Below are 57,671 nucleotides of genomic sequence, written 5' to 3'. Positions count from 1 at the left end.
GTCATTGAATTTGCATAAGAAGCTAATACTGGTGCAAAAAATTCTTTATCTAACATAAACTTTTTAATCTTTCTACACCCACGTAAAAAGTCTGAAACACTTACTAATTCTTCTGGATCTAAAATCATTCCTTTTTCTAATTTTTGAATTGTACTAGCAATATTAGAAATGCCGAAGAAAGGAACATGCCCTTCTGCATCTAATATAGCTCGTGCTTCTGTCGTTTCATTCAAGCGATTTCTCACTACTTTTATACTCGTACTCGGCTCTAATTTGTTTACTAATTCCTTACCTAATCCACTTACACAATAAGATTTCACTATATCCTTTAATTCGTTATATTGTAACTTTTCAAAAGTCATCGTATTCATTTTGTTTCTCCTCACTATGATTGATTTTTATCATAAATGAAGATACCTACTCATTAGATTCCAATGAGCTCTACATTATTTAATTACCATTTTTATACATTAAAAATATATACAAAAAAGCTGCGGGGATACCGCAGCTTTTACATTTACAAGGCATGTGTAATAACGTATGAGGAAATAAGCCATAAAAATAGATGGCAGTCCCTTATTACACGCTTTATAAAGTATTGTAGGTATCTTCATAGGTTTTGAAATAAATGCATGACAAAATTAGGGGTATGATGTACATAAAAATCCCCTGGTCTTATCCGATTTATTTCATTAAATTTTTCCTATTTAATACCTACCGCACTCACAAAAAGCACCTCTCATTAATTTATATTATAGTCATTGAAATCTAATTTATTGAAATCATCATACTATATGTTACGTGAGAAGTAAAGGTGTCATACTTTAGTAGTACGTAACTATAAATTTCAATATTGCTTAAATTAGGTCTATATTCGCTGAAGAGAAATTATAAGAAGCGCCTCCGCTATTGCGAATGTCATTTACTTCCCCAAATACATTTAATAATTATGACAAGCAATGATAGGAGGTTTACTATATGAATGAAGAGTATAGTATTTTACACGGACCTGCTCTGGAACCAAATTTAATCGGTCCCACACTACCATCAATTCCACCATTTACATTCCCCACCGGACCTACTGGAATCACAGGACCTACCGGCGCGACAGGTTTTACCGGAATTGGAATAACTGGTCCTACCGGGGTTACAGGTCCTACCGGAATCGGAATAACTGGTCCTACTGGGGTTACAGGTCCTACCGGAATCGGAATAACTGGTCCTACTGGGGTTACAGGTCCTACCGGAATCGGAATAACTGGTCCTACTGGCGCAACCGGTTTAGGGATTCTTCCCATATTTGGAACAATAACTTCTGAAGTAGGAATCGGTTTTTCAGCAGTAGTTAATACAAATATTAATTTTACCATTCCAGGACCTGCTAGTGGAACTACCCTAAATCCATTAAATAATTCTATTACAATTGATACCACTGGCGTGTACTCTGTATCCTTTTCAATTGTATTTGTAATACAAGCTATATCGTCTAGTATATTAAATCTTACAATAAACGATTCCATTCAATTCGCAATTGAAACGCGAGTTGGTGGTGCTTCTGGGGTGAGAGCTACATCCGCCAGAACTGATTTACTACCTTTAAATCAAGGGGATGTTCTTCGAGTACGAATAAGAGAAGCCACGGGTGACATTATATACTCCAATGCCTCTCTTGTTGTTATAAAGGTCGACTAGCTCTTTTATTACAATAAAGATTTATGAAAAATAAAGTGAAACTTTAATAAGCCCTCACCAATCGGGCTTCCCACAAATAGCGGGATAAATATGCACAATATAAAAAGAAGAGGAAAACTTATATTTCAGTCTACCTCTTCTTTTTCATCACCAAATTATTGTTGAACATATATGGAAACTGATCCTCCACTTACTTGGAACTGCCCCCATCCGTCCTTATTAATTGTTACAGTATTTGTTTGATTACCCGTAATATCGTACCATACTTCCCCTGCGTTATTCTTTCCAACATCCATCCACTTCGCCCCTCCTGGTCCATCAGAGATTAATGTTGCTAAACCAGAATTAGCATGTACACTATCACCTTCTCTTGTCCAGCCAATCACATCCGGATGATCAAAATAATCACGCTGCGTACCATATGCAAAGTTTTTTCGTGCCGTCAAAATCGGATCAATTTTGTCCTTTAACGCTGGAATTTCATAGTTACTATTTCCTTTTGTACCATAGTAATCACCATAGAAAACAGAAGGATACCCCTCTGCACGCGTTAAAATAAATGCATATGCCAGCGGTTTGAACCAAGGGCTCACTACAGATTCCAATGACTGACCAGGCTGTGAATCATGATTTTCAACTAGAGTAACCGCAAGTGTAGGATGATTCGCAACTACCGTTCCTTTTAAAATATTTCTCATATCATAATTTCCATTTCCTGTTGAAGCATAATGAAAATTATAATGAAGTGGTGCATCGAACACAGATTGATTATAATTAACCTTCGCTAAATAATTATTTAAAGTCTGGATATCATTTTGCCAATATTCAGCTACTGTAAACATTTCTTTCCCTGTTTGCTGTCTAACATGATTTACCCAATCGCGCAAATATTCATGATCAATATGTTTAACAGCATCTAAACGAAAACCATCTAAATTTAATTCATTCGCATACCACGTTCCCCATTTTTTCATTTCATTCGCAACATCTGGATGATCAAAATCAAGATCCGCATACATCAAATAATCATAATTCCCATTCTCGCTAGACACTTCCCAGTCCCATGCTTTACCTATGCCCCTAAATTTATAAATTCGGTTTAATTTCCTTCCTTCATCCCAATCCGTTCCGTCAAAATGATACCATTTCCATTTGAAATTAGAATAAGAATCTCCACGTCCTGGAAAGTTAAATCCCGTCCACGCACTAATTTCATAATCACCTGATACTTCAACATTTCGATTGCTCGGGTCTACCTCAACTGCTGTTACAGTTTCTGTATAATCAGCCCCACCTTTATGATTCATAACTACATCACCGTATACATCGATGTTTTTCTTATGTAAAGCGTCAATTGCAGATTTCAATTGTGCTTTCGTCCCATATTTCGTCCGCACTGTGCCCTTTTGATTGAATTCCCCCAGATCATATAAATCATATGCTCCATATCCTACGTCATTTTGCGTAGTTCCTTTATATGCAGGTGGTATCCAAACAGATGTAATTCCTTTTTCCGCTAAATTTTCAACATCAGTACGCAAACGATTCCAATGATTCCCATCATTCGGAGCATACCACTCAAAATACTGCATTAACGTTCCATTGTTAACTGTGTCTGCATATGCCTTACTCCCCTCATATATACTAGGTAAAAACATAACAACTGACAATCCGACTATTGTTATTCTTTTAAACATCTGTACACCATCCCCTTCCAAGAAAGCGTTTGCATAGTTTATCAGAATTATTATAATATTCGTCCCACCGTTAGTAAAGTAGCAATCTCTCACTCTCCCATATTATTTTTAATCTAATTTCAAATATTCAACGTAGTTTTAATTTCACATCCTATTCAAGATTGTTTACAATTTACCTATAAAAGCATAACGGAGGGATTTCGATGACAGACTTTCAAAAACAATTTTTCGCACGATTACATATAGAAGAAAAAGACACAGTTTCATTTGAAGATTTATCTAACATTATGTACGCAATGGCACAAACTGTTCCTTTTGAAAACTTAAATATTCTCGAAAAGAATTTTAAAGAAATATCAAAAGAAAATTTGAAAGAGAAAATTTTAGTAAATAACCGTGGCGGTCTTTGTTATGAACTCAATCCTACTATGTATTACTTCCTGAAAGATTCTGGATTCGATGTTCATCTCGTTTCAGGAACAGTTTATAACGCTGCAAACTCCATATGGGCTGTTGATTCTGGCCATATCGCAACCGTTTTAACACATCATAATGAACTTTATTTAATTGAAGTAGGATTCGGATCATACTTACCTCTTGCCCCTGTCCCTTTCTCAGGTGAAGTCATTCACTCTGCTACAGGAGATTATCGTATTCGTAAAGAAATGACCGAAAAGGGAAACTACATTTTAGAGATGCGGAAAAACAATGAGTTCTTGGATCAATCTGCTGCTGATGATTGGACGTTAGGCTATGCATTTTATATAGAAGAAGTGGATGAAGAAAAAGCAAATACAGCACAAAAAATTATCGTTGAACATGAAGGATCACCCTTTAATAAAGTACCTCTTATTGTAAAACTAACTGAAGATGGGCATGCCTCTTTAACGAAAGATAGCCTTACAGTAGCGAAAAATGGTAAAAAAACGAAAGAAACCGTTACAGACATGCAATTTACAAACCTTTTACATTCAAAATTTGGAATTACACTATAAGTATGTAAGCCTTGTTATTTTAGCAAGGCTTTTCAATTTTCAGCAGGGATTTTTTGCAATTTGTTGTATTTCATAGTTATATAGAAATATAACTACATGTTTAGAAAGGAAATGATTATGACAGAACTTAAAGATCGATTACAAGTAGCTGATATAGAAAAATGGGATTTAACAGACATTTACCATACAATTGAAGATTGGGAAAGTGATTTTCATAAAATTGAAGTATTAACGAAGGAATTACACGAGTTTAATGGCAATATTCACGATGGCAATAGTTTATTAGCTTATTTAACGAAGAGTGAAGAAATTTCTAGCATAATATCTTTAATGTTCGCTTATGCACGATTACAATCTGACCTTGATACACGCGATACTGACGCGCAATCTCTTGTCGATAAAGTATCACAATTACACGTGAAAGTAAGTGCAGCTAAATCTTTCTTTTCCCCCTTCTTACTTAGCATAGACGAAAGCACATTACATTCTTACATAGAAGAAACAGAAGGCTTACAATATTATAAAGAAGACTTATTTGAATTATATCGTTATAAAAAACACGTATTGAATAAGGACCAAGAAGCAATTTTATCACAGATGGGTGAAGCTCTTTCTTCTCCACAGCACACATTTGGTATGTTAAACAATGCAGATATATTATTTGGTGAAGTGACGACTGACGATGGAGAAAAAGTGAACTTAACACGCGGAATGTATGCAAAGTTAATAGAAGATACGAATCGTGAAAAGCGTAAAGAAGCTTATAAAGCATATTACAAACCATATGTTCAGTTAAAGAATTCCATCGCATCTACTTTATCCGCTGCTATTAAAAATAATGTTACTGTTTCGAAGCTAAGAAACTATCCATCAGCGCTAGAGAAATCATTATTTGGCGATATGGTTCCGAAAGAAGTATATGAAAACCTAATTGATACAACGAAAAAAAACATTCAAACATTACATACATACAATGAAATTCGAAAAGAAAAATTAAACGTAGATGAACTAAGACAATACGACTTAGGCGTCGATTTAGTAGAAGGTGCAAAACAAGACATTCCATATAGTGAAGCATTTGACATTATGATTGCATCACTAGCTCCTTTAGGAGAAGAATATATTGAAACATTAAAAAGTTTTAAAGATAAACGATATATAGACGTAAGGGAAACACCAGGAAAACGTTCTGGTGCTTATAACTTTGGTGTATATGGTGTTCACCCTTTCATTCTTTTAAATCATCACGATGATTTAAACAGCCTGTTCACTCTTACTCATGAATGCGGACACGGTATGCATACGCACTATTCACATGGATACCAACCAAGAATTTCTGCACATTATTCTATCTTTGTCGCAGAAGTCGCTTCAACAGTAAATGAAGTGTTATTAATTCACTATTTATTAAAAGAAGCAAAAGAAACGAACGTACGTAACCATTTAGTTAACCATTTTATTGAGAAATTTAAAGGCACTTTCTTTACACAAATCATGTTTGCAGAATTTGAAAAAATCACACATGAAATGGCTGAACAAGGTAAACCATTAAATGCACAAGCATTCAGTGAAATTTATGAAAAGCTATTTAAAGAATATAACGGTGATTCACTTGTATTTGATGAAGAAGTAAAATACGGATGGGCTAGAATCCCTCATTTCTACCGCCCGTTTTACGTATACAAATATGCAACTGGATTCGCATCTGCCATTCAAATCGCTGATAAACTATTAAGCGGTGATCCGAATGCTCAGAAAAATTATATTGAATTCCTTAAAGGTGGAAGTTCAGACTACCCATTAAACTTATTGAAAAAAGCTGGCGTCGATTTAACAACGCCAGAACCGATTGAAAGTGCATTGAAACAATTCACTCAACTTGTTGAGGAGTTTTCAACATTATAAAAAGCATGCAGAGTATATGCTCTGCATGCTTTTTATTTGAATTACTCTATTCTATATGCTGCTGCGTCACACAATGAATCATACCACCGTATGCATACAATTCGTTAACATATATACCGACAATTCTTCTCCCTGGAAATTGACCTTCAATGATTTGAAGCCCTAATTTATCATGTTCATCACCGTATATAGGTACCAATACAACTTCATTACCAATGTAAAAATTTAAGTACGATCCTTTACAATCTGCTTCTTTTACCAATTTTCTTGTTACTGGTACTGGAATGAGCTGAAATGGCTTGCCATCTATATTTCTTGCTTGTCGCAATTCTTGATAATGCTTTTCGTACGCCTCCAAAAGATATGACTCTCCTTCACCGAAAGGATCATATTCATACAATATCGTATTTTCATTTACAAACCGTGCCGCACCATCAATATGATAATCTGTATCTTCATCATAATTATCCTCTCCGCGTATACCAGTTATCCATATAAAATTCGTTACTCCTAAATATTTTGTTAACTCCATTTCAATTTCTTTCTGACTTAGTGTAGGATTTCGATTTTCATTTATAATAGACGTTTCCGCCGCCATTAAGGTCCCGTTTCCGTTTATCTCAATTCCCCCGCCCTCTAGACAGACACTAGATTCAACTTTTGGAATGCGATACATTTCACTTATTTTATTCGGAATATTAGCGTCGTTTTCGTACGGATATTTATCTCCCCAACCATTAAATATCCAGTGCGTTAGATAGCGGTTCCCTTCTTTATCTTTTACAAAGATTGGTCCGTTATCTCTTATCCAAATATCATCAGTTTCTTGAATTAAGAAATCAATTTTATTCATATTCACGTTAGCTTCCATTAACTTCGATTGGACATGTATTTTTTCTTCTTCATCACATACAACAATATGGACATTTTCTCCATAGTGAAGCTCCTTTGCCATCGATATCCAAATATCATCTAACTTAGCTCTGTAACCTTCACCCCTATGTGTTTTATCATGTGGCCATTGGAGCCATGTACCTTCATGTTTCTCCCATTCCGCAGGCATATAAAACAAACTATTTTCTATATTTCTCATACGTGTTCACCCCTTATATGAATGTACGTACAGTCTATACTTTGACATCGTGTTAAGGTCAACAGGAATATCTTCATTTACTTGTAGCAGCTTTATAAGGTGACTCTTTATTTCGCCTTTTTATTATGATAAATTGCTTTCGTACATAGAATAAGGATTGACATAATGTTAATGTCAATCCTTATTCTCATTCTATTTTCGTAACTAAAAAACAAATTTGTGTCACATACTCTTCTGCTAAACAATCACATTCAGGTCCCTTTATATAAACCTCATATGGCGAATTAATTATCACATACCCATTTCTTTCAATCCATTCTTCTAACGCTATATAAGCGTAACCTATATAGTCGTAACTTCCATAATGCATAGTAGTAACGATATGATGTGGACTTAGTTGTTTCATTTCATACTCTTGTGCTACGTCTTCATCATTCCCCTGCATAACCGGGATTCTTAATTCAATATCACTGTTACTTGGAATATATTCTTCATCATAAAAGACTGCAGATGGTGAACCGACTATTTGAAAATTATTTTTTTGTACCTCTTCATATAAGTCATAAAAATAATCATCCATATCATCTATATCTATTTTTACTCTTTGAGTAATTATCGTTACTTCATTCCTCATTCCCATTAATATATCGTAATTTCTATGACGAGCAATATTTAGACTACTATTCACCTTTACCATTTCATTCATTTCTGAAATAACCTGTAAATTTTGCTTCACTTCATGAGACAACTCGATAATTTGTGATTGTATATGTTGAACAAACGAATCTTGATCTGATGACTGCAAAACAATTTTAATTTTTGGAAGAGGAAATTTATACTCCCTTAACTTTTTGATTTTCAACGCTACTTCCAGCTGCTCTTGTTCATAATACCTATACCCATTAACCGGATTCACATATGCCGGTTTTAATATCTCCTCTTTGTCATAATGTCTTAACATCCGCGTACTCATTTTACAAATCCGAGAAAACTCAGCGATGGTATACATATCAATACTCCTTGAATAGATTTTCTTTTCATTACTTATTTATTAAAACCAATCAAAAATCTTCTTCATTGAAAAATCTTCATTCTGATTTTTTAATCCTCTCATTTTTGAAGGTAACAAATGGCTTGGACAATACCACGTTAAACAATTCATTGCGCCTCCCATTGTTGATATTTCTCCTACATGAATTTGAATAACTTGCTTCTCCGTATACTGTTGAATATATCGTAAAACTTCCTCATCTTTAGCTAGTCCAAACTTAGGAACATAAAGAGCATCACATGATTCTAACATATTTATATACAACCCTTTTGCTGATGCTATCTCTTGATCATATTGTCCTTTCTCTGTATATGATGAAGGAACAACTATAAATTCAGCTTCTGGCATTTGTTCTTGAATAATCTCTTGAACACTATATCTAAATTCATGATCCCCTAAAAAATCACTAATAAACATTGTATGTTCATCAATAAATTTAACCATTCCGTCTGCGTGTGCTAGTACATCCCCTTCTTCAGCAGGAATAATAATAACTCGGCTCACATCTAAATCCCATTCTAACTGCTCAATAATTTCCTCTTCTGTCCAATCATCGTTATCATCAAATATACGTTCTGTTAATATTACGGTATCTTTTTTATTCCAAATAAGATTACCACCATCTAATATTAATGGGGATTTCACATATTCAAAGTCATTCTTTTTCAACCATTTATTAAACTGTTGATCTAAATATCGCCCTTGATCATCTGGCAAATAATTTGGTCGATATTTAAATTTAACTAGATGATTTGTGACAACCGGTGCAACATCTCTTAGCCAAATATCATCATACTCAAAACAGCTCGTATGAAAGTCTTGTTCTTCAACAGATAAAGATATAAGTTGATCCGCAATTGATTTCTTTTCATTTAAACATTCATTAAAGTAAATCAAGTCTTCATAAAATGGTTGATAATATTCATTCGATTCGTCTGGTATTGCAGTAAAAATAATCCCATTATGTTTTTGTTCCATATTATTTACCTCGCTTTTTAATAGTAGTTACATAACTGATTTCACAAAGCCAACCATTCCTCAATTCATTTCTCTTTTCATTACAACTCATGAACCGCGTATATTTCATGAATGGATTATAGCATGGAGAAATATTATATATTTATATAAAAAATATAAAGCTGACGTTAAGCCTTAAATTGACTCTTGACAAGTTTTTTAAATAACCTATTTTAAAACAACAATAAATGATTAAATGATTTTTTTATCAAGATTCAAACCCATTACTTCTAATAGATCGTTTTGATTATATAAATTCACTAAATGCGTTTCTACTCCTATACAAATTCCTTCTAGCGGAAGATCATTTGGATCCTGACCAAAGGAATCTTCAATTTCAACCCCTATTGCTTCAATACCTATGAATGCAAAACTTATAAATGTAAACTATTTTGATTATTGTAATGAATCATATTTACAAAAACCTCTTTCTCTATTAGTCTTTTATTCTTTTAAATCATGAAAGTATACAATTAAATAATAGAATCATAAACCCTATCATTATGAGGCTGGTTAAGATTATTTCTTTCAATACTGTTACTCCTTTTTTCAAAAAGATAAAATATCTTATTTAATTCAACAACAAATGTCCACTACTCTAAATCACGACGCATCATTTTAGAATTCGCAATGAATAACGCACTAATTAATACAAAGATTGCACAGGCATATAACAATAAATCTAACGGACTATCGTGATCTATAATAATAAGACGAACAATAGCTGTTATACCTATATATATAAAATATCGTAATGGAAAATGAAAATTCATTTGAAAATACTTTATAATCATTACGATGAATTCGAAGTACAGAAAGAATACGACGATACTATCAATTAAATGATAACTAGATTCATTACCATCCAATTTCAGTTCTTGCATAAACTGAATGACTTCTTTCATAAGAAACACACTTAGAACAACCCCTAAGCAAATTAAAGCTACATTTAAAATGTACTGTAAAACGATAGGGAAATACGCAAACACTATTTTAAAATTCTTTAACACAAACATTTTTCTCCTTTACCATATAAAACGAAAAGCGAACATACACTACAATTCAATTATCATCATATTTAAATTTTATTTTTACAAATAATAAGGAACGACAAAATAGGTAAAGATAAGATTTCACCTATTTTGTCTATATAGCAGCACAACGAAATTACAATTAATTACTTCAATGCAATTGGTTGTTGTTGTGTCACACAATGAATCATACCGCCGTTTTTATACAACTCTCTCACATCAATACCGACTACTTTACGATCTGGGTATAACTTCTGAATCGTATCGTTTGCGATTTTATCATTCGGATCATTATAATTAGGCACTAATACAACTGTATTCCCAATATAATAATTGATATACGATCCCTTATAATCGAGAGTTTTTCCATTCTCTAAAGCAACTTTTTCTTTACTAAGCGGCAAGTATTCATACTTATATTTCTGTCCTGAAGCATTTTTGGCATCTAACAATGTATCCATATCTTTATTGGATAAACCCCATTCAGCTAGGTCATCTTCTTTCATCGTTACAATGGTAGATTTATTATGGAATTTAGCAAATCCATCAATATGAAAGTCCGTAATATCTAAATTAGGTACTCCGTCTAACCAAATAAAGTTTGATACCCCAAGATCACTTATATATTTTTCAATTTCCTTTTCTGATAAATCAGGATTTCTATTTTTATTCGTTACCGCACTTCGAGTTAATAACGCAGTCCCATTGCTGTCTAATTCAATTGCGCCGCCTTCAAGGACAAATTTCCCCCAATCAATTCTTTCAATTCCTGATTGTTTACTCACATTCTTACGTATTTGAGCATCATTTTTATAAGGTGTTTTCTTCCCCCAACCATTAAATGCTGGATCTAATATTTTGAGATTTTTATTGCTGTCATAAACAAAAATTGGTCCACTGTCCCTTGCCCACACATCATCAGTAGGCGCGATAAAGAAATCAATCTTCTCCATATTTAACCCTTCATCTGTTAAAAGGTTATTGATTCTTTCTTTTTCTTCCTGGTCATATGCAACAATGTGGACTTTCTCACCCTCAGTTAAAGCACTTGCCATCTTAACCCAAATAGGTTCAACTTCCTGCTTATACTCTTCACCATATGTGTATTCATGTGGCCATTGTAGCCATGTACCTTCATGTTTATCTTTTTCATCTGGCATCGTATATTTCCCAGCATTTTTCTGTACCTCTACTTTTTCTCCTTCTTTCCCTTTAACATTTTCATTGTTATTCTCAAAAGAGCATCCACTAATAATCGTTGTAGATAATGTAGCTATTAAACAAAACTTCATTGCTTTTTTCATTTTTTCAACCTCCTGTTCTTGTCTCCAATAATATAAAGCTTCACATAGTGTGAAGCTCAAGTTTTTTATCAATGTAAAAATTACCAATTTTTCTTTGCATTACTTAGCATTTAACTACCTATTTAGATTTATTCATATGTCAATCACCTTTCTTACCTATTTATCCCGCTATTTGTGGGCAGTAAGACCCTCACCTCAAAATTCAGCGGAAGCAAAAAAGTTAGGTGGGGCCCTGCTGTCCGTAAAAGCCCGATTGATGAGGGCTTCTACTCAGTGGGGATGAACAAAGCCCCTCCACTGAATAAAGTTTCACTTTATTCAGTAAGTAAAACTTTACAAAATAAAAAATCGGTATTGATAATTACATATCAATACCGATTTTTTATAATTATTTTCCTTCTATTAAATCATTCGCCATTTTCCTAAATTCTTGATTAAATGCGTCATTCATACCATTTTGGACGTTAGAAAATAATATGACAAATGTTCGTTTATCCCAGTTAAAATTATTAAATGTGTTCCAGCCAGCTAATACACCGTGGTTATGATAATAATCTGGGTAAATATAAAAACTAAATCCATATTTTCTTGCAGGTGATGCAGAAAACATATCTGATATACTCTGTTTAGAAAGTAGTTTACCATCCATAATAGCTTCATCTAACTTTTTCATATCTTCAACAGTCGTATACATTTCACCACAACCATACAGCCAGTTCATTTTTAAGCGAGGCGTGGCTATTAACTTATTATCTTTTTTCGTATACCCTTCTGCTAAGAAAATATCTTCTGGGAGTGTTGCGCCCATTCCAGATTCATGCATTCCAACAGGAGTCAAAATATTTTCTTTCACATATTCAGCAAGTGGTTTATTCGATATTTTTTCTACAATATATGCAAGCACCATATAATTATAATCTGTATATTTCCATCCTGTCCCTGCTGGAAATTGTAACGTTTGTGCCCCAATCCACGTTACTAATTTTAACCGTGATGCTGCGTCAACACTACCTTGTCCCTGTTCTGGTAATCCAGACGTATGTGTTAACAAGTTTCGTAACGTAATATTTTTATCTGCTGGAAACGATGGGATATATTTATTTACATTGTCTTCAATGTTCAACTTCCCTTTTTCTTTTAGTTGCATAATAGATATTGCAACAACTGTTTTCGTAATAGAGCCAATGCGATATTTCGTTCTTGGCGTTGTTAATACTTGATCTTTCACATTCGCATAACCGTAGCCTTTTCGTAAAATGACATGACCTTTACTTGCTACAAGAACACTCCCATTAAATCCTTTATCTTTTAAGTACTGATCTAGTTTTCCAGCTGCAATTTCATAACGCTTTTTCTCATTCGCATCAATTTCCTGCTTAACATCTTTTTGCTTACTATTTACATTAGAAAATGCCTTTGCATCATATTTTTTTTCTTTATTTGCATGTATTAGTGTAACAACACTTCCACAAAAAACAGCAAAAATAAAGAAAATGATTAACCATTTCTTTAACATACTAGGAACCCTCTTTTATCTAGTTTCACTTAACGTATATCCATTCTATTTTATATCTTTTAATTATCAAGTATATTATAATATTATTTAATATTCACTCTGTTAAAACTAGATTCCTTTTTCTCATTTTCAATTTTGACTACTCTCTATTGTATTTCTTTCTTGCAAAATTTCCAACATACAATCGGATGCATTACACTATAATTTCAAATTCTTTTGTAACATTTGTTACATACTAAAAAGAATGGAGATGTAATATGAAAAACACCGATAAACGCAATCGTTTAGATGATAAGATGTTTCATTATCGGATAACAAAAAACAACATGGCATTAATTGAATATTACGGAAAACAGATTATGGTATTAAAAGGAAATGATGCTGAAAAATTTTTAAATAAAATAAATCATGCAAATAACGATAAAGAAAAACAGCTAATTATGGCTAAAATTACAGGTAATTTCAAAAGAGGTAATGAACGAAATTGAAAACGAATCTCATTTACATTTTGATTATACAACAAATAAAAAAGAAATGTCGCTCATTCAACATTTCTTTAGACTTTCTTCATAAAAAATTTACATTGCTAACATTCCTTCATTTTCTATCCTTCCTATATAAGCTAACCGCTGAAATAGTTAGTAATACAACTATGCATAACCACGCATACGTATATCCCTTCTTATCTACAATATAACCAAATAAAGCAGGCGCAGCAATAATGGCAATTTGATTTAATGTAAGTGCAAAACTCACTGTCATCCCTACCGATTCTTCACTTGCTGATTCCGCAACTTCAGTTATGAAAAGGCTAAACCATCCAATTGCAAAGAACCCTAACAATGCACTTACACCATACAATACATTCGTTATTGTATGTATGCTCATTACTAATATTAGAATGAAGAAAATAGAAATACAAACAGTTATAAATAAGAGGTTACGCCTATTCCCCTTATAAAATAAATCACTAGTAGCTGCTAATATAACCCTACCAACCATTCCAGAAAAGAACATAACGGAAAATACTTTTCCAGCTAAAATTGGCGTGATTGATTGTTCCAATACTAAAAATTTTATAAAGTGCGCAACTAACACCATTTGCAATGAAATCATACAAATGCCAGTTATATAAATTGCATATAACTCTTTTTTACACATCACTTCTTTTAACTGCATCCAAAAAGAAAGTTTACTACGTTCTTGTTTAACTTTCTCTTGAATATATGGTTCCTTATAAAATATAAAAAATAAAAACCCTCCAATTATACAAATACATGCAATACTATTTACCGCATAGGCCATATTATATTTTATTGTAAGAAACGGGATCAATACTCCCGCTAATGTACCACCAATCGGTATACCGGCTTGTCTAATCCCCATCGCTAACCCGCGATTTTCTTTTGAGAACCACTTCATTATCACCTTACTTCCTCCTGGCTGCGAAACACTATAAAACGTTCCTACTAATAAAAGTACAAAGAGTAACCCATTAAATCCATTGACCATATTAGTCAGTAAAAACGAACCTCCTAGTAAAAATGAACTTATCGAAATTAACAACTTTTCATTGTATTGATCAAGTAGCCGCCCGACAAAAAGCATACAAAATAGCGGTCCTATATTTACAACACTTACTAACAATCCAATCTCCGTATTCGTAAGTGCATATTCTTCTTTCCAAAATAAAGCAAACGCTCCAACACCATACGTTATAAGTGTCGCTGTTGTTTGAGCAACCGTCGCAAAAATTAACATAACCCACTTATAAGTACTATTCACCCTTTCTTCCATTAACACAATAATCCCTCCATCCCCTTCCATTGTATGAAAGTTCTGATATCATATAAAATAAAGATTTATCATGTAATTCATCAAAAAAAATGATACCTTTTCTGGAGGGATGATACTTGGATATAAAAGATTTAACTGTATTTTACGAAGTTGCGAAAGAAAAAAACATATCTCACGCAGCTAAAAATTTAAACTATGTACAGTCTGGCGTAACAATGCGTATGAAACAACTAGAAAACGAATTAGGTGTGCCTTTATTTTACCGAAACGGAAAAGGTGTAACTTTAACTTCTAACGGTGAGATTTTATTAACATACGCCAAACAAATTATCTACTTAATGGATCAATCTGTTAAAGCAGTTCAAAGTAATGGGATCGAACCAAGAGGCACTTTAAAAATTGGATGTACAGAATCTACAACCGCTGTAAGACTTCCATCTATATTAACGGCCTATTATGAGAAATACTCAAAAGTCGAATTGATTTTAGAATCAAATACGACGGAACAATTGATTAGGCTTGTACTAGAACGAAAACTGGACGGAGCGTTTATAGCTGGCTCTACTCAGCATGCTGAACTTCATACAAATATATTTCGTGAAGAAGAATTAGTTCTCATTAGCAAAAAGCCTTTATCTTCCTTTAAAGACATAGGAGACATGAATTTACTTGCATTTAGTCATGGTTGCTATTATAGAAATTTATTAGAAGATTGGCTTCAAGAAGAAGGAATTTCACCTAAGCGAGTATTAGAGTTTGGAACAATTGAAGCGATTCTCGCATGTGTAAAATCAGGTATAGGCATAGCAATTATGATGAAGTCTATTTTAAATGGTCATCAACATGACATATCATTCAACCCTTTACCAAATAGCTTCAAAAAAGTTCCTACTACTTTTATTACTAGAAAAGATATATATCACTCTGCTGCATTACAAAAATTTATGGAGATGACTCGCAATGCGTGAAAAGAAAATACGTGGTATGAAACGAAAAACAAACACTATGATAAAGCGAATTGAGGAACATACAAAAACATTCCCTTCTACTTTCTATAACGATGAATATTGGAATATGCTATTGCCAGTTTCGCAAGCTTTTATTGCCTCTCGTAAAACACCTAGAAAAGTAAAACGATTATGTATTCAAACCTTATTAAATCAAGCAAATCATTTAATAAATATGAAACCGAGCGATACACATACATATCGAGTTGTTGTTTTGATTCCTATAAATAATTTGTGGGATTCGCAAATCATTACATTTAAAAATGAGGACTACTTTCATAATTTCTTTAATAGAAATAGTGAATTTCAAAAATGGATTCTTCTTTCAAATGAAATTGATTTTTGGGAGACATGGGAAATTTCAGTTTGTCATACCTTCAAAACGCTTCACTTTCAAGAAATTATTTATGATGTAGATGAATGCTATGAAAAAGAGATTCTGTTTATCGGAGAGTTAAATTAAAAAGGGTATACCTAAAACACTGGTATACCCTTTTCCACTTATTTTTCCTTCAATACACTATGTAATCGATCCGGATAATTTGTAAACATTCCTGTAACACCCCATTTGATTAACAGTCTCATATCTGGTTTCTCATTAATTGTATAAGGGTGAATTAATAGTCCATTTTTCCTAGCCATTTTCATATATGACTCATCAATAATTAGTTCTCCGTTATCATTACGTAAGTTTGGTCCAATACCAGCTGCATACTTTTTAATTTCTTGAAAATCATCATTTGTTACACTTTTCGGTTCATGTGTAATGCCAGACCATTCAACAATTTCATTGTTTTCATTTGGATAATACCAAAGCAATTGAACTAACGGAATATTTTCATTCATACTATGAATCTTTTTCAAACTATCTTTACTAAATGATTGAATCATAACACGGCTAGAAGACATGTTTTGGCCTACTAAATTATATTTTTGTAACAACGCCAACAATTTCTCTTCCATTCCTGGATACACATCTGGTGATTTTGTTTCAATATAATACTTCATACTTCTTCCATACTTTTGGAAGATTTCTTCAAGAGTTGGAACCTTTTGCCCAACATACTCTTGCTTAGCCTTTTCTGGATACGCTTTATTAAACCATGATCCAGCATCTAAACTCTTTATTTCGCTTAACGTTTTATCGCGTACTTCGCCTGTTCCATTTGTAGTGCGATCAACTGCTGTATCATGCATTGCAATTAATTGGCCATCCTTTGTTAATTGAATATCTAACTCTAAATAATCCGCTTTCATTTTTTTCACTAAATCATAAGAAGCAAAAGTATGCTCAGGTGCATGTCCACTTGCTCCGCGATGTGCAATATTTAAAAACTTATTCGTATTCCATTCATGCTTTCCTTCTGCTTTCGCATGAACAGCTCCCCCAGCAAAGATGCTCCCCGTCATAAAGAAAATAACTAAAACGCTAATAATCTTTCTCATCCTTCTAACCCTTCCTACGTTGCAAATTTCAACAAGCTAATGAGATTTACACGAAATAGAAGACACACTTTCAATATTTTTATAAACCTATATTAAAATTCCAATCTTACAAATAGTTTTCTATATTATTAATATAGAAAACTATTATTATCCTATTTAATTTCTATAGCCCTCCTTTTCACATGTAACTCCCTATTTTGTACGGTTCATTCAATAAAAAAAGCCATAAATTATTTAGGCTACACTCCTGTATCCCTAAATAAATTTATGGCTTTTCTCAAATATCTCCGGCCTCTATTAACTTGTCGAATTTAATCATATCAAACCTATTGAAATTTGTGAATATTTTTTTCAGTACAGTGAAGCACATAAAACAATATTTCCGTAGTTACTTAAAAATCACATAATAAATTTCTCATTACCTCTTCCAATACTATATCTGGATTTACTACTGTTTTTTCCGAACGCCATCCGATAAAGCCATCTGGTCTAATTAATACAGCACCTCCATTCTCTATACTATATAATTTACTAAAAATATCTTCTGGAGCAATAAAGTCTCCACTTAAGCCAACACGATACCCTTTTATATTTATTCCTAATTTAGCTGAAACAGTATGTGCTGCCTCAGCCCAAGAACTATTTTCTACTCCTGTAAGTAATACAAAACTGTTACCGAATAAGTCTAATGTAGAAACTTTCTTCCCTTCATACGTTCCCCATAAATGTGGCGCTCGCGTTCCAGGTCTTCCATTCAACTCTATGCTATCCATTCTATGTGGAGTGACTAAATTATCTATAATCGCCTCTGAACAATACTTATATCCAACTGTAACAGCTAAACTATCCATATTATTCAAACTGCCTTCCTCTCTATTCGCAGCACGAAACAGTAAACTACTTGCATAAGCTGTCGTTAATTTTGCAACAGAGTGTCTCTCTTCATGATATGTTTCTAACAATTTTGGTTTTGCCTTCCCTTTTATAACAGCCACTAATTTCCAAGCTAAGTTATGCGCATCTTGTATTCCTGTATTTGAACCAAATCCGCCTGTTGGCGGCATAATATGTGCTGAATCTCCAACTAGAAAGACTCGATTTCCTTGAAATTTCATTGCTGTACTTTCGGCCGCTTCCCACGGTAAAACACTTAATATTTCTGACTCAACATTTGTACTTCCAATTGCTATTTCAATAATTTGTTTACAACGTTCCATCGTGAAATCCTCTGGTCCCTCTCCTTTTAATGGATCGTAGGCTACATGGTAAATCCATTTTTTCACGTTATCTACTGGGATCAGTGCACCAAGAACCTCTGGATGAAGTACCATAGAAAAACCGAATGCGTCTCCTTGTATAAACTCACTTAAGTCTGCTTCAAAATAAATATTCATATAATAGCCACCAATGGTTCCACGCCCCTCAGTTTTAATCCCTAACTGCTCACGTATTTTACTTTTCGCTCCATCCGCTGCAATTACATAGTCACAATGTATGACACTTTCTTTTTCTGTTTCACGATTTCGAATCTTTGCTTTTACCCCGTTTTCATTTTGTTCAAATGAAACTAATTCATGATAAAAAGATAGTTGCCCGCCTAATGTTTTCGCTTCTTGTAACATCATCTCTTCTAAAATAATTTGATAACACGCAGTTTGTTTTGATGGACTAATCTTTTCTATTTTTTGAAGTAACTCTTCATCGTTTCCGTATTGTGTCGCTCTCATTTGTTCCAATTCTTCTTTATTCGCCTCAGCTATTGTATGAACCGCTATTCTTCCTCGGCAGTTCTCTAATGCTTTACCTGCCAATTTAATTCTTTTTTCCAAGCCTAATTCTCGAAATAACTCCATTGTACGTAAAGTAAGACCGCCTGCTTTCGGATGAATGGCAGTAGACGGATGCCTTTCAATAAGTAAGTACTCAATGTTATGTTTTGCAAGAAATAACGCAGACGCTAACCCAGATAATCCCCCTCCAACAATTAAAACTGGTACATAATTCGATTTCATATATTTCCCCTCCAAATCATTGTTCTGAGCTCAGTGACATAAATATAATCAAAAAAAACATTAAAATATAGACTTATATTTCATTTTGAATTATCATATAGATAGATTACGCCCCAAAATTCCTTTTACCTTTTCATACATCTATAATCCACCTGAATTGTGTCTGTATGAAAGTGTAAAACAAAAGAACGTACTTTACGTTGAACCATGTTCTATCGTAAAATTCAAAAATAATACAAACATTATAAGCGGTCGTAACCTTATGGATTATACAAGGTTACGACCGCTTATTTTATTGTTACATCATTTTTTGTTTTTAAAACCTCATCTATTGTGTTATGTAGTCCTTCCAATCCCTTTTCTATCTCCCTATAATTTTCAACAATAAAAAATTCATTCGTCTCGATTTTCTTTCTCAATATTGCACCTCATACAACAATCATGTAGCATTACCGTATCGAAGTAATGGTTCATCATCTTAAACCTTTCGACTAATTACCTGGAGGCAAAGTGATTGAAATGAATAAACAAGAACAATTAAATATTATAAAAAAAGATTTTATTGATTCTCAAAAAGTATTATTGGCAATTGGTGATGAAACGCGTCAAGCTATTTTATTAGTGCTAATGGAAACGGAATGTCAAACAGGATTACGTGTAGGAGAAATCACGAAGCAAACACACCTTTCCCGTCCAGCAGTATCACATCACCTTAAGATTTTACGAGAAGCTGGCATTATTTTAATGAGAAAAGAAGGTACAAAGAATTTTTATTATATTGATATACGTACAAAATTAGGTTTATTAAAAAATCTTGTATTAGATATTGAGAAGCTATTGCAAAACTTTTATTAAAACTTGGAGGTATAAGAAATGAAAGCAATGATAATTGATAGATATGGAAAAGTCCCAATGCGTATGGCAGAGGTACCTACTCCTGAAATAAATGAGTATGAAGTGCTCGCAGAAATTCATGCAGCTAGCATTAACCCAATTGATTTTAAAATACGCGACGGAAAAGTAAAAATGTTACTGAAATATGAAATGCCCCTAATCCTTGGTAACGACTTTGCCGGTGTCATCACGAAGGTTGGATCAAAAATAACTCGTTTTAAAGTTGGTGATGAAATATATGCTCGTCCAAGAAAAAATAAGATTGGTACTTTCGCGGAGTATATAGCCATTCATGAAGATGATATAGCTTTAAAACCGAAAAATTTAAGTTTTGAGGAAGCTGCTTCGATTCCACTCGTTGGCTTAACATCATATCAAGCATTACATGACATCATGCAATTACAAAAAGGACAAAAGATTTTAATTCACGCCGGATCCGGTGGTGTTGGTACTTTCGCTATTCAGCTAGCAAAAATAATGGGTGCCATTGTTACAACGACTGCTAGTGAAGCTGGTGCGAATTTAGTAACATCTCTTGGCGCAGATGAAATTATTAATTACAAAACAGAGAAATTTGAAGATATACTAAAAAATTATGATGCCGTATTTGATACAATCGGCGGTGCAACACTTGAAAAATCATTCAATATTATAAAAAGGGGAGGAAACATTGTTTCCGTTTCAGGCATGCCGAATGCTCGCTTCGGTAAAGAATTTGGTTCAGGATTCTTTAAAACTCTCTTATTTTCATTAGCCAGCAAAAAACTTACTGCACTTGAAAAAAAGCATAATGCTCAATATTCATTTTTATTTATGAAGCCAAGTGGGGATCAATTACGTACTATTGCAAACTATATTGAAGCTGGTGAAATCAAACCGGTAATCGATCGAGTTTTCCCTTTTGAAGATGCGCAAAAAGCAATGGAATATTCCGAGGCTGGAAGAGCAAAAGGAAAAATAATTGTAAAAATTAAATAATAATAAAACCTCCATTTTCTTAAAATGGAGGTTTTAAATTTGCTGTTAAATAGACATAGTGCAATGAAGTCCTTACAATAGATTGCAAGGGGAAATATTATATTATACTTTTAGTTAACTTTACAAAGAATACATACGTACAAATACATAATTTAAAATACAAAAAGGAGGAGATACAATGACTAAAAATAATGAAACAGGTTGGAATTTAGATAATAGTTATACGACTTTACCACAATCATTTTATACAGAAATCCCCCCTACTCCCGTAAGTTCACCGGAGTTAGTTAAACTAAACCATTCATTAGCGATATCTCTTGGCTTAACCCCTGAAGAACTGAAAAAGGAAGCTGAAATTGCCATTTTCGCTGGCAATGGACTTCCAGAAGGAGCTCATCCATTAGCTCAAGCATATGCTGGTCATCAATTCGGACATTTTAATATGTTAGGCGACGGTCGTGCTCTTTTAATTGGCGAACAAATTACTCCTTCAGGTGAGCGTTTCGATATTCAACTGAAAGGTTCTGGCCCTACTCCCTATTCACGCCGAGGAGATGGCCGTGCTGCACTCGGTCCGATGCTACGTGAATATATTATTAGTGAAGCAATGTATGCACTTGATATTCCGACTACTCGCAGTTTAGCAGTTGTTACAACCGGGGAGCCAACCTATCGTGAAACAAAATTACCTGGAGCAATTTTAACTAGAGTCGCTAGTAGTCATATACGGGTCGGTACATTTCAATATGCTGCAGCTCGTGGTTCAATAGAGGACCTGAAATCACTAGCTGACTATACGATAAAAAGGCATTACCCAGAAATTGAATCTCATGAAAACCGATATACTGCATTACTACAAGAAGTCATTAAAAGACAAGCCAGTCTTATCGCAAAATGGCAACTTGTTGGATTTATTCACGGCGTAATGAACACTGACAATATAACGATCAGTGGCGAAACAATTGATTACGGTCCTTGTGCATTTATGGACAATTACGACCAAGGAACTGTATTTAGCTCTATTGACACACAAGGTCGTTATGCATATGGAAATCAACCATATATGGCCGCATGGGATCTAGCACGACTAGCTGAATCTTTAATACCAATTCTGCACGAAGATGAAGAAGAAGCATTAAAAATCGCTCAAGACGAAATTTCGAAATTTAGCGTACAGTATGAAAAACAGTGGTTCCTTGGAATGAAAAAGAAATTAGGACTATTTAGCAACGAAGAACAAGATCAATCACTTATTGAGCAACTTTTAAAAATGATGGAGAAATATAAAGCGGATTACACAAATACATTCCGTTCATTAACTCTTGATACGTTAGAAAATACCCCTCTATTCGATAGTCCTGAATTTAAAGAATGGTACAAACTTTGGCAATCTCGATTAGAAAGACAAGAACAATCAAAAGAAAACGCCTACGAGATGATGAAAAATAATAACCCATCAATCATCCCGAGGAACCACCGTGTAGAAGAAGCACTAGAAGCAGCTGTTACAAATGACGACTATAGCGTAATGGAGCAACTTCTTGAAGCTTTATCAAACCCTTATGCGTATTCTACAGATCAAGAAGAATACTGCATTCCGCCTGCACCGACGAATCGCCCTTATCGTACTTTTTGTGGCACTTGATTAAAAATTTGTTTTTATTTTAACCCAAAAATTTATTAAGTTAACTATTAATCACAAACTTAAAAGTTGCTTTCAATATTGAAAGCAACACATTTAGTATCCAACCTTAAACAAGTCACAAATTATAATTTGTGACTTGTTTAATTACCCACGTTCAATAGAAGATTTGTTTTGCAGGCATCGTTGTATCTTCAGAGACAGCATATGGATTTTCATTAGGTTTTATAATTATAAACGTTCCACCATATCCACTTTGAGCTAATTTATTACAAAGACCTTCTACCATAAAACCCCATAACTCCAGCTGCTATTCCCATTATAGATAATCCAAGTTTTTTCTTTATTTCAATGCTTCTTTTTCAAATATTCTCTTTTTTATTTCATAACTCATAAAAAAATACTTTTCTGCTTTTTCTATATTACCTACTTTATGAAACTCTAATGCCAGACTTTCAGTATATTCGTGAATATACTCCGATAAATTCTTTCTTTCAAAGTAAGAAAAACCTTCGAGAATAATTTTTTCTATTTTTTCTACCTCTAAATGCTGACAAAATCCCTTTAGAATTAAAAAGTGATATCTATATTCATCATTTTTTAATTCCTCACAAACCTTCAATCCACTTTCAATTAATTCCTTCGCTTTTTCTATTTCACCTAATTTATAATATTCTCTTGCCTCTAAAAAGATTGCCTTATAATGAGTAGGCATTTTTTTAGAAACCTCAGATAAGTGTCTAATTGCTAAAACTGAAAGATTTTGACTCGCATACAATAAACCTAAATTATGTCTGATTCTTAATACTAACATTTCAGCATCATTTTTTTGTAAAATGTTTATTGCTGACGCAATATATTCCTCACCTTTATCATGCTGCTTTAATTCCGAAAAAGATAATCCTAATATATTTTCGCACAGCGCTATGTTCACTTCATACCCTGCTTGTTTAACAAAGATATCTCTTGCTTTTGAAGCGTATTCAATAGCTGAATATGCGTAATGCAAGTGGTATTTTAATATAGCAACTCTATAATTAAACTCTGCATATTCAATTTCATCTGAAATATGCTCTAATAACCCTTCAGCTTTTTCAAAATAGTTGCTAGCTTCACTATAATTAGTAAGAATTGTATAATGAATGGCTTTGAATAAATAATAATAATAATTAGAATATTCATCATTTGGTTTAGGCAATGCATCTATTTTATCAAAAACTTTTTTCAAATTACCTAAACCATCTATTAACACTTTATATCGAAATTCTAACAGATAATAGTGAAATAAAACCTTTACATCTGATTCGATAATATAAAGCTTTTTATCGATCTCCCCTTTTAATTTTTTTGCTTCACTTATACGTTGAGCTCTAATATCTCGATACCAATCATTCAGCATCTTAGTAATTAATTCATTGCCAGTGATTTGTATATTCATCAAATCCACTCTCCTTCTTTTAATTATCATAAAAATAACATAATTCGATTATTTATATCTATCTATATATATATTTCTCAACAATTGAACGAAATTCATTCACTGAATTTCGTTCAATATTTTAATAAATCCGCTGTAAATATGAATACTTTTTCTTATAACCTCTGAATATGAGTATCCTTAAAATCCGTCTCATATTTCAATCCATATCCAAACATTCGATCCATTCCAATATGTGCTGTCCATATTAAGCCAATCATTATAACGGTATCTATCTTAAAATAGACACCTATTAGAACAATTAATATGGATATGATATATGTGTGACATACATTATATATTTTCGCACCAACGTGATTATTAATCCCATATGCTAACATTGATAGATCCGGCGCTAAAAGGAATACAAAAAATATAATCCAACTAAACTCATATATCGAATACATATAAATCGTGGCTAAAAATACAACCATTCCTTCAAAATGTACAATACGTTTTTGCATTATTTATCATTCCTATTTTTCTATATTTATTGATACATTTTCATCGCTGAAAGTGTTCTTTGCATTTTTTGACCAGATGGTTGCTAATATTGGCCCTGCAATGTTATGCCATACTGCCGCTAATACACTTGGGAGTGCAGCAGCCGGTCCAAAATGCAAAATACTTTCCAGCTACATTACTTATCGCTTCTAGTACTTTCATCCACTCAGCCCCTATCTTTTAATTGAAACACCTTATTCGGATTCAAAATATTTTGCGGATCAAGAGCTTTCTTTATTTTCTCCATTACAAATAATGCTGCCCCATGCTCTTCTTCTTGATACTTTCGTTTTCCGATTCCAACGCCATGTTCTCCTGTACACGTTCCTCCTCGTTTAAGAGCATACTGAACGATACTTTCATTTATTTCGTCTGCCTTCTTCACTTCCTCTTTATCATTTGTATCAATCATTAAAAGTACATGGAAATTCCCATCCCCAACATGACCGAGAATACCGCCAATAAGCCCTACTTTATCTAATACCTCTTTCGCATGTTGAATCGCTCCAGCTAATTCCGAAATTGGCACACATACGTCTGTACTCATTAGCTTTTTACCAGGATAACTATGCACGTAAGAGTACGCTAAGTTATGTCTTGCATCCCACAGTTTATTTCTCGCTGCTGTTTCCATCTCAAACGCAATTTCTATACATTTATGATCAAGAACGATTTCTTTCGTAAATTCAATATCTTGCTTTAACCCTGCTTCATTGCCGTGAAACTCTAAAAACAGTGTCGGTTCTTCTCTGTAACTTGTTTCATTGTAATGATTTACTTGTTTCATAGATAATTCATCAACGAGTTCAATTCTCGCGATTGGAATACCTGCCTGTAATATGTTAATTACAGCTTCTACTGCATCATTTATAGTTGGAAACGATGCCCTCGCAGCCATAACATGTTCTGGTATACCGTATACTTTTAAAGTTAACTCCGTGAAACATCCAAGTGTTCCTTCTGAGCCTACGAAAATACCATTTAAATGATAACCTGATGATGACTTTGCCGCTAAATTCCCGGTATGTATTACTACTCCATCAGCAAGAACGACTTCTAAATCTCGGACTTGATCACGCATTACCCCATACTTTACCGCTGTCGTTCCGCTCGCATTTGTAGCAGCCATTCCTCCTAACGTTGCATCAGCTCCTGGGTCTACACTAAAAAATAATCCATACTTTTTCAATTCTTTATTAAGTTGAGAGCGCGTCACCCCTGGCTGTACTCTCACAAGAAAATCCTTTTCTCTTATTTCAAGTATTTTGTTCATAAGAGAAAAGTCCATTGTAATTCCTTTTTCGTAAGGAATTACATGTCCCTCTAAACTGGACCCTACTCCAAATGGAACGACAGCTGTTCCGTACTGACTCGCTATTTTCATTATCGCGCTAACTTCTTCGGTCGTTTTTGGAAAAACAACTACATCAGGTAAACTACTAACATGGTAAGATTCATCTTTACTATGTAACTCTCGTACTGTCATATTTATTACTACTCGATCTTCAGGAAGTATGCCTTTTAATTCATTTACTACATGTTCAATTGTTATTTCCATAATCAACTCTCCTTTTTAAATTTAAAACAAGTATACCATCTTTATACAAAATAATTAGAAAAATGAGTTTTTTAAGCCTAAACATACAAAAAAGAACCTGCAGCACACGCTACAAGTTCTTTTTCACTACATTTTAAACGATTTCTTTACTAACAACATAAACCAAATTAAAGTAACTGCCATCAACGAATGAGAAAACCCTACAATATAAGTTAACCCTTTAAAGTCAGCTCCATTTAACTGAAGAAGCCCTCTCGCTGCTAGCGAACCTAACATTAATGTTAATGCAATGTTATGTAAAACAAACCACTTATTAAACCCTTTCACTTCATGAAACGCGAATACTTTTGCTAATCCTAAAGCAATTAAAAAGAAGAAAAAGCCAAGTACAAGTGTATGTGTATGCAAAAGATTTAACAAAGTAGATCCTAAAATCCCTTTATACTTACCATACTCCCTAGCGAAAATCCCTGATAATAAACCGATAATCAAATACGTAAACGATGCATTATATAATTTCTTCATTATGTACCTCCTTGAGTAGAATGTGTAGTGTGTCATATTTAGTAATAATGATAGTTATATAGTAAAAACTCCTAGTCACCTAGGAGTCATTGTATAAGTATCTCACTCTTTACAATCAATCCTAATTATAAAATATCTCTCTATACAAAACAAACGAACTTTATGTGAACAAACACCCCCATTAAAATATGTTGCACTTTTGTTTTACACAATCCATACTAATTGTTATAACTTTTTAAAGGTGGTGTAATAATTGATAGTTCTTGAAACCGAACGTCTAAATCTTCGTTGGTTTGATATAAAAGACGCTTCTTTTATTCTTGAGTTAGTAAACGATCCTGCATGGATTCAGTTTATCGGTGACAAAGGGGTTAGAAACTTAGAAGATGCAAAAAATTATATTGTAAACGGTCCCATCGATATGTATAACAAACTCGGATTTGGCCTTTACTTAGTAGAACGAAAAGAAGATCTCACTCCACTTGGTATGTGTGGCCTTATTAAAAGAGATTCATTAGAAGACGTTGATATCGGATTTGCCTTTTTAGAAACATTCCGTTCAAAAGGATATGGCTACGAGTCAGCTTCTGCGATAATCGAATACGGTGTACAAAAGCTCGGCATGAAACGAATTGTAGCAATTACTTCTATAGATAACATTGCCTCAGGAAAGCTTTTAGAAAAAGTAGGATTACGATTTGAGAAAATCATTTCAGATTCTGGAGAAGATTTAAAATTATTTGGGTATAACGCATAGTAAAGAAGGTCGCCTTGAATGGCGACCTTTTTTACTACTTTACTGATCTCGTAATAATACTTTTAGTTACATTATAGTTTTGCAGTAATTCTTGTGATTACCACTATTCCTTTCATATCACATTTTTGGAAATTCATAGAAATAAAACTTTCACTTCTAAATAAATTATATTAATATATTAAACAAAGGAAGTGAAAATAAATGGGACAACCGCTATTTTTATTAGTTCTTCAATTCATTGCATTTATATTAATTATTTATATCGTATATGGAATCTTGTACAATACCGTATTGAAATTAAATATGCCCAAATGGACTGCACATATAGTAGCTACGGTATTTTCACTTGGTATCGCCTATCAAGCTTTTATAAATTTCATTTGAATAACCTTTTTAGCAATTACTTCTATTGTTGATGCAGTAAAGCTTTTAGAAAAGCAGGATTGCAATTTGAGAAGATTATTTCAAAATCAGGAAACGTAGCCATTTTTTATAAAGTCTGTCCTGCGCAAAATAGTGAAGACGTTATTTTCGCTGAAAATGTGTTTGCATAACAAGAAATGAATTTAATTGATCCTGCAAAAATTTTATTTTAAATCAAAGATATGTAAGAAAATAAGCACATCCTGTTAAAAAACAGATGTGCTTATTTTTTAATTTCTATGCATTTTTACGTTTCAAGAAAATAACTCCACCAACAATTAACAGTAATGCGCCTGTAACCATAGAGATCCAACTTGTAAGATTAGTACCTGTTTGCGGTAACCATCCAATTTTAGATTGAATTTCTTGCTTAGGTTGTGGTTGTTCTTTTACTTGCTCGTTAGGCTGCTCTGGTGTTGGAGTATTTTTATCTGAATTTTGCTGTTCTGGTTTAGGTTGTTCCGGCTTTACCTCTTTAAATTTCACTGTTTGTCCCTTATCTTCAATTTCAGCGTGAATAGCTACTAATATATTATCTTGATACAGTTCTTCAAACACGACTACTTCTTTACCTTGTAATGCAGAAGCATTAAATGTGAAATCTAGTGTGATAGAACCATTCTTCTCTTTAGCAGTAAACTTTGATTCTACTGTTACTTCTTTACCATCAACTAATAATGGCTTGTTTGTTGCTTTATCCATTAGTTTACCTTTTACAACATACTCTTTGCCCGCGATTAAGTCTTTGTATTCCACTTTATCTTGGATTGTTACAGATTTAGAAATATCTAACTCTTTAGAACCATCAGCTTTGTTTGTTGCTGTCGTTTTTACTGATGGCTTAACGAACTTAACTGTTTGACCTTTATCATTGATATCAGCATGTGTCGTAACAACTTTTCCGTCTTTCAATAACTCTTCGAATACTACTACTTCTTTTTCTTCTAAACCAGTTGCATCAAAAGTGAAATCTAGTGTAATAGAACCATTTGCTTCTTTTGGTGTAAACTTCGTTTCAGCAGTTACTTCTTTACCATTTACAACTAATGGTTTATTAGTCTCTTTATTCATTAATTTACCTTTTAAAGTATACTCTTTGCCTACTTGTAGGTCTTTGTATTCCACTTTATCTTGGATTGTTACAGACTTAGACGTGTGCATTTCTTTTGTACCATCTGTTTTATCAGTAGCTTTTGTTTCTATTGAAGGAATCTTTTCATCTTTGACAATGTGTTTAATGATTTGACCATTCTCTTTAATTTCAAAAGAGAACGTTTCTTCATTTAATACATAACCTTTTGGTGCAACAGTTTCTTTATATGTGTATTTTCCAAATGGTAACTTTTCAAATTTAGCGATTCCTTTATCGTCTGTTTTTCCTTTTACTACTTCTTTTCCTGCTTCGTTATAAATCGTAAATTCTGCATTTGGAAGCTTGTTATTTCCATCAGCTACATCTACCTTTGTAATTTCTAGATCACCTTTGATAAGATGATTAACTGCCAATAACTCAATAATCTTCCCATGTTCCTTTATTTCGAACATAATTGGTTCTTTAACAAGAACGTAACCATGTGGAGAAGCCTTTTCTACAAATGAATATTTACCATACGCTAAATCTTTGACATTAATCTCGCCATTTTTATCTGTCTTATATTCCCCAACTACTTTTCCACTTTCATCTTTCAATTCAAATACTGCACCTTCTAATTTTTTGCTAATATCTTCATTATCTACTTTTAGTAATTTTACACTACCTTTCACTTCGGTATTTTCCACTGTAAAAGTAAGTGTTTTATTGTGCTCTTTAATTTCAAAAGGATACTTTGTTTTATTTCCAATATATCCATTAGGTGTTTTTGTCTCTAAGAAATAATACTTACCATACGTAAGACCTTCAACGTTTGCAATTCCATTTTCTTTTGTTACTACTTTTTGCACTTCTTTCCCATCTTCAGTAAAGACTGTGAATTCAACATTTGGTAAAACCTTTCCTGAATCACTGAGCTTTTTAATTTCGATGTTACCTTTTACTTTGTTATTTACTATTTGGACAGCTCCTGTTTCTCCTGTCTTAACTTCAATAGTTTGTGGTTTATCATCTGAAACATAGCCTGTTGGTGCTTTAATTTCTTTTAATGTGTAAGTACCAATTGGTAAGTTGTTTAATTCTGCCATACCATCAGCACCAGTCGTGATTTTTCCAACTGATTCATTATTTGCATTAAAGACCTCAAATACTGCACCAGCTAAAACTTCTCCATTTTCTCCAACCTTTTTAATTTTTAAAGAACCAGCTGCTTCCCAATTTACTGCAAGATCACTACTAAGCTTTTCTTCATTTCTTTCTAATAGTACTGTAGCGTTCTGAACAGTATCCGTACCACGGTAAGCAATTGCTTGAACTTTAGTTAAATTAGCAGCTACACTTAAATTAAATTCACCCGTTTTTGTATTCTTAGGAATTTGGATACGAAATTTTTCTCCAACTGAAATCTGATCTTTCACTTCTCCATTTTCACTAACAATTCTAACTCCATTAGGTGCATTTTTCGCTACTACCTTATAAGAACCACTCTTAGCATTTGTTTGTACTGAATATAGATTTGTTTCGAAGAATTCACCCTTTAATTCTGCTTTTTGCTTTTCAGCAGGAATCACATTCATAAAAACATCTTGAGTCTCTTCACTATTATTAGCATTACTAATAATAGCCTTAGCTGCTTTTTCAACATTTTTATTCTCATGTTTTAATTCATTTACATCGAGTTGACCTAATGCATTCCAAACCGCAAGTTGCGTTGCATAATGCGCTTCATTTTTATTAGCTACTCCCAGCTGTTCAGCACTTTTTTGCGGGAAACCATTTAATAAGACTCTATATACTACATTATCTGTTTTCCCCATTTCAGGAAGATCTTCACCATTTGGTGATTTTAATCCAAGGGTTAAGCAATAAGCAATTTGACCACTTGAATTTTTAATCATTTCAGTGCGAATGTACTTACCTAGACTATTACTATAACTCCAGTCCATTGAATATTTCTCATGCGTCATAACCTCTGCACTAGCCCTAGGTAAAAATACATTAAGGAATAATGCCAGTACTGATAATAATGTAAAAACTCTTATAATGACTCTCTTACCCAATTTTGTAACCTCCCTAGAATAAATTAATCCGAGTATATATCGCAATATCTAAAACATTCACGATCGACCCATTTATCATTATAAAACAATAAATTACAAATATTAAATAATTTTAATAAAATAGTCAAAAAATTTACACATTTTATTATTTATCAAGTTTTTTAACGAATTTACTATATACAAATTCTAAAACACGCCTACAATTTAAAAGACAAATATGTATGTTAAATATATAAATAGCAATTCCTTTACTCCAGTTATTAAGCTTTCCCCTATTAAAAATATCCTCTTCATTTTCTTGTTAACCTGAGTAACTTATACACCTCTTCTAATCTATTACACTCCTCCATTTAAATATAAAGGTGACTTCTCGTTCAAAGAATAAAGTGAAACTTTAATCCTCCCGATTCCCATCTAACTTCTTTGCTTTCATTGAATTTTTGGGCGGGAGTCTTACTGCCCCAAAATAGCGGGATACATTATGCAATATTGCATTTGATAATCATTTTCATTGTAACTATAATGATTACAGGATTACTATTAATCCAATATTCTACATGGAGGTTTTATTATGTTTAAAAAAATTATTGTATCTTCTATGGCGCTTACTATGTTCGGTGGAGCTGCAACTATGCTAGAGGCACCTACTGCTCAAGCAGCTTCTTATAACTCAACGTCATCCTCTTACTTTGATGTCACTCCTGAAGAGGCCGTGGCTTTCTATCAATCTCAAGACTATAAAAAATTAAAAGTATTTTTGGATGACTTTGAAGCAAGAAACCCTTATACTCCAGGTGGAGGCTACGCTCAAGGGAGTGTACGTATGCAAAAATTCAACGATGCTCTTAGAGATGCAAAATTAACAAATGTCTACCAAGAGTTTATTAGAATCTCATACTACAATCATTATCCAGAACCAAAATAATAACAACGGATTAAATGTTTATTATTTCTATAACTTAGCCTAATTTTAAATGTATAACCTAAAAATAATTACTAAAACCACTCATATAAGGGTGGTTTTTCTATTTCCCCATATAATTTAGCGGAATGTTACATCATCTTTATTTTAATATGTTTTATAGTAGACATTCTCTAGTTGACACAATCTAGTAGGTTAGCAATGGGAATATCAAAATATATTTATAATTATTTTCTGTTTAATAGCAAAAAACGAACACCCTCTCACAATTAGATAAGGTGCTCGTTTTCATTTTTATCGGTAATTCTCAATTCACTTTAGCTTCTTTCCAATAAGTAAAGATTAAATTAACTTAAAAACAAAGCGTTTTAAATTTAATTCATAGATCTTACTGAAACTTGGAATTGCCCCTTAGAACCATCATCATTTGAAACGTAAATTTTATATGTTCCATTCGGCAATGGAGATAAAGCATTCCGTACATTTGTAACATTAATTTGTTGTTCTCCAGGTTTTATATAACCACCAACAATTAGCTCTGTATTTGGACCTTTTACACTATATCCCATTGTATTTTGACCATTATTTTTCATAGAAAAGCTTAAGTCAGTACTCCCATCATATACGAAAGAAGTTACAGCCTCGCCACTATAATCCATTGTTTGGGTTAATAATAAGTCTGCAGAAACATGTTCAACTACATGAATTGGATCATTCGTTTTGTGTACTTCTTCAGCATAAGTATTATTCCCTAACACACCAAGTGTTAATGCTGAAACTACTCCACAACTAAGCACTAGTTTATTTAACTTCATTTTAAGTTCCCCCTTGATGTTTGTATTCTATTACCATCATACATCCTTTTTTAAGTGCGTTTTTATGTAATAATTCATATCTATAAACCTATATATTTTAACTTTCCGCCTTAATAGTTATTGAGAAAGCCACATAGATAAAGCTACAATATTACACTTCATAAAAAACATGTAAATTTTAAAGTCTTTTTCTAGCAACAGAAAAAAGAACTGGGCTTGGTACTATGATTGCTTATAGTATTATTAGAGAATTAAACGGAGATATAGAAATAGAGAGTGAATTAGGTAAAGGGACACGCTTTTCTATTAGTATCCCTTGCTAATGTGATAACAATTTTCTGTTTAGTTAATTACATAAATGAATTTTAAGAATCCCGCTAGCTAGCTTACTTATTAATTATCTTAAATTCATATGCGTTAATTAAATATAATAAGGATCAGAGCTTATCTATTGTTACAGATACACTCTGATCCTTTAGTTTAACTACATTAAACGCACTTAATATTTATAACTTTTCTTACATCGTGATGAAATACTAGTTCATCGATTTTATCTCATTTACTGATTAGATTTGTTTAATGTAAATATAATATCTCGCGATACTTAATTTGTTATTATCATTAGGGACATTTCCTGCAGTTGTTTTTTCATTAAAGTACAGACCTTGTGCCATTCATTGAAAAAGACAACTCCCTTTTTACTACTTCACTTCCACCGTATAATTCCCTGTTCCACCACCATACTGATACACATGTAAATAATACTTCCCTGGATATGTGTAGTAACTACCTACTAGTTTATTCCCTTGTTGCTGAGCATACGTAACATAATTATTTAAATCTGCTTCAGAATAAAGTACCCAGTTCATTCCGATATTATTTTCATTCGTTACGTTAATTTGAAGGTTTTTAGCATTCTCCACATTAATTTCAAAGAAGTCACTTGTATCGCCATTTCCTAAACTAGCACGTAAAACTTGATTTAACTGCAGTTTGTTTGCTGTTTGGAATGAGTTATTCGGTTCTTTTTCTACACTGTTATCTTCTTTCTTTTGAACAGTTACAGTCGCTGTAGCAGTATTAGTTGCTCCTTTATCGTCTGTTACCGTTAATTTCGTCGTATACGTTCCTTCTTTTGTATATACGTGAGTTGGATTTTGCTCATTACTTACTGCTCCATCACCAAACTCCCATCTATACAAAGTAATTTTCCCGTCTTCATCTTTTGATCCGTCGCTTTTAAATGAAATTGCTTCATTTACATTTCCACTATACGGACCATTTATAACTGCAACTGGTGCTTTATTCTCTGCACCTTCTTCTGTATTAATACCGTGGAACACAACATCATATTCAAATTGTCCTGATGCATTCACGCGATAATTTACGAAGTATGCTGTTACTGTTTTATAGCCTGTCCATTCCTTTGCACTTAAACGTTTTAACGTATCATTAACGTTTTGTGTAATTGTTTTCCAATCTTCATATTCTCCTTTTGCTGCAGTTCCTGTATATTTTCCTTGTAGTGTGAATGTATTAAAGAACTGTGATTTATTTTTCTTCACTGATACATTTTTCAATTTTGCTTCCGCTGTTATTTCTGCTGCAATATCTGAAACTGGCTTCGATGCATGATTCGCTAAATAATCGTCTGATACTAATGGCACATTATACTTCTCACGATTATCAACTAGCATTTGCATATAGTCTTGATATTCTTTATTTAAATTCGCATCTTTACTTAATGTAGAGCGATATGCATCATATGCTGTTACATCATTTTTCCTAATAAGATCATGTATTTTATCGAACATATCATATCTCTTATTGTACATATACGATTGTAAAGCAAAGGAATAATTATAGAAATCCCACGTTCCATACTTTGCATTTAACGTTCGCTCTGCCGTATAACGCTCTGCTGGATTTGAAGATAATCCTCCTATAATACTCTTTCTCGGTACAACATTATCCGTTCTCGTTGCCCCTGCAAAAAATTCAGCATTCCCTTCTTCAAACCAAGATAATCTTTCATTTTCATATATTTTCCCTTGTCCCCATAACCCTGGTACTTCATATCTACCTTGTAAATAATGCGTGAACTCGTGTCTGAATAATTCTTCTAAACTATAAATACTTTCTTCTGGCGTACGCTCATAAGTAAAGAACGTACCTGTTCCTTCTATATAAAGACCACCGTTATTCGTTTCATAACCGTACAATTGACGATTAAATTGATATTCTGCTGGGCTATTATAAATAACCATCGTTAGTACATCATCAGGATTTCCTTTTTCTAAAGGTTGATCACTTTCAACCGTACGATGGAATTGTGCCTTCACTTCTTTTGCCGCCCAATATAAACGTTTTACTTTTTCTTCTGTCACTTTATCTCCAGCTTTTAAAACAATTGCCCCATCATCAAACGTATACGTTTTTGGCAAATATTTTTTCTTTCCATCTTCTCTTATTTGATCTAAATTCACCACTTTACCATTTGCATCTTTTCCGCCATAATTCGTTGCGATTTGCTCAGCAGCTACGAAATATTGCTCCCCTAAATACGGATAAATTTTCATCGCATCTGTTACAACTTGTAACCCTTTCGTTCCTGTACTATGGAATGTACCGAGTCTACCTGTATAATAAATGCCATTATTAATAAGCCAACCGTTTTTTGCTGTAATCGTTCCCATTAATGCAAAACGACTTAGTTCATTAATATAACTATCTATTTTCTGATACCATACTGTATCTTTCGGTGCTTTCCTCGTATCGTACAAATACGATTGAATGTCGTAATCAACACCTTGCATAATATCGTAAATAGCATTTCCAGCTGAAAGATTATCTACTAATGTAGAAAAATTATCATTATATTGTTTGAAAATTTTTGCAGCTGATGTTATCGTTTCCACATCACTCGAAGCGTTTCCTATTAACTTTCCGTATGATGATACCACTCTATTTTGCTCTAATGTACCCAGCTTGAAATTTGAATTGTTAGCTATCGCTTTTAATGCAGGTAAGCATTTATCATGATAACTCCGTTCATTTAATTTACTAAGTTCCGAATTATAAAATCCTAAATAAAATCCTGAACGCAATACCTCCACTAATGTCTCAATCCCTTTTGAATCATCCTTCGTATAGGCTTGTCCTTGCTGCTTCAATTTATCAATAATCGCCTGCATCCTACTATCATTTTGATAGAATGCTAGACTGTCTGTATTAAACTGAAATAGCCCCGTAATTTGCTCCCAATCAATTGTTACAAGTAAATCTACTAACTGCTGATTGCTTAATTGATTTAATTCAGCAATTGTATAAGTTTTCGCTACAGCTAATTGCTTACTTTCTTTTTTCACCTCAGGTGGTCTTTGTGATAAATCGGCAAATTGTAGCCTTTTCTCAAAAGACTTGCTTTCGAGCACTTTCGATGAATGAGCTAATTCTTGTACTGGTAGTTGTACACCGACTGGCTCCATTTTGAGCACATTTCGATAAGAAACTTGCTCTCCCTTAGTATCTTCTGCCAAACTACCCCCTTGAAAACTCCCTAACATTAAACTAGCAAAACTTACCCCTACTAACATTTTCTTTGAATAGCCTTTCATGCTCTCCCCTACCTTACATTTTTAGTGTCCCGCTCCATTATTTTACTATTTTCACTTTTTGTCCTGTATTGAGAAAAAATAAGGTAACGTTCACACATGTATCCATTCCATGTAAAATTAACGCTTGACTTTCCGTGCATTTTATATCAAAAAAAGATAGATAATAGCAAAATCCCTGCTACATCTATCCTCGTTTTCAACACTATGATTTTAACTTTATAAACGTAACTTCCGGTAATGTTTGCATATGCTGAATAAACTCATTCTTTTCTTCTGATGATATATTTTTCAGTTGCATCCCGACCTTATAAACAGTTTCTGTACCTTGCTGTGAAGCTTCCACCTCATATGAGAGTATTGGGATGCCTTTCACTTGTAGTGTTTCTAATATTTGTTGTACCGCTTCATGTTTATTTACAAACATTTGCACTGTTATATTTTGTGGAAATAAAAATTGCACCTTAAAAATACGACTTACAATTTCTAAACCAATTAAAACGAGAATCGTCGCTCCAATGCCTACTACATACATTCCCGCTCCAATTGCTAATCCTATACCGGCAGTAGCCCATAAACCAGCCGCGGTCGTTAATCCTTTCACCGCCTGCTTTTGAATAATAATTGTGCCTGCACCTAAAAAACCAACTCCACTAACGACTTGTGCTGCAATCCGACTTGGGTCTAGAGACGTATGCTCTTCATACACAATATCTGAAAAGGCATATTTCGAAACAACCATTATTAACGCACTTCCTACCGCTACGAGGAAATGAGTCTTTAATCCAGCTTCTTTCGATCGAATTTCTCTTTCAATACCAATCATTGCTCCTAACAAGCCAGCCACACCGATTCGTATAATAAAATCAAAATCTACACTCACGGGCACTTCCCCCTTTCATTCATTATAGATAGATAAAACAAAAATTATCACAAACATCCATTTATCACCATGAAAGAATACCACTAAAATACACTTAATACTCCGACTGTTTTATGTTAATATTTTAAATATTAACATAAAACAAATAACTCCTGATTTTAAACCTTCACTAATTTTCTAAAAAACCAAAGGTGGATTGCATGAAATTAGGTTGAGAAATTTTAGAAAACGCTTTCATTTTGTTTCATAATTTTTTATAAAAAATACATAAATAAAGGAGCTTACTAACAATGAACGTCTCGTTACTTACACCTACTACTGATTTACAAGAAGAATACTTAGATTTCTATAACGAATGGAAAGATAGCGGTGAAACAATGATCCCGTGGGTTATCTCAAAAAATCCTGCCAACTTCCCAGCTATGGTTCAAGAACTTCTCGATGCGCATAACGGAATAAATACCCCTGAAACTTGGGTACCAGACTCTACATATTGGCTTGTTACAGATGAAAATAAAATTGTGGGAGCTGTTAATATACGTCATAGTTTAACCGAACATTTATTTAACGCTGGCGGTCATATTGGTTATGGCATTCGCCCTTCTGAAAGAAGAAAAGGTTATGCTACGAAGTTACTAGCATTATCATTAGAAAAAACGAAGGAATTAGACATCACGAAAGTACTTGTCGTTTGCGACGCAGTGAATACCGCTTCTGAAAAAACGATTTTACATAACGGCGGGCTTCGTGATGATGATTTCACTGAGGAAGATGGGAATGTAGTAAGAAGATATTGGATTGAGCTATGAATGATCACAAATAAGCGAGAAAGTGATTATACACTTTCTCGCTTATTTTACACTGCTTCTATTTCAAACTGCACTGTAATACCACTTGGATCTACCACCACAAACCCATTTGTAGTTTCATTTATTTCATGTTGTTTTTCTATTAATCTTTCTTTCACTTCATCTAACGCTTCTTTATACGGTAGTACAATCGTATACACCTTTAGCCCAGTTGCATGTACTGGTGGGTGTGGATTGTTTACTCCGTTCCACGTATTTGCACCAATATGGTGATGATATCCCCCTGCTGAAATAAATAAGCAATCCTCTTCACGCTGTTGTACTTCAAAACCTACTGTTTCCACATAAAATTCATGTGATTTCTCTACATCAGCTATTCGTAAATGTACGTGCCCAACGACAGTATTAGCAGGCAAACCATCAAACTCATAATCAACGAGTGTTGCCAATTCTTTTAAATTAAGTGGTGTACTTCCTCCTGGCCCTTCTCCCCATTGATCACGCGGACGGTCTGCATAAATTTCAATACCATTCCCCTCTAAATCTTGCAAATAAAAAGCTTCGCTATATGTATGATCACTTGCACTATTAAACCTTGAAATTGGTAAAATTTCATTTGAATATGTATAACGCCCTTCTTGCTCATCCGGGCTGTCAATTACATTCTTATTACGAAGAACCCCAAATAGCGCAGAAGCAAAAGCTTCACGAGTCGGAACTAAAAAGGCTACATGATATATACCAGTCGTACGCGGTTCTTGCAGTACCCCGTCCTCTAACCTTTCAAGAACAAGTAACGCGTTCTTTCCACCTTTTCCAGATAAATATGCTTTATTCCCCTCTTGCTTAATTACCTCTAATCCTACAACATTCTCATAAAAAGCAATTTGACGCTCTAAATCTTTCACTTTAAATTCAACATGACCAATACGTGTTTTCGGATGAATTTTTACCATGAATAACTTCATCTCCTTATCCCTATATTTTCCCATTACATATAACCGTTACTATGAAGGATACAACTAAAATCATCCTATGTAAATAAGAAAAGTCAGAATTCACATACATTTTTATTTTCATAATAAAAAGCCATCTTTTCTAACTTTTAGAAAAGATGGCTTTTTAACTCTTATCTCATTTTATGTACTTCAGCAACTAGCTTTCCACCCTGAATGCCCATATAAAGCTTCACAGGTGCATCATTCGTATTTTCAAATACTAAATCTAAGTATGGATATGCAATTGTAGCATCTCTTCCTTGTGGAACATAACCTACCGTTTTAGAATGTGTAGTTCTCTCCACCATTTTCAGACCAGCTTGATCTGCTGCATTGTATAAAGTTGAAGATGTTTGACAAACACCACCGCCATATCCATCTACTAATTTACCATCAACTATTTCTTTCCCTAATTGATATCCTTTATCTGGTGTTGTATCACCGATTAATGAATTAAAAGAGAAACGGTCTCCTTTTGCTAACACAACTCCATTTATGCTCGCTGCTGACAAACGAATATTCTCAATACGGCCACCTGTTGAACCACCTAAGTTCGTTTCATATCTACCAATTACCGTACCATTTCCTTGCGCATCACTTAATGTTGCGACTGGTTTTTTCTCCACGATCGGCAACTGATACGTAGCATCCCACATACCAACATTTAACAATTTATCTACTAATTCTTTTTCCATTAATTCATAAGAAGGTTTTCCTTCTTGCCAACTTCCATCAGGTGCTATACGTGAAGGAACCATTTTTTTGTCGACGCTTTTTCCAACCTCACCAACAACCTTTGTTACAGACTTTTTAAATTTCGCTTCATCTTCAAAATAGCCTAAACTAGATAAATCTAATTTTTTCACTTCAGTACCAGTTCGACCATCAACTAAACTAATAGTATCCTGCACTTCTGCTTTAGCCTCTACAGTATGCCCACCAATATCACTTACCAATGCAACATCACTTACTTTTGCACCACAGCCACTCATTATAGCTACACATAACACCCCAACTAATATACCCTTTACTTTACGGAACAATATACTCTCTCCCTTTCCCCAACATCACTATTATGTATTTATTTCATTTTTATGTATGTTTTGTTACAATCATTTTACAATATGTTTATAAAATGTTACAAGTTATTTTTCACTCTATATAAATTACTCTTTTCTTTTATAAATGTCTATACATATTTACATAAAAGTTTGAGTTTGATAGAATTGTAACTTTTATGTAAACTCTCTCTTTTATCCAGTATATACCATTAAGCAAAAGAAATACAAATCAAAAACCCTCAAGTTATTTTTTATAAAGTGAAACTGTAATCAGTGAAGGTTTTACGGGCATCCCGATCCTCTTTATTTCCGCTGAATTTTGAAATGGGGGTCTTACTGCCCAGCAAATAGCGAGATAAAGAGAAATCCCGTCAACATAAATAGGTATTTGCCGTGCCACCGCTCCGCTTTTGCACATACATTATGGTGAATTCAACCTATTTTAAAGAAATGGAGGATGTTATTATGTATCCCTACAATCCATATGATCCATATAATCAATATGTGTACCAACAACCACAGTATGACTTACAAACACAATATCAATCTTATATAGATCAAGCAGAGCAAACGAATCCATATGACCAAAATAGACAATTCCAACTTCCAATCTCTTTTCCTGGCACTGGAAATCGTCAATTAGAAAGACGCGTAAATGCGCTTGAACAAAGAGTACGTCAACTAGAAAATACAGTTGAGCGCCATACACGTAGACTAAACCGCTTAAACCAACGTTTACGCACAGTAGAAAACAGACTAAACATTCCATTCGCAGCATTAGAAGACGGATTTTAATCGAGAAAATAAAGATTATATAAAGGAAGGGGCTTCCCCTTCCTTATATAAATTGACGAAAGTTTTTTCCATCTCTATACTGATAAGAGTTAATGAAATGAAACAAGGTGATAAATATGGATTTTGAAATAAATTATCTTTCCTTTTATGTTGTACAAGTAGAAGGAAAAGGTGAAGCAGTTGATAAACGCTACAAACATTTTCAAACTTTAGACGCTGAAGAATATGAAGATAGCTCCTTAAAAGAATTTTTGAATGGTGAGTTATTAAAAATATCGAAGCGAAAAGTAGAACGTCATGCAAAAACAGAACAAGCCCCAACAAAAATTGGTCGCTTTATTGTAGAGGAAGGTCACGAACTTGATTCAAACCCTCATTACAACCTTTTTAATCGTATTCGCTTTGCAGAAACAAAGGACAACTTTAAAGATATGAGCGAACCCCTCGTTTATACATATCTTGACACAAGCGCTGTACGTGGTGGTGTATTTTTAATTGCTCAGGCAAAACTACGCAAATACTTTGATGATCCATTCGTATTCGTAATGAAATGCGACTTCGAACCAAAGGTTGCTTCTATTTCTGATGAATCAACACTGATTCGTAACGTTGAAATGGCCATCACAACAAAGAATATGAAATCTATCCAATATCCGTACATGCCTGAAGAAGGTATGGTTGAAGTAGGCGAATTAAAAATACACCAAGCATCACATGCCCGCTACTTTGAAGACTTCTTAAAATTCGTCGAATACGAACGCTCTATGCCTGAAATTATGAAAACACAAGTAATGGACATGGTATACGACCAAATTGAAGATGTATTTGAAGAAGGTACGGAAGAACGCGAACAATTCGACCAAGCGATGGAAATATGGGCTGCCAGTCCGAAACGCGAAATTATGGAACAATTTTCAACCGAAGAAGTAATGGAAGCAACTGCTCAAATCGTCCAGCATGCTCCTGAAGTCGAATTAAAACTAAAAGCAGATCATATCTCTGTGAAGGCCCTGCTTGCTGATTTCGGGGATCAAATACATATTGCGAAGGTAAATGATCGATATGTACTTATGATTGAAGCAGACACACTTACATTTGAAAAAGGCTTCTCTCCTATTGAGTTTCTGAAGCCAGATGAGCTGCAAGATGTGATTGAGCGGATTGAGAATAAGCAGCAGTATTCGTTTGATCCGAGCGGTATTGAATAAAGTGAAACTTTAATCAGTGGGGTTTTGTTCATCCCCCACTAATTATTAACCCTCACCAATCGGGCTTTTACGGGATAAATACTTCCATATAACTGTTGTTACTGGGCGCTTATAATAAGCGCTCTTTTGTTTATATTAAAAATCGATTCTACTAAGAATCGATTTTTCTGCTTTATAATAAAACATGTTTATTTTCAAATTTTTTTGATGCAAGATGACATTTGTTGCAGAATCAAATACATCCCTTCCTTGTTATACAAGCTTATTTCCATTAGAAATATCTACTTCAATATTTCTAGTTGACCAAGTCCTTCTATAAGTTGTTAAGATGCAAATTTCACTTTACTACCTCAAATTTATTGTACTCGTAAAAAGATAATTGAAAACGATATTCCGGATGTTCTCTCACCCAATCGTAGGCTTCTTCTAAAATTTCCATTTTGTTTTGCAAGTCATTAAGTTCACTACATTCGTCCCTTTTCTGTTTGCACAGAGGGCAGAATCCATTCACTATTTCCGCACTCGTCGCCCTAATAGTTTTACTTTCTAAATCAACTACTAGACGAAGAATAACAGAATGCTCTTCTTTTGTAGTCACCTTCATTTCAGCAATCCGATCCTCATTCCAAAAGACACCGTTTAATTCCACCTTTACTGTGACATCTTTAATATCCAAGTCTACCACTATCACACCTCCCTTGTACAAAACTCAATCTTACTCTTCTATTTTAAACTTTAATACACCACAACTTAAAGAGATATTAAGTTTTTTCCAATTCTTCTTTACTATGAAAGAAAGTGTAGTTAATGCTAATTGTGTGGTAAATATTATCCCAAAAACTAAAACAGTTAAAATGTTAAAGATTGTTTCCATTAAACTACACTCTTTTCTTTATATATTTTTTTATTTTATTAATACGGTTTAAAACTCTTATTACGTCTTAACAATCCCAAAGCAATTATAATGCACAATCCCAACAACAAGTTGATGCCTATTTAATATCAATACGCTGTTATTACATGTATGTAGTTAGAGGGGGAGGAGAAATTCATTTAACCTCTGTATTCTCCTCCATCTCAGCCAAATACCTAATCTGTCGTTCCGCTTTTCTCACTGCTGTACGAAAATGTTTTTTCAGGAGTTCTACTGTATTTTCACTTATATAATATCTTTCCGTTATACTTTCCCACGTGTCACCACTTTCAAATGTACTCCATTCAAAAGGGCGTTCTGTATTTTTCTTTAGTTCTTTAAACACCCATTTTCGCATCTTTTTTTTCGCTTTTTCTGTTAGTTTTCCGTTTTTTACAAGTTCAAGTTCACCATGTCTTTTGTATCGCTTATTAATATCTCTCTCGCTATATACTTTAAGAAGTATATTTGCTGTATTTTCAGCATCTGCTAAAGCACGGTGCTGTTTTCCTTCCCACGTTAAAGCGAGCTGTTCTACCGCAAATTGTAAACTTGGCGTATGTTCAAACAATTCCTCATATGCTTGGAAAACAAATTTTTGCAAATCAATTCTATTTTCTTTTTCTATACTTGGGCATTCAACACCATATAATGTACAATCATGAGATAGAAAGCGATAATCTTCTTTTCCCCATGAAACAAATATAGAACCTTCGCCGATGAACTGAATAAATTTCTCTATAATTTGAGGGAATTTTTCTACACCCATTAAATCTTTTTTCGTAATACCGGTTAATTTTGTTGTATGACGAGTTAATCGTGCACTTGGTTTTACTAACTCCGAAAATTCTTCAATTATCTTCATTGTACCTATTTCTATTTTTACAGCTCCGATATCAACTATTTCTGATGGATCTTCTGATTTATACGGTCTGAAATTCCTTTCAATATCAAACACAATGAAATGTGTAGCGTTTTTCAATTTATTTACCTCTTTCTAAATTCCTTTTCACACAAACACTTTATTTTCAGTATTTATTTATTCATGTACTTTATACAAAAATACTCCGAATAAATAAATGAAAATTCAGTCTTGTTATGATATGTAAGTAGGAGGACATCTATAAAAATGCAAAAAAAAAGAAGGGCGAGCCCTTCTTTTTTCAAAAATTACTTCTTGTTTACGTTAGTAGCTTGAGGTCCACGGTTACCTTGTTCTACTTCGAAAGTAACTTCTTGACCTTCTTCTAAAGTTTTGAAGCCTTCGCCTTGGATAGCTGAGAAATGAACGAATACGTCTTCTCCGCCTTCAACTTCGATGAAACCGAAACCTTTTTCTGAGTTAAACCATTTTACTTTACCGTTTTGCATGAAAAAAATCCTCCTACAATGTACCTATATGTACATATTCATTTTCAACCACCTTACAATAATAAGCCAGATATTAAAAAACTGCAACCCCTGAGGAGATTTAACATTGCTATCCTCCTCGGAAGTTACAGCTCATTTAAATCTCTATATTATTAAAAGTAAAATGGTTTAAATATACTATATCATATCAATATAATAAAAGTAAAGTTTTTTTCTTAAATTATTTTTTGTTCCCACTGCATTGCTTTTAATTCACCTGATCCGGCTACTACATAACCATCTTTTTGATTAACAATGCGCCATCCGTGCCCTTTAACTGAATCACATACTGTAACAATACCTTCTTCAAGAAGCACACGGCACACACTACTAATCCCCGCCTTATTTTGCGTTGAAGTTGTATATAAAACATGTTGATCTACACTTAAGTCTAAATAACTACTTGCTTTCTGCTCACTTTGACATGTATGCCAATATATTTTTTCACTTGCAATACTTTCATCTATTTTACAATAAGAAATATTCCCGCTAACTCCCTTGCACGATCCACTTGCCGCTACTAAATAAGAATTGTGTAAAGTCAACGCGGAGATCATTTGATTCATCGCAATTTTAATCCTCTTTAATTTACGTGTCTTCAAATCAAAGAGCCAAACACCACCATATTTAGCATGTATTTTCGTACCAATAAATAAGTAATGTTTATATAAAAATAATGATCGAATAGACGGTGCCGCACTGCCATACTCAAGAAACGGATGAATAGTTTCCCATGTCAAACCGTAATTATTAGAAAGATACAGCGTTTTTTCTCCATGAGCAACAACAGTTCCTTGTACATTGCTACATACATTCCAACTCGTTGCTTTTGTTGGAAAACGCTGAATCGTCCAGTTCTCTCCATCATTCATACTGCGAATAAAAATCCCTTCGTCACCTACACCATAAACTACATTATCTTCGCTATGTAAATCCCTAATTCGTTTTTGAAAACCATTTAAAATTCGTTTCCATTCTCCGTCTTGTTCAACAAATAAGCCATTATATGTAGTAGCTAACAACAGTTTTCCATCTCTTAACTTTGTAATAGCAGTTGCACTTAACATTGTCTCCACGTTGACACTCCCATTCTTAGAACTTCTCAGCAAATGCAATTGCAAAATTACTGCATTTTTCAACATCCTCTTCATCTTCTGGAGCTAATTCAATTTTCAGCCCTTCTTGTACAAGCTCTGCACCGCGTTCCACAAGACGTTCTTCAAATATCGTTACCGCTTCACAAAACAGTTCATACGCCGTATCACCCGATCCGAATACCGCTACCTTTTTCCCAGCTAAATCTATATTTTCTAAGTCATCATGAAAATCTTCCGCTTCAAATGGTAATTCACCATCGCCCCACGTATAAGACCCTAAAATGATTCCATCATAAGCTAATAATTCTTCAGCATCCATGCCTTCCATTTCTTGCAATACTACTTCATGATCAAAAGCATCTAAACTAACTTTAATTAAATCAGCAATACTCTCTGTATTTCCTGACATACTTGCATAAGCTATTAAAATTTTTGCCACTTTGGCATCCCCCTCTAACAATAAATGATTCTCATTCTCATTATATTAATAATGATAATCAATTTCAATTGATTTTTTCTACTTTTATTTACATTTCACATTACTTATTTCAAATAAGGTGAAACTTTAATCAGTGAGGGTATTCATCCCCCACCTAACTTCTTTGTTTCCGCTGAATTTTGAGGCGGGGGGCTTACTGCCCGGCAAATAGCGGGATAAAGTGAAAGTTTAATGAGTCCTCACCAATCAGGCTTTTTCAGACAGCCCACAAAGAGCGGAATAAATAAAAAAGCACAGATGACTATACAATCACCTGTGCTTTTTTATTATTTTTTAAAAATACCAAAAGGCTTTCCTACTGGTAAAACAACTTTTCCGAAGTGTGTATTTAACACTGCTGCTGCTGAACCGTAGAAAGATAATAATGAAATAAGAAGTTCAGAATATGCTGCTAAATTATGCATTGCATGCGGCATAACACCTAAAGTACTTAATGAAAGACCGATAAATAAGAAATCAATAAGGACGAAAATCATAAATAATACTTTATGTGTTTCCATTGCACCAATTGTCATAAAGATTGTGAAAATCAAATATCCGATAAAGGCTACACCAAGCTGTTTTGAATCTGCAGCTTGTGCTAATTTTTCGCCAAATACTCCAAGTTGAATTAACCAAGTCATTCCAACACCTAGCCAAAATAGACCGTACGCACCGAATGCTGTTGTACCGAATGTATTGTTATGCTTTGCATCATGAATGCAAGCAAAGATTTGTGCAAATCCTCCTAAAAAGATTGCCCACGGTAATACAAGTGAAACGCCATCTGTTAAGCCTAACTTTTGAGATGATGCTACAAGTGTTACCATCGCTAATCCAAATAGACCAATTCCAGATGGATCCGCTGTTGTCATTTTCACATGATGTGTAGTAGTTTGATTGCTCATATAAACCTCCTGATTATAAACATACTCGAATACAATACTTAAATCAGAAGACTATGTCAATGGTTTTTTTTGTATGTTGTCAGACGTTATATTTTATAATGATTAAATATATTTCTGACCACTTCATAAGGTTTTATATTCACTTTTTCCAACTCGTTTATCGGTAGCCATAACGGAATATAATTTCCCCTACCTTCCAGCTGAAATTCCTCAGCTGTTCCGCTTCCGAACACTCCTCCTGTAATATAGGCAGCATAATAATATTCATTTCCTTTATATTTTACCTTTGCAATAAGGTGCTCCACTTGTATATGTACCCCTAATTCTTCGTATACCTCTCTTTTCGTTGCCTCTTCAGGCGTTTCACCTTCCTCAATCCCTCCGCCAGGAAAAACATAATATGTTTCCTCTTCTCGAATACGTTTTATAAGAGCGATTTTTCCTTCCTGTACAATGATAGCGGCTCCGCGATTTCTTATCATTTTATTACCTCAATACGAATCGCAACTGTTCCCCACTCTTTTTCTTGTTCTTTCGTATATATTTTGTATGTACTTTCTAACATTTCCTCTAAACTATCATTTTCACAATCCAATAATTTTTTATCGATTTGTTCATACATAGCTTTAAAGCTCTCGTATCGCTTTATTTCCGTTACTTTTACCGTCATCATTTCTGTTGTCGTAAGATTCGTAAATACGATTTCATCGTCTTTGTTTATTAGTTGACGTTTTTTATCGTATAGGCGTACTTCATATACTTTTTTTCCTGATTGAATTGACTGAAACGGTTTATTATATAAACCCATTTCGTATCGCATACATCCCACTCCCTTTTGTTCATTTCACCTATTAATACAGTTCACATTACTACATCTTGCATATAATATTCCATACGTATCACTTAATTGAGAAAGGAGGCTGAAGAAGCATGTTATATTTAAATCAAAAACCTGAATATAATAAATATGATATTGGTGATTATACTTATAGTAAAGTAGGGCCAACCATTTTTTCTTGGAACGATGAAACAAAATTGAAAATAGGTAAGTTTTGTTCATTAGCAGAAGAAGTCGTTTTCATACTTGGCGGTGAACATCGCGCAGACTGGATAACGACTTATCCATTTAATGCACTTTTTGATGAAGGAGCACATATTACTGGTCACCCTTCTTCAAAAGGTGATATCGTAGTTGGCAATGATGTATGGATTGGTTATCAATCCTGCATTTTATCTGGTGTTACAATTGGTAACGGTGCCATTATTGGTGCAAAAAGTGTTGTTACAAAAGACGTCCCTCCATATGCAATTGTGGCTGGTAATCCAGCAAAATTTATTCGATATCGTTTCCCGCAAGAAACAATTGACAAACTAGAGAATCTTGCATGGTGGGACTGGGACATTTCTGTTATAAAAGGAGCTATTCCATTACTACTTTCCGACAAAATCGACGAATTTTTCACCTCGCCCGAAAAAGAATCTACATGATTAATGAAGAAAGAGCATCCTTCTCTTACAGGATGCTCTTTCTTCATTTATTTTTTCTTTATTTGCAAATGATCACACGGAGAACATTGAAAAGGAATTTTCCCTAAGCAATTAAGATTCGTTTCGCAAATTTGTTCAATCGTTGGAACAAATGGAATGACAACTATGTTACTTTCTACTATTTGTGTAACAGGTGGCAATACTGTGCCTACTTGATGTTCAAAACGAATACTCGCTTGATTTATATAATTTCCTGAACCATTTGGCGCGCTCTGTACTGCTACTTGGAACGAAACTGTCCTTGCTTCACCAGGATTTAAACTTCCGATAAGAAACCCTACTGCCGGGCTTACATTCGGCACTGGCGTATTATCAACCGTTACACTTCCAGGAACAAATCGAACACTACTATCTAACATATCTTGAAAACGAATATTTTGCATTACAGTATCACCCGTATTTGTGATGACTGTCGTAAACGTAATGACATCTCCAATTGTTGCTACCTGTAAATCTGCCGTTTTTACGACTGTCGTTGAGACATTTTGAGGAATAAACGGGATAACAACTGTATTACTATCACCTTCAACTACTACTGGCGGCTCATTCGGATTTACAGTTGCAAGCCCATTCGCTGTAGCAGTATTTGTAACTAAATTATTTACTTGCCCTCCTATTATTACAACTTGGAAATTAATAATTGCTGCATCATTTGGCTGAAAATCACCTAACGGAATACCAGTATTCGGATTAGCAAATGGAAGAGGTACATCATTTACCGTTACCGTACCATTTATAAATAGCGTATTCGGATCAATGATATCTGTTAACACAATATTGGTCACAGGAACTGTACTATCATTTATAACAGCGATTCCGTAAGTGACAACATCCCCTATCATTGCTACTTCAAAGTTTGCTCCTTTTGCAACAAATAAGATTGCAGTATTTACCGTCACTATAACTGTATTGCTTGTATCCATCACTGTAACTGGCGGCTCCCCTGGTACTAAAATATATTCTGCTAACGCCCCAGCAACGTTCACTACTGTACCACCATCCGGAAAACTTGTAATCGTAGCTTCATATGTTACAAGTGCCGTCTCACCAACTGGTATATCAGGTATCGTAAATCCAATCTGCGGATTTACCCCCGGTTGCGGAACCCCATTTATCGTTACACTATTTGGAACGAAATCAGCTTCCTGAGATAGCACATCGATAAATTGAACATTCATTGCATCAGCAGTACCAGTATTTAATATACGAACAGTATACGTTACCGTTTCTCCTACACCAACAACTGAATGGTCTACTTCTTTTAGCATATCTAAGCTGCCTCTATTTACCGGCGTAACCGTCGTATTACTTGAATTTGTAATTGTAGACGGAGGTTCTCCTGGAATCAATTCGAAATCACCCGTTACTCTTGCTGTATTCATAATGCTACTAGAAGGCGGAACTGCGATTACATTTACTTCAAATGTAATTAATACACTATCCCCTACTGCAAGATCAGGCAATGCAAAGCCTACAAATGGATCTAAACCTACTTGCGGAATCCCATTTATTTGTACACTTCCAGGAACGAATTCTAAACTAGGTGATGGAACATCGATAAACTGAACATTCGTTGCTGTTACCGTTCCCGTATTTGTAACTTGCACACTATACGTTAACGTATCTCCTAATCGTGTCGCTTCTTTATTTACAGATTTTATAACGCTGAATCGTCCTCTATTCACTCTAGTTATCGTCGTATTACTCGGCTCTGTTACTACAACTGGTGGTTCTCCTGGCACTAAAGTAAAGCTTCCTGTTATATTTGCAACGTTCGTAATTGTTCCTGATGACGGGATGTTTGTAACTGTCGCTTGAAACGTCACTATAACTGTTTCACCAACTGGGATATCTCCAACTCCAAATCCAGTAATCGGATTTAAGTTTGGTTGCGGGGCTCCATTTATCGTTACACTATTTGGTACAAATGACGCTCCTGCTGAAATGGTATCAACAAACTGAACAGCATTAGCTGTTACTGTTCCTGTATTTGTTATTTGAACCGTATACGTTAATATATCTCCAACGAGAGTAGCAACCCTATTTACTTGTTTAATAACATTAAATTGCCCTCTATTTACAGTTGTAAGTGTTGTATTGCTCGGCTCTGTTACTATAACTGGTGGTTCTCCTGGTACTAATACAAAACTTCCAGTTACATTTGCCGTATTGGCAATTGTTCCGTTTGATGGCGCACTAACAACGGTTACTTGGAAGATGACTTCTACACTTTCACCTGGATTTATATCTGGAAGCGGGAATCCGTTATTGGGATTGAATCCAGGTTGTAACACACCATCTATCGTTACACTGTTCGGCACGAATGCTATAGAGGAAGGTAATACATCACTATATTGAACATTCGTTGCTGGCACTGTTCCTGTATTTTGAACTACTGTTGTATATGTGATTGTATCGCCTACTGCAACAACCGGCTGACTCACTGATTTTAAAACATTCAAACCAGGCTCATTGATTTCTGTTAATGTCGTATTACTTGTCGTTGTTTCCGTAATAGGCGGTTCTGTTTCACTTACAGCAAATGTAGCTGTAACGTCTACAAAATTAACAATCGTTCCACCTTCTGGTATGCTTGTAACCACTTCCTGATATGTGACAAGTACAAAATCATCGACAGGTATATCTGGAACTGTAAAACCAATGAAAGGATCTAATCCTGGTGCTGGTACCCCGTTTATGCTCACACTTCCTGGTACAAATGCTACACCCGCGGAAGTAGTATCGATAAATTGAACATTCGTCGCTGGCACTGTTCCGAAATTAAAAATCAATACATCATACGTTAATATTTCTCCTACCGTCGCTACTTCTTTATCTACTAGTTTCAATGGAAAAATAAACGCTATATTAATTGTCGTAACGACTAAATTTGTTAATATCGTTTCCGTAATCGGTGGTTCCTGCGGATTTGGTTGTGAAGTAAATGTAACATCTGCATCATTTAATATGACTTCATTATCTGGAATTTCTGTAATCGTCACTTGGAATGTGACCTCAATACTTCCACCAGCGATTAATAATGGAGTAACTGTAAATCCTATTTCTGGATTTAAACCAAGTTGCTGCACTCCACCTATCGTTACACTATTGTCAACAAACGTCGTTCCTTCTGGTATGACATCTTGGAAGAACACATCTGTAACAGGGATAATTCCTACGTTTGAAATGAGCACAGTATACGTTAATACATCCCCAACGGCCCCAGTTGCAACATCAACTGTTTTTGTTGCAGTTACTTCACCAGGAGGAGGTAACGGTATTGTAACTACCGTTGTATTACTTGAATTCGTTGTTGTTACAGGTGGCTGTAAAGGATTTAATAAGAAAGTGGCTGTAGCAGATGCTGTATTTAATACTGCTCCACGTGTAGACGGTGCAACTACCGTAACTTGGAACGTTACTGTCAATGATGTTCCAGCTGCAATATTAGGAAGCGGGAAACCAACATTTGGGTCAAATCCAGGTTGTGGCGTTCCATTTATCGTTACACTATTTGCTACAAAAGTTGTTTCTAAAGCAATTGGATCAAGGAAAGAGACATTCGTTGCTGTTACTGTACCGTTATTTCGAATAACAACAGAATACGTGTAAGTTTCTCCAAGTGCTGCTTGTTGTACAGATGAAGATTTTTGTATATTTAACTGTGCTGTGTTTACTTGCGTCACTACAAAATTACTATTTGTAACAGTCGTTATTGGAGGGTTTGCTGGATTTATAAGAAAACTTGCAGTAACGTTCGATTGGTTTCTTATATTTCCACCGCTCGGAACACTCGTCACTATAACTTGAAACGTAATCGTAGCCGTTTGCCCGACCGGAAGATTTGGTACCGGGAAACCTAGCATAGGATCCGCGCCTTGCTGTACGACTCCATTTATCGTCACACTATTTGCTACAAAGGCAGTACCAGACGGAATTGGATCTTGAAAAACAATATTCGTTGCAGGAACAGTTCCTGTATTTTGAATAAGAATCGTATACGTTAACGTATCTCCTACACCGGCTTGTAGTGTATTTACACTCTTCATTACATTAAGTGATCCTACATTCACTCGCGTCACAACAATATTACTAATCGTTACAATTGTAATTGGTGGCTGGAGAGGACTTACTTGGAAATCAGCAGTGACATTCGCATTATTCGGAAGAACTCTATTTGGTGGTACACTCGTGATTGTCACTTGAAAAGTGACCGTCACCATTCCTCCTACTGGAATATTAGCAAGTGGAAATCCAGTTGTCGGGTTTAAACCTGGTTGAGGTGTCCCGTTTATTGTTACACTATTCGCTACAAAAGTGGTTCCAACTGGAATCGGATCAAGGAATGATACATTTGTCGCTGTCACCGTTCCACTATTTTGTATACGAACTGTATACGTTAACGTATCTCCTACACCGGCTTCAGTAGCACTTACACTTTTCATTACATTTAACCCTGAAGAATTCACGATCGTCATAACAGTATTACTTGGTACTGTTACAGTAATCGGCGGCTCTGTTGGATTTACAAGGAAATCTCCAGTTACATTCGCATTATTTACAACATTATTTCCTTGGGGAATTTCATCAATTAATACTTCAAATGTAACAATAACACTGGCGCCAGTAAGCAAATTATTTAATGGGAATCCAAGTTCTGGATCTGCCCCTTCTTGTAAAACACCATTCACAACTACACTATTTTCAATAAATAATGTCCCTTGGGGAATTGAATCTTGGAAAAATACATTCGTAGCTGGTACACTACCTGCATTTATGACTTCTATTGTATATACTAAAATATCCCCTACTGTTGCAACATCCGTATTGACTGCTTTCACAACTTCAAAGTTTCCTGATTGTACTGTCGTATTCACAACATTACTCGGTACATTGATTGTTACTGGTGGTTCATTCGGATTCACTTGAAAGCTTGCTGTTACATTTGCTTGATTTAAAATATCTTCATTTTCTGGATTCTGTACAATTACTACGTCAAATGTGACTACAACCGTTTGAGCCGCAGGAATATTCGGAAGAGAGAATCCTGTATTCGGATTTAGTCCACTTTGCTGTACTCCATTAATTGTTACAGAATTTGCAACAAATGAAACAGCGGAAGAAATAGCGTCTTGGAAAAATACATTTGTTAACGGAACGTTTCCTGTATTTTGAACGGCAATTGTGTATGTTAAAGTGTCTCCTACTGCCGCTTGCGTTGTATTCACTTCTTTTATTACATTTAAACCGCCTGTATTAACTTGTGTCACAACTGTATTCGTTTGTCTATTAATCGTTATTGGTGGCTGATTTGGAATAACGACGAAATTAGCAGTTACATTTCCGCGATTCGCAATTGTGCCTCCTGATGGCGTTGATGTCACTCGTACTTGAAAAGTCACTGTCCTACTTCCGCCGGGAGATATATTTGCTACTGTAAACCCAGTCGCTGGATTTACCCCAGGTTGTGAAACCCCATCCACAGTCACACTATTTGGTATAAAAGTCGTTCCAATTGGGATTGGATCTTGAAAAATAACGTTCGTTGCAAGTACATTTCCTGTATTTTGAATTGTTACCGTGTACGTAAGAACATCGTTAACCGTTGCAAAAGCTTTATCCACTGTTTTTCTCGTTGTTATATCAGCTATATTAATTGTCGTAACTACAGTATTACTTGTCGCTTGCCCTGAAACTGGTTGTTGACCAGGCACTGGAGTAAAGGTAAATGTTGCACTCGCACGGTTTGGAATTGGATTGACAAGAGGGTTCGATGTTACTCGAACTTGAAAGCGCACTACAGTCGTTTGCGAAGCATTAATACTTCCTAGATTAATACTACTTGCTGGATTCGCTCCTGGACGCGCTACTCCATTTACCGTAACGCTATTTGCGACAAATGTTGTTCCAGCAGGGATACTATCAACAAAAATAACATTGCTCGCAGTGACATTTCCATTATTTGTGACATTAACTGTGTACGTTAATACATCATTAAGCGTTGCCGTCTGTAAATCTACAGATTTCTGCATACTTATAGTTGCTTGATTCACTGTCGTTTGTACTGTGTTTGAAGAAGACGTACTTGTAATAGGAGGACTACCAACGAAAGGACGAAATTGATATGACACCATTGCACGATTTAAAATAGGATTGGGATTCGGGAATGATATTATTCGAACTTGAAATGTAACAATTCTTTGCGTGTTATTTGGGATTGTACCTAAATTAATTCCATTAGAAGGGTTTGCATTCGGCTGTGTTACTCCCCCTACCGTAACACTACCTGCAACAAACGTCGTTCCGTTCGGAATACTATCACGTAATACAACGTTTTCTGCACTTCCTGTTCCTGTATTTGGGACCGTAATCGTATAAGTGAGGGTATCCCCTACCCCTGCGACTGTTCTATTAACTGATTTAACAGGATTAATAATTGGACCTGTTGCATCAATTTGAACACCAAAACCAGCTGCTGCGTATCCATCTCCATTTGTAACAAATCGAACCGTTGCTGATGTTTGACTGTTTACTAAAGATGAGGAGGCATCTACATTCGTAATATCCCACCCTTGTCTTCGGACGGCCAAAGCTACCCCTAACGGCTGATTCAAATCTCCAAACGTGCCGCTCGTATCTAAATTTCCACTATCATTACAAATTTGTGACTGAAAGAAATTATTCGCAGGGTTTCTCGGTCCGAATAATGCAACTGTAGCATTTGCATTCGGCCCAAAGCGAAGTTGATCTCCAACAATGTTAGAATCACCTTCTTGAGCAGTTACGAGCACTCTTCCTGTAACAGCTCCTGTTGCCGGCGTAGCAAAACCTGAAATTGTAGCATCAACTGGCGGGGATGAAGCATCGATAATTTCTTGACCTGCATATACTGACAAATTTCGAAGTGGTAAACTTGCATTTTGATACACAACCTCAAGCGTCCATCCAGCTGAACGACTGATTGTCGGGTCGGCTGAAGTTCTTGCAGCTGGCACAGCACCCGTTGTATATGTGCCTGCTCCACCTGCACTAACAAGATTTGTTACATTGGCAGAGCGAGCATAATAAAACTGATTTCCTACTGAACCTTGCTGCGCGGTAGCAGGATCTGGCGTAACAGAAAACGTCCCTGCTGGCGTTGTAAATGTAATGTTATCATTTAAAAATGGTAACACATCTTCCGTATCAGTCCGGAAAGTACCAGCCCAAACTAATTCTGCATATAATACACTGCTTCCCGCTGGAAGATTTAAAATTGCACTTGAAGAATTCAATTGCCATTCATCTGTTGTCCCTGCTGGGAACCCTGGTACTTGCAATGCTGTATTTACTGTCGTAAACACAGCAAGTGTACCAAAAATATTACCTGGTGCAGGTGATGTAGGGCTAAGTCCCAGCGTATTCCCAGTAAACGTGACGGCACCAGGTACTGTTGTCGTAAACCTATTTATAAAAGGCACACAATCATCTCATTTCAATTATAGTAAAAAGTGCTCTATACTATAAAATGTAGACAAACTATACAATGTACGTTGTCCAACAAAATTCCGCACATATGAGAGGGGTTTATAAAACTATGCGCTACGTTATCATAACAGGAACTTCACAAGGTTTAGGTGAGGCAATCGCTACGCAATTATTAGAAAAAAATACAACTGTCATCTCTATTTCTAGAAGAGAAAATCAAGAGCTTACAAAACTTGCAGAGCAATATAACAGCAATTGCATTTTTCATTCCCTAGATCTTCAAGATGTACATAACTTAGAAACTAACTTTAAAGAGATCATTTCATCTATTAAAAAAGACAATGTATCCTCTATTCATTTAATTAATAATGCGGGTACAGTTGCACCTATGAAACCAATTGAAAAAGCAGAAAGCGAACAATTCATTACGAACGTTCACATTAATTTACTTGCACCTATGATTCTTACATCTACGTTTATGAAACATACGAAAGACTGGAAAGCAGATAAACGCGTTATTAACATTTCATCTGGCGCAGGAAAAAATCCTTACTTTGGCTGGGGCGCTTATTGTACAACGAAAGCTGGTGTAAATATGTTTACACAGTGCGTAGCAACTGAAGAAGTGGAAAAAGAATATCCAGTAAAAATCGTCGCTTTTGCACCTGGCGTTGTTGATACAAATATGCAATCACAAATTCGCGAAACAAATAAAGAAGATTTCATAAATTTGGACCGCTTCATTGCATTAAAAGAAGAAGGAAAACTATTATCACCTGAATATGTTGCGAAAGCTATTCGTAACTTACTAGAAACTGAGGACTTCCCTCAAGGCGAGGTTATTAGAATCGATGAATAACAAAAAGGCGTGCTAAAATAGCACGCCTTTTTGTTCTACTTCTCTAAAAATATAAGCACAGACTCCGCAATTTGCTCATAACCAATTTCTTGATAAATTTTATTCGATGTCGGATTCGCTAAATCAGTATATAACGTAGTCGTCTTGTACCCTTCATCTAACATACGTTGACTAAGTGCCGCTACACACTTAGATGCGTATCCCTTTTTCCTTGCTTCTTTCGGCGTATATACAAAATTAACTGTTATATTATTTTTAGTTGGTCTCGTTTTTGCAGCTACAGAAACGAGTTTCCCATCCACTTCCAAACCAAACAGTCGATTTGTAGTTATTAATGTATATGCAGTTTGTTTTGCTTCTTCTTTCGTAGTAGGAAGCTTTACATCTTCACAAAATTGATATATCCACTGTTCTA

At 34.5% G+C, this 57,671-nt stretch carries 50 protein-coding genes and 3 pseudogenes (2 of these 53 running past the window's edge); 18 read left to right on the top strand and 35 right to left on the bottom strand.

What is annotated here, in order from left to right:
* A protein-coding gene (locus tag ACTFSL_RS10685) for an endonuclease MutS2 (RefSeq protein WP_440041695.1) crosses the window boundary here: on the bottom strand, nt 1-371 show its beginning. Its footprint begins 1,531 nt before the window's first position; only the first 371 of its 1,902 coding nucleotides appear in the window; its start codon is at nt 369-371; its stop codon lies off the left edge, out of view.
* 607 nt (nt 372-978) lie between these two features.
* Here ACTFSL_RS10685 and ACTFSL_RS10680 point away from each other — a divergent pair.
* Nucleotides 979-1,692 (top strand): exosporium leader peptide-containing protein, encoded by a 714-nt coding sequence (locus tag ACTFSL_RS10680; protein WP_065382278.1) that lies wholly within the window; start codon nt 979-981, stop codon nt 1,690-1,692.
* A gap of 155 nt (nt 1,693-1,847) precedes the next feature.
* On the opposite strand, the gene amyS is transcribed toward ACTFSL_RS10680, so the two are convergent.
* On the bottom strand, nt 1,848-3,389 hold the full coding sequence (amyS, locus tag ACTFSL_RS10675) for an alpha-amylase (protein ID WP_000476408.1): 1,542 nt from the start codon (nt 3,387-3,389) through the stop codon (nt 1,848-1,850).
* A 203-nt stretch (nt 3,390-3,592) separates the two neighbouring features.
* On the opposite strand from amyS, the gene ACTFSL_RS10670 reads away from it, so the two are divergent.
* Entirely contained in the window at nt 3,593-4,384 is a 792-nt protein-coding gene (locus tag ACTFSL_RS10670) for an arylamine N-acetyltransferase family protein (RefSeq protein ID WP_440041692.1), read from the top strand.
* A 117-nt stretch (nt 4,385-4,501) separates the two neighbouring features.
* On the top strand, nt 4,502-6,289 hold the full coding sequence (gene pepF, locus ACTFSL_RS10665) for an oligoendopeptidase F (RefSeq protein ID WP_440041691.1): 1,788 nt from the start codon (nt 4,502-4,504) through the stop codon (nt 6,287-6,289).
* A gap of 46 nt (nt 6,290-6,335) precedes the next feature.
* Here pepF and ACTFSL_RS10660 read toward each other — a convergent pair whose 3' ends face one another.
* From ACTFSL_RS10660 to ACTFSL_RS10630, 7 genes and pseudogenes are all read right to left on the bottom strand, one after another.
* On the bottom strand, nt 6,336-7,382 hold the full coding sequence (locus tag ACTFSL_RS10660; protein WP_440041689.1) for an agmatine deiminase family protein: 1,047 nt from the start codon (nt 7,380-7,382) through the stop codon (nt 6,336-6,338).
* Nucleotides 7,383-7,569: 187 nt separating this feature from the next.
* Nucleotides 7,570-8,391 (bottom strand): MerR family transcriptional regulator, encoded by an 822-nt coding sequence (locus ACTFSL_RS10655; RefSeq protein ID WP_000287978.1) that lies wholly within the window; start codon nt 8,389-8,391, stop codon nt 7,570-7,572.
* Between the two features lie 42 nt (nt 8,392-8,433).
* Nucleotides 8,434-9,411, bottom strand: a complete 978-nt coding sequence (locus tag ACTFSL_RS10650) for an agmatine deiminase family protein (protein WP_098583929.1) — start codon at nt 9,409-9,411, stop codon at nt 8,434-8,436.
* Nucleotides 9,412-9,642: 231 nt separating this feature from the next.
* A pseudogene (locus ACTFSL_RS10645) lies at nt 9,643-9,834 on the bottom strand (bestrophin family ion channel); the annotation flags it as partial.
* A 209-nt stretch (nt 9,835-10,043) separates the two neighbouring features.
* Nucleotides 10,044-10,460 (bottom strand): phosphate-starvation-inducible protein PsiE, encoded by a 417-nt coding sequence (psiE, locus tag ACTFSL_RS10640; RefSeq protein ID WP_440041688.1) that lies wholly within the window; start codon nt 10,458-10,460, stop codon nt 10,044-10,046.
* Nucleotides 10,461-10,627: 167 nt separating this feature from the next.
* Nucleotides 10,628-11,785: an agmatine deiminase family protein gene (locus tag ACTFSL_RS10635; protein ID WP_440041686.1), complete on the bottom strand. Its 1,158-nt coding sequence runs from the start codon at nt 11,783-11,785 to the stop codon at nt 10,628-10,630.
* Between the two features lie 388 nt (nt 11,786-12,173).
* The gene (locus ACTFSL_RS10630) at nt 12,174-13,301 is read right to left on the bottom strand and encodes a serine hydrolase domain-containing protein (RefSeq protein WP_440041685.1); all 1,128 of its coding nucleotides are present in this window, start codon (nt 13,299-13,301) and stop codon (nt 12,174-12,176) included.
* A gap of 257 nt (nt 13,302-13,558) precedes the next feature.
* Here ACTFSL_RS10630 and ACTFSL_RS10625 point away from each other — a divergent pair, with 257 nt between their 5' ends.
* Entirely contained in the window at nt 13,559-13,789 is a 231-nt protein-coding gene (locus tag ACTFSL_RS10625; RefSeq protein WP_098584620.1) for a hypothetical protein, read from the top strand.
* A gap of 109 nt (nt 13,790-13,898) precedes the next feature.
* Here ACTFSL_RS10625 and ACTFSL_RS10620 read toward each other — a convergent pair whose 3' ends face one another.
* Complete coding sequence (locus ACTFSL_RS10620; protein ID WP_002026160.1) at nt 13,899-15,128, bottom strand: MFS transporter; 1,230 nt, start codon at nt 15,126-15,128, stop codon at nt 13,899-13,901.
* An 86-nt stretch (nt 15,129-15,214) separates the two neighbouring features.
* Between ACTFSL_RS10620 and ACTFSL_RS10615 the strand changes: the two genes are divergently transcribed.
* Nucleotides 15,215-16,066 carry a LysR family transcriptional regulator gene (locus tag ACTFSL_RS10615; protein ID WP_440041683.1) on the top strand — a complete coding sequence of 284 codons (852 nt, stop codon included), beginning with the start codon at nt 15,215-15,217 and terminating at the stop codon, nt 16,064-16,066.
* A complete protein-coding gene (locus tag ACTFSL_RS10610; protein WP_074554901.1) occupies nt 16,059-16,568 on the top strand; it encodes a DUF3916 domain-containing protein in 510 nt (169 codons plus the stop codon). The genes ACTFSL_RS10615 and ACTFSL_RS10610 overlap by 8 nt, the downstream gene beginning before the upstream one ends.
* Before the next feature lie 38 nt (nt 16,569-16,606).
* On the opposite strand, the gene ACTFSL_RS10605 is transcribed toward ACTFSL_RS10610, so the two are convergent.
* The 3 genes from ACTFSL_RS10605 to ACTFSL_RS10595 all read right to left on the bottom strand — a co-directional run bounded on the left by ACTFSL_RS10605 (nt 16,607) and on the right by ACTFSL_RS10595 (nt 19,982).
* A complete protein-coding gene (locus ACTFSL_RS10605) occupies nt 16,607-17,551 on the bottom strand; it encodes a glycerophosphodiester phosphodiesterase (RefSeq protein ID WP_001226341.1) in 945 nt (314 codons plus the stop codon).
* Between the two features lie 392 nt (nt 17,552-17,943).
* On the bottom strand, nt 17,944-19,563 hold the full coding sequence (locus tag ACTFSL_RS10600) for an FAD-dependent oxidoreductase (RefSeq protein ID WP_440041681.1): 1,620 nt from the start codon (nt 19,561-19,563) through the stop codon (nt 17,944-17,946).
* Nucleotides 19,564-19,850: 287 nt separating this feature from the next.
* Nucleotides 19,851-19,982: a hypothetical protein gene (locus ACTFSL_RS10595; RefSeq protein WP_001227549.1), complete on the bottom strand. Its 132-nt coding sequence runs from the start codon at nt 19,980-19,982 to the stop codon at nt 19,851-19,853.
* A gap of 91 nt (nt 19,983-20,073) precedes the next feature.
* On the opposite strand from ACTFSL_RS10595, the gene ACTFSL_RS10590 reads away from it, so the two are divergent.
* The 3 genes from ACTFSL_RS10590 (at nt 20,074) to ACTFSL_RS10580 (ending at nt 23,080) form a co-directional block, all read left to right on the top strand.
* Nucleotides 20,074-20,418 (top strand): ArsR/SmtB family transcription factor, encoded by a 345-nt coding sequence (locus ACTFSL_RS10590; protein ID WP_000571870.1) that lies wholly within the window; start codon nt 20,074-20,076, stop codon nt 20,416-20,418.
* 18 nt (nt 20,419-20,436) lie between these two features.
* On the top strand, nt 20,437-21,435 hold the full coding sequence (locus ACTFSL_RS10585; protein ID WP_440041679.1) for an NADP-dependent oxidoreductase: 999 nt from the start codon (nt 20,437-20,439) through the stop codon (nt 21,433-21,435).
* Between the two features lie 178 nt (nt 21,436-21,613).
* Nucleotides 21,614-23,080 (top strand): protein adenylyltransferase SelO, encoded by a 1,467-nt coding sequence (locus ACTFSL_RS10580; RefSeq protein ID WP_322371499.1) that lies wholly within the window; start codon nt 21,614-21,616, stop codon nt 23,078-23,080.
* Nucleotides 23,081-23,234: 154 nt separating this feature from the next.
* On the opposite strand, the gene ACTFSL_RS10575 is transcribed toward ACTFSL_RS10580, so the two are convergent.
* The 6 genes and pseudogenes from ACTFSL_RS10575 to ACTFSL_RS10550 form a co-directional block, all read right to left on the bottom strand.
* Nucleotides 23,235-23,366: a hypothetical protein gene (locus ACTFSL_RS10575; RefSeq protein WP_000229167.1), complete on the bottom strand. Its 132-nt coding sequence runs from the start codon at nt 23,364-23,366 to the stop codon at nt 23,235-23,237.
* Nucleotides 23,367-23,420: 54 nt separating this feature from the next.
* A complete protein-coding gene (locus ACTFSL_RS10570) occupies nt 23,421-24,515 on the bottom strand; it encodes a tetratricopeptide repeat protein (RefSeq protein ID WP_440041678.1) in 1,095 nt (364 codons plus the stop codon).
* Nucleotides 24,516-24,670: 155 nt separating this feature from the next.
* Entirely contained in the window at nt 24,671-25,018 is a 348-nt protein-coding gene (locus tag ACTFSL_RS10565) for a DUF4260 domain-containing protein (RefSeq protein ID WP_001172063.1), read from the bottom strand.
* 12 nt (nt 25,019-25,030) lie between these two features.
* Nucleotides 25,031-25,174, bottom strand: a pseudogene (locus ACTFSL_RS10560) (bile acid:sodium symporter family protein); the annotation flags it as partial.
* A gap of 50 nt (nt 25,175-25,224) precedes the next feature.
* Nucleotides 25,225-26,616 carry an FAD-binding oxidoreductase gene (locus ACTFSL_RS10555; protein WP_440041676.1) on the bottom strand — a complete coding sequence of 464 codons (1,392 nt, stop codon included), beginning with the start codon at nt 26,614-26,616 and terminating at the stop codon, nt 25,225-25,227.
* 126 nt (nt 26,617-26,742) lie between these two features.
* Nucleotides 26,743-27,141 (bottom strand): DUF2871 family protein, encoded by a 399-nt coding sequence (locus ACTFSL_RS10550; RefSeq protein ID WP_000737893.1) that lies wholly within the window; start codon nt 27,139-27,141, stop codon nt 26,743-26,745.
* A gap of 253 nt (nt 27,142-27,394) precedes the next feature.
* Here ACTFSL_RS10550 and ACTFSL_RS10545 point away from each other — a divergent pair, with 253 nt between their 5' ends.
* The gene (locus tag ACTFSL_RS10545) at nt 27,395-27,898 is read left to right on the top strand and encodes a GNAT family N-acetyltransferase (protein WP_000636213.1); all 504 of its coding nucleotides are present in this window, start codon (nt 27,395-27,397) and stop codon (nt 27,896-27,898) included.
* A gap of 201 nt (nt 27,899-28,099) precedes the next feature.
* On the top strand, nt 28,100-28,282 hold the full coding sequence (locus ACTFSL_RS10540; protein ID WP_440041674.1) for a hypothetical protein: 183 nt from the start codon (nt 28,100-28,102) through the stop codon (nt 28,280-28,282).
* Between the two features lie 276 nt (nt 28,283-28,558).
* Here ACTFSL_RS10540 and ACTFSL_RS10535 read toward each other — a convergent pair whose 3' ends face one another.
* Nucleotides 28,559-31,471, bottom strand: coding sequence for a SpaA isopeptide-forming pilin-related protein (locus ACTFSL_RS10535; protein WP_404507696.1), 2,913 nt, complete (start codon nt 31,469-31,471; stop codon nt 28,559-28,561).
* Between the two features lie 571 nt (nt 31,472-32,042).
* On the opposite strand from ACTFSL_RS10535, the gene ACTFSL_RS10530 reads away from it, so the two are divergent.
* Nucleotides 32,043-32,396, top strand: coding sequence for a hypothetical protein (locus ACTFSL_RS10530; RefSeq protein WP_000473483.1), 354 nt, complete (start codon nt 32,043-32,045; stop codon nt 32,394-32,396).
* Between the two features lie 371 nt (nt 32,397-32,767).
* Here ACTFSL_RS10530 and ACTFSL_RS10525 read toward each other — a convergent pair whose 3' ends face one another.
* The gene (locus ACTFSL_RS10525; RefSeq protein WP_000773522.1) at nt 32,768-33,208 is read right to left on the bottom strand and encodes a hypothetical protein; all 441 of its coding nucleotides are present in this window, start codon (nt 33,206-33,208) and stop codon (nt 32,768-32,770) included.
* Between the two features lie 188 nt (nt 33,209-33,396).
* On the opposite strand from ACTFSL_RS10525, the pseudogene ACTFSL_RS10520 reads away from it, so the two are divergent.
* Nucleotides 33,397-33,531, top strand: a pseudogene (locus ACTFSL_RS10520) (ATP-binding protein); the annotation flags it as partial.
* 378 nt (nt 33,532-33,909) lie between these two features.
* On the opposite strand, the gene colA reads toward ACTFSL_RS10520, so the two are convergent.
* Both colA and ACTFSL_RS10510 read right to left on the bottom strand, forming a co-directional pair.
* Entirely contained in the window at nt 33,910-36,825 is a 2,916-nt protein-coding gene (gene colA / locus ACTFSL_RS10515; RefSeq protein WP_440041672.1) for a collagenase ColA, read from the bottom strand.
* A 202-nt stretch (nt 36,826-37,027) separates the two neighbouring features.
* On the bottom strand, nt 37,028-37,705 hold the full coding sequence (locus ACTFSL_RS10510; protein WP_000109730.1) for an MgtC/SapB family protein: 678 nt from the start codon (nt 37,703-37,705) through the stop codon (nt 37,028-37,030).
* Nucleotides 37,706-37,995: 290 nt separating this feature from the next.
* On the opposite strand from ACTFSL_RS10510, the gene ACTFSL_RS10505 reads away from it, so the two are divergent.
* Nucleotides 37,996-38,514 (top strand): GNAT family N-acetyltransferase, encoded by a 519-nt coding sequence (locus tag ACTFSL_RS10505; protein WP_440041670.1) that lies wholly within the window; start codon nt 37,996-37,998, stop codon nt 38,512-38,514.
* Nucleotides 38,515-38,561: 47 nt separating this feature from the next.
* Here the strand turns inward: ACTFSL_RS10505 and ACTFSL_RS10500 are convergent, their stop codons facing one another.
* A complete protein-coding gene (locus ACTFSL_RS10500; RefSeq protein ID WP_326262912.1) occupies nt 38,562-39,506 on the bottom strand; it encodes a VOC family protein in 945 nt (314 codons plus the stop codon).
* A gap of 137 nt (nt 39,507-39,643) precedes the next feature.
* A complete protein-coding gene (locus tag ACTFSL_RS10495) occupies nt 39,644-40,555 on the bottom strand; it encodes a VanW family protein (protein ID WP_000488973.1) in 912 nt (303 codons plus the stop codon).
* 483 nt (nt 40,556-41,038) lie between these two features.
* On the opposite strand from ACTFSL_RS10495, the gene ACTFSL_RS10490 reads away from it, so the two are divergent.
* Both ACTFSL_RS10490 and ACTFSL_RS10485 read left to right on the top strand, forming a co-directional pair.
* A complete protein-coding gene (locus ACTFSL_RS10490; RefSeq protein ID WP_063537029.1) occupies nt 41,039-41,368 on the top strand; it encodes a hypothetical protein in 330 nt (109 codons plus the stop codon).
* A gap of 116 nt (nt 41,369-41,484) precedes the next feature.
* Entirely contained in the window at nt 41,485-42,576 is a 1,092-nt protein-coding gene (locus ACTFSL_RS10485) for a DUF3900 domain-containing protein (RefSeq protein ID WP_440041669.1), read from the top strand.
* 337 nt (nt 42,577-42,913) lie between these two features.
* On the opposite strand, the gene ACTFSL_RS10480 is transcribed toward ACTFSL_RS10485, so the two are convergent.
* From ACTFSL_RS10480 to ACTFSL_RS10445, 8 genes are all read right to left on the bottom strand, one after another.
* The gene (locus ACTFSL_RS10480) at nt 42,914-43,261 is read right to left on the bottom strand and encodes a hypothetical protein (RefSeq protein WP_440041668.1); all 348 of its coding nucleotides are present in this window, start codon (nt 43,259-43,261) and stop codon (nt 42,914-42,916) included.
* Between the two features lie 364 nt (nt 43,262-43,625).
* Nucleotides 43,626-44,471 carry an exonuclease gene (locus ACTFSL_RS10475; protein WP_000786417.1) on the bottom strand — a complete coding sequence of 282 codons (846 nt, stop codon included), beginning with the start codon at nt 44,469-44,471 and terminating at the stop codon, nt 43,626-43,628.
* A gap of 188 nt (nt 44,472-44,659) precedes the next feature.
* A complete protein-coding gene (gene cspB, locus ACTFSL_RS10470) occupies nt 44,660-44,860 on the bottom strand; it encodes a cold shock-like protein CspB (RefSeq protein ID WP_001179150.1) in 201 nt (66 codons plus the stop codon).
* Nucleotides 44,861-45,075: 215 nt separating this feature from the next.
* Entirely contained in the window at nt 45,076-45,975 is a 900-nt protein-coding gene (locus ACTFSL_RS10465) for a WD40/YVTN/BNR-like repeat-containing protein (protein ID WP_440041667.1), read from the bottom strand.
* 16 nt (nt 45,976-45,991) lie between these two features.
* Nucleotides 45,992-46,435 carry a flavodoxin gene (locus tag ACTFSL_RS10460; RefSeq protein WP_001062752.1) on the bottom strand — a complete coding sequence of 148 codons (444 nt, stop codon included), beginning with the start codon at nt 46,433-46,435 and terminating at the stop codon, nt 45,992-45,994.
* Between the two features lie 326 nt (nt 46,436-46,761).
* Entirely contained in the window at nt 46,762-47,382 is a 621-nt protein-coding gene (locus ACTFSL_RS10455; protein ID WP_000070938.1) for an acetate uptake transporter, read from the bottom strand.
* An 86-nt stretch (nt 47,383-47,468) separates the two neighbouring features.
* A complete protein-coding gene (locus ACTFSL_RS10450; RefSeq protein ID WP_000620831.1) occupies nt 47,469-47,864 on the bottom strand; it encodes an NUDIX hydrolase in 396 nt (131 codons plus the stop codon).
* Nucleotides 47,861-48,202: an ASCH domain-containing protein gene (locus ACTFSL_RS10445; RefSeq protein ID WP_440041665.1), complete on the bottom strand. Its 342-nt coding sequence runs from the start codon at nt 48,200-48,202 to the stop codon at nt 47,861-47,863. The genes ACTFSL_RS10450 and ACTFSL_RS10445 overlap by 4 nt, the downstream gene beginning before the upstream one ends.
* Before the next feature lie 110 nt (nt 48,203-48,312).
* Here ACTFSL_RS10445 and ACTFSL_RS10440 point away from each other — a divergent pair, with 110 nt between their 5' ends.
* Nucleotides 48,313-48,870, top strand: a complete 558-nt coding sequence (locus tag ACTFSL_RS10440) for a CatB-related O-acetyltransferase (protein WP_000966302.1) — start codon at nt 48,313-48,315, stop codon at nt 48,868-48,870.
* A 47-nt stretch (nt 48,871-48,917) separates the two neighbouring features.
* On the opposite strand, the gene ACTFSL_RS10435 is transcribed toward ACTFSL_RS10440, so the two are convergent.
* Nucleotides 48,918-56,390, bottom strand: a complete 7,473-nt coding sequence (locus tag ACTFSL_RS10435) for a DUF7507 domain-containing protein (protein WP_440041663.1) — start codon at nt 56,388-56,390, stop codon at nt 48,918-48,920.
* Nucleotides 56,391-56,506: 116 nt separating this feature from the next.
* Here ACTFSL_RS10435 and ACTFSL_RS10430 point away from each other — a divergent pair, with 116 nt between their 5' ends.
* Nucleotides 56,507-57,256 carry a (S)-benzoin forming benzil reductase gene (locus ACTFSL_RS10430; RefSeq protein ID WP_440041661.1) on the top strand — a complete coding sequence of 250 codons (750 nt, stop codon included), beginning with the start codon at nt 56,507-56,509 and terminating at the stop codon, nt 57,254-57,256.
* A gap of 35 nt (nt 57,257-57,291) precedes the next feature.
* Here ACTFSL_RS10430 and ACTFSL_RS10425 read toward each other — a convergent pair whose 3' ends face one another.
* On the bottom strand, nt 57,292-57,671 hold the 3' end of the coding sequence (locus tag ACTFSL_RS10425; protein ID WP_119683798.1) for a GNAT family N-acetyltransferase. It continues 454 nt past the right edge of the window; the window shows 380 of its 834 coding nt (coding positions 455-834); its start codon lies beyond the right edge, outside the window; the stop codon is at nt 57,292-57,294.

The organism is Bacillus cereus group sp. MYBK108-1 (assembly GCF_051917185.1).
In the GTDB taxonomy this organism is placed as follows: domain Bacteria; phylum Bacillota; class Bacilli; order Bacillales; family Bacillaceae_G; genus Bacillus_A; species Bacillus_A cereus.
The sequence above is the reverse complement of the archived record's forward strand: the minus strand, read 5'-3'. Positions and strand labels throughout refer to the sequence as shown.

Excerpts from the sequence above, each read along its gene's own strand:
- ACTFSL_RS10680 (WP_065382278.1), top strand. The coding sequence starts at position 979 with ATGAATGAAGAGTATAGTATTTTACACGGACCTGCTCTGGAACCAAAT.
- amyS (WP_000476408.1), bottom strand. The coding sequence starts at position 3,389 with ATGTTTAAAAGAATAACAATAGTCGGATTGTCAGTTGTTATGTTTTTA.
- ACTFSL_RS10670 (WP_440041692.1), top strand. The coding sequence starts at position 3,593 with ATGACAGACTTTCAAAAACAATTTTTCGCACGATTACATATAGAAGAA.
- pepF (WP_440041691.1), top strand. The coding sequence starts at position 4,502 with ATGACAGAACTTAAAGATCGATTACAAGTAGCTGATATAGAAAAATGG.
- ACTFSL_RS10660 (WP_440041689.1), bottom strand. The coding sequence starts at position 7,382 with ATGAGAAATATAGAAAATAGTTTGTTTTATATGCCTGCGGAATGGGAG.
- ACTFSL_RS10655 (WP_000287978.1), bottom strand. The coding sequence starts at position 8,391 with ATGTATACCATCGCTGAGTTTTCTCGGATTTGTAAAATGAGTACGCGG.
- ACTFSL_RS10650 (WP_098583929.1), bottom strand. The coding sequence starts at position 9,411 with ATGGAACAAAAACATAATGGGATTATTTTTACTGCAATACCAGACGAA.
- ACTFSL_RS10635 (WP_440041686.1), bottom strand. The coding sequence starts at position 11,785 with ATGAAAAAAGCAATGAAGTTTTGTTTAATAGCTACATTATCTACAACG.
- ACTFSL_RS10630 (WP_440041685.1), bottom strand. The coding sequence starts at position 13,301 with ATGTTAAAGAAATGGTTAATCATTTTCTTTATTTTTGCTGTTTTTTGT.
- ACTFSL_RS10625 (WP_098584620.1), top strand. The coding sequence starts at position 13,559 with ATGAAAAACACCGATAAACGCAATCGTTTAGATGATAAGATGTTTCAT.
- ACTFSL_RS10620 (WP_002026160.1), bottom strand. The coding sequence starts at position 15,128 with ATGGAAGGGGATGGAGGGATTATTGTGTTAATGGAAGAAAGGGTGAAT.
- ACTFSL_RS10610 (WP_074554901.1), top strand. The coding sequence starts at position 16,059 with ATGCGTGAAAAGAAAATACGTGGTATGAAACGAAAAACAAACACTATG.
- ACTFSL_RS10605 (WP_001226341.1), bottom strand. The coding sequence starts at position 17,551 with ATGAGAAAGATTATTAGCGTTTTAGTTATTTTCTTTATGACGGGGAGC.
- ACTFSL_RS10600 (WP_440041681.1), bottom strand. The coding sequence starts at position 19,563 with ATGAAATCGAATTATGTACCAGTTTTAATTGTTGGAGGGGGATTATCT.
- ACTFSL_RS10585 (WP_440041679.1), top strand. The coding sequence starts at position 20,437 with ATGAAAGCAATGATAATTGATAGATATGGAAAAGTCCCAATGCGTATG.
- ACTFSL_RS10580 (WP_322371499.1), top strand. The coding sequence starts at position 21,614 with ATGACTAAAAATAATGAAACAGGTTGGAATTTAGATAATAGTTATACG.
- ACTFSL_RS10575 (WP_000229167.1), bottom strand. The coding sequence starts at position 23,366 with ATGGTAGAAGGTCTTTGTAATAAATTAGCTCAAAGTGGATATGGTGGA.
- ACTFSL_RS10570 (WP_440041678.1), bottom strand. The coding sequence starts at position 24,515 with ATGAATATACAAATCACTGGCAATGAATTAATTACTAAGATGCTGAAT.
- ACTFSL_RS10565 (WP_001172063.1), bottom strand. The coding sequence starts at position 25,018 with ATGCAAAAACGTATTGTACATTTTGAAGGAATGGTTGTATTTTTAGCC.
- ACTFSL_RS10555 (WP_440041676.1), bottom strand. The coding sequence starts at position 26,616 with ATGGAAATAACAATTGAACATGTAGTAAATGAATTAAAAGGCATACTT.
- ACTFSL_RS10550 (WP_000737893.1), bottom strand. The coding sequence starts at position 27,141 with ATGAAGAAATTATATAATGCATCGTTTACGTATTTGATTATCGGTTTA.
- ACTFSL_RS10540 (WP_440041674.1), top strand. The coding sequence starts at position 28,100 with ATGGGACAACCGCTATTTTTATTAGTTCTTCAATTCATTGCATTTATA.
- ACTFSL_RS10530 (WP_000473483.1), top strand. The coding sequence starts at position 32,043 with ATGTTTAAAAAAATTATTGTATCTTCTATGGCGCTTACTATGTTCGGT.
- ACTFSL_RS10525 (WP_000773522.1), bottom strand. The coding sequence starts at position 33,208 with ATGAAGTTAAATAAACTAGTGCTTAGTTGTGGAGTAGTTTCAGCATTA.
- colA (WP_440041672.1), bottom strand. The coding sequence starts at position 36,825 with ATGAAAGGCTATTCAAAGAAAATGTTAGTAGGGGTAAGTTTTGCTAGT.
- ACTFSL_RS10505 (WP_440041670.1), top strand. The coding sequence starts at position 37,996 with ATGAACGTCTCGTTACTTACACCTACTACTGATTTACAAGAAGAATAC.
- ACTFSL_RS10500 (WP_326262912.1), bottom strand. The coding sequence starts at position 39,506 with ATGGGAAAATATAGGGATAAGGAGATGAAGTTATTCATGGTAAAAATT.
- ACTFSL_RS10490 (WP_063537029.1), top strand. The coding sequence starts at position 41,039 with ATGTATCCCTACAATCCATATGATCCATATAATCAATATGTGTACCAA.
- ACTFSL_RS10485 (WP_440041669.1), top strand. The coding sequence starts at position 41,485 with ATGGATTTTGAAATAAATTATCTTTCCTTTTATGTTGTACAAGTAGAA.
- cspB (WP_001179150.1), bottom strand. The coding sequence starts at position 44,860 with ATGCAAAACGGTAAAGTAAAATGGTTTAACTCAGAAAAAGGTTTCGGT.
- ACTFSL_RS10455 (WP_000070938.1), bottom strand. The coding sequence starts at position 47,382 with ATGAGCAATCAAACTACTACACATCATGTGAAAATGACAACAGCGGAT.
- ACTFSL_RS10450 (WP_000620831.1), bottom strand. The coding sequence starts at position 47,864 with ATGATAAGAAATCGCGGAGCCGCTATCATTGTACAGGAAGGAAAAATC.
- ACTFSL_RS10445 (WP_440041665.1), bottom strand. The coding sequence starts at position 48,202 with ATGCGATACGAAATGGGTTTATATAATAAACCGTTTCAGTCAATTCAA.
- ACTFSL_RS10440 (WP_000966302.1), top strand. The coding sequence starts at position 48,313 with ATGTTATATTTAAATCAAAAACCTGAATATAATAAATATGATATTGGT.
- ACTFSL_RS10430 (WP_440041661.1), top strand. The coding sequence starts at position 56,507 with ATGCGCTACGTTATCATAACAGGAACTTCACAAGGTTTAGGTGAGGCA.